Below are 56,227 nucleotides of genomic sequence, written 5' to 3'. Positions count from 1 at the left end.
CGCGGGCCTCGACTGGGCGTTCCCGAGCGTCGTCGGTGCCGCGGTCGGCATCCTCGTCCTGCGACTGCTCGTCACCCGGCTCCGCACCTGGGACGACGCGACGGTCGCGGATGAAGCCCGGCCGGTCGTCGGCGCCTCCCGGGCCGAACTCCCCCGGCGCTCCTTCCTCGTCCTGCTCGGCGGCACCGCGGTCGGCGCACTCGTCGTCGGCGTCGGCGCGCGCGTCGCGTCGGCCGGAGCGGTCGCCGTTGAGACCATCCGGAAGGCGCTCAAGCTCCCGACGGCCGCCGTCGCCGCACCGCCGGTCCCCGCCGGAGCCGAACTCGGTATCGACGGACTCACCCCGGTCGTGTCGGCGAACGACTCCTTCTACCGGATCGACACGGCCCTCCAGGTGCCGAACATCGACCCCTCGACCTGGAGCCTCAAGATCACCGGCATGGTTGAGCAGGAGGTCGAGATCGGGTTCGAGGAACTCCTCGCCCTCCCGCTCCAGGAGTCGATCATCACGCTGACCTGCGTCTCGAACCCCGTCGGCGGCGACCTCATCGGCAACGCGCTCTGGCTCGGGTATCCGATCCGCGAGTTGCTCGCCCGCGCGAAGCCCAAGGCCGGGGCCGACATGGTCCTGTCGCGGAGCATCGACGGGTTCACCGCCGGCACTCCGCTCGAGGTGTTGCAGGACGAGGATCGCGACAGCCTCCTCGCCGTCGGGATGAACGGGCAACCGCTCCCGCTGCAGCACGGCTTCCCGGTGCGCATGGTCGTCCCGGGCCTGTACGGGTACGTCTCCGCCACGAAGTGGGTCGTCGAGCTGGAGGTGACCCGCTACGCGGACGCCCGGGCCTACTGGACCGACCGCGGCTGGTCCGAGCGCGGGCCCATCAAGACGGAGTCGCGCATCGACGTACCCCGCAACGGTGGACGTGTCGCGGCGGGGAACGTCGCGATCGCCGGCGTCGCCTGGGCACAGCACACGGGCGTGAACCGGGTCCAGGTCCGGATCGACGACGGCGACTGGCTCGACACGACGCTCGCGACCGCCATCTCCGACGACACCTGGGTGCAGTGGGTCCTCCAGTGGGACGCCCCGGCCGGCGACCACACCATCGCGGTGCGCGCGACCGACGCCGCGGGCAAGACGCAGAGCGAGACCCCCGTCGACGTCGTCCCCGACGGCGCGGAGGGCTGGCACACCATCTCCGTCGGCGTCGACTGACCCGAGATCATCACGATTCCGAACCGGGACACCACCGTGTCACCGGTGCGGAGTATCGTCACTCGGGCACGTCCCTCACGCTCCCGTCCGGCTGCGCCGCCGACCGGAGCACTGGTCTCGCGCCAGGCCCGCTCCACCTCGTCACCCGTCCGCGCGATGCCCCGCGCCGGACACGAACCGTCTAAGGACCTCACGTGGCCCTCCTCGCCCTCGCCCTCCGACACGCCAAGCCGTACGCGGCCTGGGTGGTCGCGGTGTTCGTGCTGCAGCTCGTCTCGACGATCGCGGCCCTCTACCTCCCCAGCCTGAACGCCCAGATCATCGACCAGGGCGTCTCCCGGGGCGACACGGACTTCATCTGGTCCACCGGCATGACGATGCTGCTCGTCTGCCTCGTCCAGGTGGCCGCAGCCATCGGCGGGGTCTACTTCGGCGCCCGCACCGCCATGGCCATCGGCCGCGACCTGCGCCGGGAGTTCTACCGGAAGGTCGACTCGCTCGGCGCCCTCGAGATCGGCGGCTTCGGCAGCGCGACGCTCATCACGCGCGGCACGAACGACGTCCAGCAGGTCCAGATGCTGATCCTCATGACCCTCAACTTCATGGTGTCCGCACCGATCATGTGCGTCGGCGGCATCATCATGGCCCTCCGTGAGGACGCGGGGCTGTCCTGGCTGGTGTGGGTGTCCGTGCCGGTGCTCTTCATCATCGTCGGGTTCCTGGTCTACCTGCTCATGCCGCTGTTCCGGCAGATGCAGGACCGCATCGACGGCATCAACAGCGTGCTGCGCGAGCAGATCATCGGCATCCGCGTCGTACGCGCCTTCGTCCGCGAGCCGTTCGAGTCGGAGCGCTACAACCGTGCGAACGAGGCGCTCACGCGCGTCTCGATCAAGGTCGGCAACATCTTCGTCCTCATGTTCCCCGTCATCATGATGGTCCTGCACCTCGCGACCGCCGCCGTCCTCTGGTTCGGCGGTCAGCGGGTGGACGCCGGACAGATGCAAGTCGGTTCCCTCACCGCGTTCCTCCAGTATCTGCTCCAGATCCTCACCTCGGTGATGATGGGCGTCTTCATGGTCATGATGATCCCTCGCGCGGTCGTGTGCGCCGAACGCATCCAGAGCGTCCTCGACACCGAGCCGAGCCTCACGGTGCCGACCAGCACCGACATCCGCGTGCCGTCCGTCGGTCGCGTCGAGTTCACCGGCGTCACCTTCGGCTACCCCGGCGCGGAGCGACCGGTCCTGTCGGACGTGACGTTCACGGCGGAGCCCGGCAAGACCACCGCGATCGTCGGCTCGACCGGCTCCGGCAAGACGACGCTCCTCTCGCTCATCCCGCGCCTCTACGACCCGCAGCAGGGCCACGTCACCATCGACGGCGTCCCCGTCTCGCAGCTCACCCGGCAGCAGATCGCCGGGGTCGTCGGGATCGTGCCGCAGAAGCCGTACCTGTTCTCGGGCACGATCGCCTCGAACCTCCGGTTCGGACGTCCCGACGCCACCGACGACGAGCTGTGGAGCGCCCTCGACGTCGCGCAGGCTGAGGACTTCGTCCGCGCGAAGCCGAAGATGCTGAACGACGGCGTCGCCCAGGGTGGCACGAACGTGTCCGGCGGCCAGCGTCAGCGCCTGTGCATCGCCAGGGCCCTCGTCGCGAAGCCCCTGGTCTACCTCTTCGACGACTCGTTCTCGGCCCTCGACGTCGCCACCGACGCCCGACTCCGGGCAGCCCTCGGCGACAGCACCGCCGACGCGACCGTCATCATCGTCGCGCAGCGCATCGCGACGATCCGCGAGGCCGACCACATCATCGTCATGAACGACGGCGGCATCGTCGGCCGCGGCACCCACGACGAACTCCTGGAATCCAACGAGACGTATCGCGAGATCGTCCAATCGCAGCTCGCTGTGGAAGGGGTGGCGTGACCATGGCCCGTTCACCACGTGACAAGCGTCCCTCGCGCACCTCGAAGGACACCGCCCAGGCTCCCGAGCTGAACGCGATCGAGGCAGACGTCCTCGAGCCGGAGTTCACCCCGGGAGAGTCCGACGGCGACATGTTCGGCGGCACGCCCTCGAAGAAGGCCGAGCAGTTCTGGCCGTCCGCCAAGCGGCTCGTCGGTCTGCTCGCACCCGAGAAGGTGAAGATGAGCCTCGTCGTCGGGCTCGTCGTGCTCTCCGTCGTCCTCACGGTCATCGCCCCGAAGATCCTCGGGCTCGCGATGGACGCGATCTTCAACGGCGTCATCGGCTCGCAACTCCCGGCGGGCGTCCCGCTCGACCGGATCGTCGACGAAGCACGGGCCTCCGGCAACGACCAGTACGCCGACATGCTCGTGAAGTCCGACATCACGCCCGGCCAGGGCATCGACTTCACCCTGCTCGGCCGCCTCATCATCATCGTGCTCGCCATGTACATCGTCGCGTCGATCCTCAACTGGGCGCAGGGCTACATCCTCAACGGACTCGTCATGCGCGTGGTCTACAACCTGCGCCAGGACATCGAACGGAAGCTCAACCGCCTCCCGCTCAGCTACTTCGACACCCGCCAGCGCGGCGACCTCATGTCCCGGGTCACGAACGACGTCGACAACATCCAGACCGCCCTCCAGCAGGCGTTCTCACAACTCGTGCAGTCTGCCCTCACGGTGCTCGGCATCACGGCGATGATGTTCATCGTGTCGTGGCAGCTCGCACTCATCGCGCTGATCGCGTTGCCGCTGTCCGCGCTGATCGCCGGGGTCATCGGCTCCCGCTCGCAGAAGCTCTTCACCGCGCAGTGGAAGAACACCGGCTCGCTCAACGGGCACATCGAGGAGTCGTTCTCGGGCCTCGAGCTGGTGCGGGTCTTCGGTCGCGACAAGGAGATGCTCGCCGAGTTCGACGAGCGGAACGAGAAGCTCTACACGGCGGCGTTCGGCGCGCAGTTCGTGTCCGGCATGATCATGCCGGCGATGACCTTCGTCTCCTATCTGTCCTACGTGCTCATCGCCGTCGTGGGCGGCCTCCGGGTCGCCTCCGGGCAGATGACCCTCGGCGACGCAACGGCGTTCATCCAGTACTCCCGCGAGTTCTCGCAGCCGCTCGGCCAGATCGCGGGCATGGCCAACCAGTTGCAGTCGGGTGTCGCGTCCGCCGAGCGCACCTTCGAGCTGCTCGACGCCAAGGAGCAGGACCCGGAGACGGCGACGGCGCACCTGCCCGAGCACACCGACGGCCACGTCGAGTTCGACGGCGTCTCCTTCAGCTACGACCCCGAGAAGCCACTCATCGAGGACCTCTCCTTCTCCGCGCAGCCGGGTCAGACCGTCGCGATCGTCGGCCCGACCGGGGCGGGGAAGACGACCCTCGTGAATCTCGTCATGCGGTTCTACGAGCTCACCGGCGGACGCATCCTCCTCGACGGGGTCGACGTCACGGCGCTGACGCGTGCCGAGCTGCGGTCGCAGGTCGGGATGGTGCTGCAGGACGCCTGGTTGTTCGAGGGGACGATCCGCGAGAACATCCGATACGGCCGACTCGACGCGAGCGACGCGGAGGTCGTCGAGGCCGCTGAGGCGACGATGGTAGACCGCTTCGTGCGGCAGCTGCCCGACGGGTACGACACCGTCCTCGACGCGGACGGCGGCAGCGTCTCCGCCGGTGAGCGCCAGCTCATCACCATCGCCCGCGCGTTCATCGCGAAGCCGAAGCTGCTCATCCTCGACGAGGCGACGTCCTCCGTCGACACGCGGACCGAGCTGCTGGTGCAGCACGCGATGGCGGCGCTGCGGTCCGACCGCACCTCGTTCGTCATCGCCCACCGCTTGTCGACCATCCGCGACGCGGACACGATCCTCGTGATGGAGAACGGCCGGATCGTGGAGCAGGGCTCGCACGCGCAGCTCCTCGAGGTCGACGGCGCGTACGCCGAGCTCTACCGCACGCAGTTCCGCGGTGGCGAGGAGCAGTCGGCGATCGACGAGGCAGCCGTCGCCAGCGGTTCCGACACGGCGCACGCACCGCGCAGCTGATCCGACACCGACGCCACGACCGGCGGGCGCTCGATTCCCGGGCGCCCGCCGGTCGGTTCAGCTGAGGGTGGTCGACCGCCAGGTGCCCTGATCGTTCACCCACAGTCGTCCGTTCCCCACGAGGATGTCGCCGGAGCGACCGCCGTACGGACGCGCGAGCCCCATGTGCCGCGTGGAGAGGTAGCTCGTGTTCGGCTGCGCGTTCGCGTGCGCCGTGTTGTTCGACTCCCAACGGTTGCCCTGCACCACCGAATGCCCGGTCGTGCCGAAGGTGTCGAGGCCGTACTCGCACTCGCGCGCGGTGTTGCCGATGATCGTCGCGCCACCGGTGCAGTTGCTCACGGCGACCGCGACGCGGATGCGGTCGATGCGGTTCCCCATGACCACGATCGAGCCGGCACCCTGGTGGAGCACCCCGAACCCGTTGGAGGTCGCCGCCCCGGTGATGGAGTTGTCGGAGACCACCGCATCCTCGGCGAGGTACGACACGACACCGCCCACCGAGCCGGATGCGAGCGTGACGGCGACCCGGTTGCCCGAGACGACGGGTTGTCTGGTCCGATCGAGCGCGATCCCGATCGGGCAGGTACCGCCGGCGATGCGGACCACGTTGTCGGTGATGAGCGCGTCGACGGCGCCGATGACGGTGGTCGAACCGCGGGGCGGTGTCGCCGCCTGGGCCATGATGCCCGCGGCCGCGACGCCGCGGATCTCGATGACGTTGCCGGAGACAACGGTTCCCTGCGCGTCGCGGTAGATCATGACCGGGCAGCGCTTCGGCCCCCAGGCCGACCCCTGGTCGTCGTCGGCCGTCCGCGTCCAGCGCACCGTGTTCGCGACCAGGGCGACCGATCGGGTGTCGATGACGGCGAGTCCCCACCAGGTCGCGTCGGACACGGTGTTGCCGGTCACGACGGTGTGGGCCATGCCCTCCACGGCGATGGATCGGCGGAACGGGCCGGTGACGACGTTGCCCTCGATCGTGACCATCGAATCGGCCCAGGACCCGGGATCGACCGCGTAGTCGGGCAGGTTCTCCGCGTGGATGCCGACCCGTGCGTCGGTGCCGGGGGCAGCCGAGACGATGTTACCGATGACCGCCGAACGCGCACCCCAGACGGTGATGCCGTCGCCGCGGTCCTCCCCCGCGGACGAGGCGGAGCCTCGCCCTCCGCCCGAGCCGACGACGTTCAGGACATGGCACGCGGAGATGACGACGCCCTCGAACTCGCCTGACGGTTGCACGGCGATGCCGTTCTGGAACCCGTCGACGGTGACGCCGTCGATCAGGACGTCGCTCGCCCAGATGCTGATCCCGGTGTTGCGCTCACCCGTGCTCGATGCCGGCGGGCCCGCGTAGCTGACCCGGACACCGGTCACCGAGCTGCCCGACACGATGAGTTTCAGCGCCGGGGCCGCCTCGACACCTCCGACGAACCGCAGCTCGCCGCGCCCGCGGAGATGGACGCGACGGTCGATCCTGATCGTCGCGTCCACGGCGATGACGTCGCCGCCGCGGACGATCACGGTGCTGCCGGCCGGGACGGCCGCGAACCAGGCGAGGACCGCGGCGGTGCTGACGGAGGCACCGGTCGGATCGATCCCGGGACCCTCGAGCACGAGTTCGACGGGCGGGACGGCCTGGGTGTCCGCGCTCCCGGTCGGTGCCGATGGTGCGGGGTCGGGGTCGGGTGGTGACGACGGGGCCTCGGGTTCGGGATCGGGATCGAGGGACGTCGGTTCAGGTTCCGGGATCGGTTCGGGTTCCGCTCCGGTCCCCCGCCCCCGAGCTGTTCCGTCGCGCCATGATGTCTTGTCCACAATCCACACAGTACAGAAGCATGAGGCACAGAAGCATCCTAGAGTTGACGTCCGGCGTGATCACCGCCGTCCGATCATTCAGGAGCACCATGCCGTCACCGGAGAACCGCGCGACCGGGCCGGGCCGCCGACCGGCACCCCGCGTCGACCACACCGCCTTCGCCGGAGCCCGCGCCATCGCCGCCTGGTGGGTGGTGTTCTCACACTCCGCGGACTGGCTGTTCTCCGTCCTCCCCGAGCTCTCGTGGCTCGCGCCGATGGCCCACACCGGACTCGCCGTGGACGTCTTCTTCGTCCTGAGCGGGTACACGATCGCCCGGGCCTACCTGGATCGACGCTGGACCTGGCCCGCCTACGGTCGCTTCCTCCGGAACCGCGTGGCGCGCCTCTACCCGGCACACGTGGCCGTGCTCCTCGCCTTCGCACTGCTCTGCGTCGGCGGGGCGATGGTCGGTGTCCCAACGGACGACGGGGCGTTCCCGCCCATCGGCCTCCTCGCCGAACTCACGCTCACCCGCGCGTGGTTCGGCGACGCACTGTGGTGGAACCCACCCGCCTGGTCGCTGTCGGCCCAGTTCCTCGCGTTCATCCTGTTCCCGGCGATCGCCCTCGCCTTCCGCGGCCGGGTGCGCGGCCCGGTCCCGGTGGTCACCCTGTCGATCGTGCTCGTCAGCGCTACGACGATCGCCGCCGCCCTCGCCCCGTCGGCCATGAACGGCATGGCGCCCCCGGCGCTCCGGGTGCTGTGCTGTTTCGCGCTCGGCATCTGTGTGGCGGAGTGGACGGTGGCCCTCCCGGCCACCCGACGAGCGGCGTGGGTCGCTGCGGGAGGCGCCGCCGGCCTGGTGGTGGCGGCGATCGCACTCGAACCCGGAGCACCACGAGCCTGGGCCGCGATCACCTTCGCGGCGATCATCGTCGGAGGCCTGGCGGTCGCGAGCCAACGCTCCACCGCGGGGCTGCGCAGCCGCCCCGCGCGCTTCCTGGGGCAGCTCTCGTTCTCCACGTACCTCGTGCACGTCTTCGTGCTCATCCTGCTGGCGAAGGCGATCACGCCGAGCGCCGTCGACGGCATGCCGCTCCTCCTCCGTGCTCCGATCATCCTGGCCTGGTTCGGCTCGATCCTCGCCGCGTCGTGGCTGCTCCACACGCTCGTGGAGGTGCCGTGGCATCGGAGACTCGCAGCACCGCGCACCAGCCGGGCCGTCCATGCCGACGGGTCGGCGACGGGTGCTTAGGCGTTCGTGCCCGACAGCGGACCCCGCGCCGACCGAACGCCCTGCGCGATGCGCTCGGGGAGCCGCAACGCGGCGCTGACGAAGGCGAGTACGGCCACGGCGAGCGACACCCAGAGCACGAACCAGGCTGCATCGGTCGGCGGGCCCAGCAGCAGCGACGCCGCCGCGTCCCCGACGCCGCCGGGGATCGCGACCGACACCGCGAGCACGAGGGCGAGCCGAGCCGCTCCGAGCAGGATGAGTGTCAGGCCCGCCGCGAGCAGGACGCCGATCGCGGCTCCGGCCACGGTCCGGCTCGGGTTGCGGCGCCCCAGCCAGAGCAGGATCACCCCGAGTGCGAGGAGCCCGATCGCGAGCCAGGGCGACCAACCCGCCGCCGTCTCGATCACCTGGATTCCACTGAGTACCGGCGCGACCTGCGATGCCGGGACGACGTCGACCACGCGGTCGACGTCCGGGATGACGGCCGCGAAGCCGAACCCCGCGTCGACCAGCCACGTGCGGGTCGCGGAGACGATCGGACCCAACTGCACGCCCAGGCCCTGCTCGGCCGAGACGTCGATGACCGCTCCCTGGGAACCGGAGACGCCCGCGACGAGCTGCTCATGCGTGACGCGGAGGGCTTCGGTCCAGGCGGTCGCGAACGCGGGCGAGGCCGCGAACTCGGCGACGTTCCGGCGCAGGACCTCGCGCAGCGCATCCGCGGTGTCGCCACCGATCGCGCCGAGCACCTCCGAGATCGCCGGCGGGAGCGAGAGGGTCGCCGCGAGGTCGGCCGGCGCTGCAGCCGCCGCATCGAGGTCGACCTGACTCTCCAGCGCGGCGAGCGCCTGGTCCCCCACGAAGGCTTGGACGGCGGGTTCCGTGGCCAATGGGGCGAGGGTGTCGACGAACGCATCGGTGTCGCGGAGCATCGTGTCCGCCCACGTGCTGACGAGGGCGACCGGGATCAGCAGGGCGCCGATCACGATCGCGACCGTGCCGAAGAAGCCCCATGCGCCCGCTCCACGTCGGACCGGCTGCTCGACGGCCTCCGCTCGGAGCGCGTCGAAGGTGACGAAGTCGTTGCGGGCGTCGGACGACGGGTGATCGGTCACGCGCCCGAGTCTACGAGTCGGCGCCGTCCGGGCGTCTGGATCCGCGAGACCGCGCGATCGCTTCGACCGCCGCCACCGTGGACACGGTCACCCGTTCCGGCAACACCTCGAGCGGGAACCACCGGAGGCCGCCATGCTTCTCCGGCTCTCGGAGTTCAGGCTCGCCGACGGTGTCCTCCGCGAGGTACACCGGCGAGATCCAGTGCTGCTGCAGCGCCTCCTCGAAATGGTCGACGACGCACAACAGCTCGATCGAGCCGAGCTCGAGCCCGGTCTCCTCCAGGACCTCGCGACGGACGGCGTGCTCGAGGCGTTCCATCCAGTCGACCTTCCCGCCGGGGATGCCCCAGGATCCGGCCTCGGGCTCGCGCAGGCGCTCGAGTAGGAGGATCCGACCCTCGCGGACGATCGCGACGCCGCACCCGGAGCGCGGCTGCGACACGGGCTCTTCAGCGGGCGGAAGCGCGGTTGACGACACGTGCTCACGCTACTCGACGCCGCACCGACTCGGCCGTGAACGATCACGGTACGCTTGCTCCCGGCACCACGACGATTCGATGATGAAAGCGCAGACCATGCCCTACGAAGCAGCCGAAACCCGTTACGACGACATGACCTACCGCCGCGTCGGCCGCAGCGGACTGCGCCTCCCCGCGCTATCCCTCGGTCTCTGGCACAACTTCGGCGAAGGCCGCAGCATCGAGGTCCAGCGGGCCATCGTGCGCCGCGCCTTCGACCTCGGGATCACCCACTTCGACCTCGCCAACAACTACGGCCCACCCGCGGGTTCCGCCGAGACCGCCTTCGGCCGCATCTTCGCCGAGGACCTCGCCGCCCACCGTGACGAGATCATCATCACCTCGAAGGCCGGCTACTACATGTGGCAGGGGCCCTACGGCGAGTGGGGCTCGCGCAAGACCATGCTGTCCTCGCTCGACCAAAGCCTCGGCCGTATCGGCGTCGAGTACGTCGACGTCTTCTACTCGCACCGGCCCGACCCGGAGACCCCGATCGAGGAGACGATGGGTGCGCTCGCGACGGCGGTCAAGCAGGGCAAGGCGCTGTACGCCGGCATCTCGAACTACTCCCCCGAGCAGACCATCGCCGCGGCGGCCGCGCTTCGTGAGCACGGTGTCCCGCTGCTCGTGCACCAGCCGCGCTACTCGATGTTCTCCCGCGAGGTCGAGGACGGCCTGCTCGACACCCTCGACGACCTCGGTCTCGGTGCCGTCGTGTTCAGCCCGCTCGCGCAGGGCATGCTGACCGACCGCTACCTCGGTGGAACGGTTCCGTCGGACTCGCGTGCGGCGACGAGCCACTTCCTCAACGAGGAGTCGATCACGGGCACCTACCTCGAGCGAGCCCGCGGCCTCCAGTCCATTGCGGAGGAACGCGGCCAGACGCTCGCGCAGCTGGCGCTCTCGTGGGTGCTGCGTCGCGACACGGTCACGTCGGCGATCATCGGTGCCAGCTCGGTCGAGCAGCTCGAGGGCAACTACGCGGCGATCCACCGCCTGGACTTCGACGACGCCGAACTCGCCCGCATCGACGAGTTCGCCGTCCACGGCACCCTCCGTTGACGCCACATCCCCTCCCCTGACCCCTTCACCTTGTCCCTCACTCAGGAGAGCTCCGGCGCGTCGCCCCCGCACCCACCCGACCCGCCGGAGTTCTCCTGAGACAGGTTCACAACTCAGGAGGATGTCGGCGCGTCGCGCAGAACGCCCCGGCGTGTCGGGATGACACGCCGGGGCGTTCCTGAGTTGCGAACCGGTCGGGCTCGGGTCAGATGAGGTCGTCCGAGAGGTGGTTCGGCGTGCCGAAGCGGTGCGCCGTGATCGAGACCGCCTGCTCCTGGAGGAACGGCAGCAGCTCGATGCGGCCGGCCTCGGTGACGTCGCCCGCGTAGATCGCGACGTCGGGGCTGCCGGAGGTCGCGTGGGCGACACCCTCGGTCGTCCCACCGATGATCCGGACGCGCGCGCCGGCCTTCGTCCCGACGAGCGAGGCGGCGGTGACGTACCAGCGGTCCTCGCTCTCGACGGTGATCCCACCGGCGACGGCCTCGACGGCCGGGACGAGCTTCGGCGGCAGCGCGACGGCGGACGACACGTGCACGGTCGCGCCCGCGGTCGCACCGGCGGCGACGACGCGAAGGAGCTCCGCGACCGATCCGCCGTCCACGAGACGCACGTGGACCTCACGCGGCACGTACCGGAACACGTTGCGCTCGGCGGTCAGCTTCGACACGTCCTTCGCGACCCCGAACTCGTCCGCCCACACGGCTGCGTCGCTCGCAACCGACCGGCGCAGGAACGCGAACTCGTCGGCGGTGAGCACCGCGTCGGCGGCACGCAGCAATGAGGCGACAGCGGGCTTCGGGCCACGGCGCTCCGCCGACCGACCGACGGTGCGCTCAGCCGTGCTCTCGGCGCTCGACCACGAGCCGAGGCCGATGAGGTAGTTCGGGCCACCGGCCTTCGTGCCCGCGCCGACCGCGGACTTCTTCCAACCGCCGAACGGCTGACGCTGCACGATCGCGCCGGTGATGCCGCGGTTCACGTACAGGTTGCCGGCCTGGATACCGTCGAGCCAGAGGCGCAGCTCGGCCGGGTTCAGGGAGTGCAGGCCGGCGGTGAGTCCGTAGTCGATCTCGTTCTGGATGGCGATGGCCTCCTCGAGGGTCTCGGCCGTCATGACGCCGAGGATCGGACCGAAGTACTCGGTGAGGTGGTACTCGGAGCCGCGGGCGACGCCGGCACGCACGCCGGGGCTCCACAGCTTGCCGCTGTCGTCGAGCTGCTTCGGCTCGACCAGCCACGACTCACCGGAGCCGAGCGTCGTCAGGCCGCCGAGCAGCTTGCCCTTCGCCGGCTCGATGATCGGACCCATCTGCGTGGTCGGGTCGACCGGGTAGCCGACCTTGAGCGACGTGACGGCGTCGACGAGCTGGTGACGGAAGCGGCGCGAGGATGCGACGGAACCGACGAGGATCACGAGCGACGCGGCCGAGCACTTCTGGCCGGCGTGACCGAAGGCCGACGCGACGACGTCCTTCACCGCGAGGTCGAGGTCGGCGCTCGGGGTGACGATGATCGCGTTCTTGCCGGACGTCTCTGCGAGGAGCGGCAGTTCGGGACGGAAGGAGCGGAACAGCTCCGCCGTCTCGTAGCCACCGGTGAGGATGACGCGCTCGACCGCCGGGTGGGCGATCAGGCGCTCTCCGAGCGAGTTGTCGGCCAGCTGCGCGAAGCGGAGCACCTCGCGCGGCACACCGGCCTCCCACAGCGCCTCGATCATGACCGCGCCGCTTCGGCGAGCCTGACGGGCGGGCTTGATGATGACGGGCGACCCGGCGGCGAGCGCCGCGAGGGTCGAACCGGCGGGGATGGCGACGGGGAAGTTCCACGGCGGCGTGACGACGGTGAGCTTCGCGGGGGTGAAGGTCGCGCCGTCCACGTGGTCGAGCTCGCGGGCGCGCTCGGCGTAGTAGTGGGCGAAGTCGATCGCCTCGGACACCTCGGGGTCGGACTGGTCGAGGGTCTTGCCGGTCTCCGACGCCATGACCTCCATGAGGTCGGCACGACGCTGCTCGAGGACGTCGCCGGCGCGGTGCAGGATGACCGCACGCTCGGCGCCGGAGAGCGAGCCCCACGAGGCGCCCGCTGCGGTCGCTCCGTCGATGACGGCGTCGAGGGCTTCGACGCTGTCGAGGATGGACGCGGCGACGGTGTCGTTCCCGAGCCGCGACTCGGTGACGCGGGTGAGGATGTCGCGTCCCCAGACCCGGTTCGCGGGGAGCGAGGGGTCGGTGTCGGGGGTGTTCTCGAACGCGTCGACCGGGGAGGCCTCGGCGGGCTTCGTGCGGTCCTGCTGCCGGTTCGGCGCGGGGACGGTGGTGTCCAGCTCCGCGAGCGACGCGAGGAACCGCTGCTCCTCACGGGCGAAGAGGGTCTCGTTCTCGCTCAGCTCGAACACGGCGGACATGAAGTTGTCCTGGCTCGCGCCCTCCTCCAGGCGGCGGATGAGGTACGCGATGGCGACGTCGAACTCCTGCGGGTGCACGACCGGCGTGTAGAGCAGGAGCTCGCCGACGTCGCGCTTCACGGCCTCGGCCTGGCCCTGCGCCATGCCGAGCAGCATCTCGAACTCGACGCCGCGCTCGACACCACGCTGCTTGGCGAGCAGCCAGGCGAAGGCGATGTCGAAGAGGTTGTGGCCCGCGACACCGATGCGCACGTTGTCGATGCGGTCGGGGTGCAGGGCGTACTCGACGACGCGCTTGTAGTTGGTGTCGGAGTCCTGCTTGGTGGACCAGGTGGCGAGCGGCCAGTCGTGGAGCGACGACTCGACCTGCTCCATGGGGAGGTTGGCGCCCTTGACGATGCGCACCTTGATGCCGGCACCACCGGCGGCACGGCGACCGGCCGACCACTCCTGCAGGCGGATCATCGCGGACAGGGCGTCGGGCAGGTAGGCCTGCAGGACGATGCCGGCCTCGAGATCGCGGAACTGCGGGAGGTCGAGGAGCTTGGTGAAGACCGCGATGGTGAGGTCGAGGTCCTTGTACTCCTCCATGTCGAGGTTGATGAACTTCGCAGGTGTGGCTTTGGCGGCACGCTCGAACAGCGGGGTGAGGCTCGTGACGACGTGCTCGACGGCTTCGTCGAACGCCCAGACCGAGTGGGGGCTCACGGTGGAGGAGACCTTGATGGAGACGTAGTCGACGTCGGGGCGCGCGAGCAGCTTGTGGGTGCCCTCGAGACGACGTGCCGCCTCACCCGTACCGAGGACGGCCTCGCCGAGCAGGTTGACGTTGAGTCGGGTGCCGGGCGTCTTGATCTTCGCGATCGCGGGGCCGAGCTTCTTGTCGGTGGCGTCGACGACGAGGTGGCCGACCATGTTGCGGAGCACCTTGCGGGAGATCGGGATGACGACGCCGGGCAGGATCGGGGCGAACGCACCGCCGCAGCGGACGGCGGCCTTCAAGTACCAGGGGAGGAACGCGGGCACCTTCGGGGCGATCGTCTGCAGGGTGCGGGCCGCGACGCGGAGGTCCTCCGGACGCACGACGCCGTCGACGAAGCCGACCGTGAACTCGAGGCCGGTCGGATCCTTCAACACACCGGCGAGCTGCTGCGCGGAGGCGTCGGCGGGGATCGTCGAGGCCGTCTGGAGCCAGCGGCGGACGAGGGCGATGGCCTCGGTGGCGAGGGCGTCGCGGTCGAGCTGCTGCGTCGATGCAAGAGTGTCGGTCATGGTGCCAGTATCGGCGTCGAGACCAATAAGATACAGCGAAGGTTTTCGAACGATATTCATCGGTTGAACCGATGGTTTTGGAGGGCATCGTGCTGGACGTCCGACGGCTCCGCCTCCTGCGCGAACTCAAGATCCGCGGGACGATCGCCGAGGTCGCTTCCGCCCTCAACTTCAGCCCCTCCTCGGTGTCGCAGCAGCTCTCCGTCCTCGAGCAGGAGACCGGCGTCGAGCTCCTGCGGAAGGTCGGTCGACGGGTGCAGCTCACCCCGCAGGCCGAGATCCTCGTGGGACACACGGACGCCCTCCTCGACACGCTCGAGCGCGCCGAAGCCGACCTCGGGGCGTCCCTCACGACCGTGTCGGGCACCATCCGCGTCGCGGTGTTCCAGTCGGCGGCGCTCGCACTCATGCCGGTGGCCCTGAGCGCCATGCGCCGCGACCACCCGGACGTCCGCGTCGAGATGGTGCAACACGAACCGGAGACGGCACTGGCCGAGACCTGGGCGCGCGACTTCGACGTCGTCGTCGCGGAGCAGTACCCCGCCCACGCCGCCCCGCGGCACCCCGGACTCGACCGCCGTCAGCTCGCCACCGACCCGATCCGACTCGCGTGCCCGCCGGTCGCGAACGAGATCCACCCCGTGCTGCGCATCGAGGATGCGGCCGACCTCCCCTGGGTCATGGAGCCGCACGGAGCGGCGTCACGCCACTTCGCCGAGCAGTTGTGCCGCCGCGCGGGGTTCGAGCCCGACGTCCGCTACCAGACCGCCGACCTCCAGGCGCAGATCCGGTTGATCGAGTCCGGCAACGCGGTCGCCCTCATCCCCGACCTCCAGTGGGCGGGCGAGCCGGCCAGCTGTCGCCTGGTCGACCTGCCCGACCTCCCGCGACGCACCATCTTCACCTCCGCGCGCGAGGCCGGCGTCACCCGCCCGGCGATCGTCGCCTTCCGCGCCGCCCTCGAAGCCGCAGCGGCCTAGCCAGGACGGGCGGGAACGCTGCCAGCGAACGCGGCGCGCAAGGGGGTGCGCCTCCCAGCCGCCGGTGCTTGGCTGGAACTCCCGCATTCCTCCGAAGGAGCACCCGCATGACCGACACCACCGCACGCCCCGCAACCGCCGCCGGCACCTTCTCGCTCGGCGGCGACCTCACCGTCAACCGACTCGGCTACGGCACCATGCAGCTGACCGGCGAGGGCGTCTGGGGCGAGCCCGACGACCGCGACGGCGCCATCCGCCTGATCAAGCGCGCAGCCGAACTCGGCGTGAACTTCTTCGACAGCGCCGACGCCTACGGTCCGGACGTCACCGACACCCTGCTCCGCGAGGCGCTGCACCCCTACGACGACATCGTGATCGCGACGAAGGTCGGCCAGACGCGGCAGGGTCCCGGCGAGTGGACGCCCACCGGCGTGCCCGCCTACCTCCGCCAGCAGGTCGAACTCGGCCTCCGCCGTCTCGCCGTCGACCGCATCGACCTCCTGCAGTTGCACCGGATCGACCCGACCGTGCCGTTCGAGGACCAGATCGGCGAACTGCGCAAGCTGCAGGACGAGGGCAAGATCCGACACATCGGCCTCAGCCAGGTCAGCGTCGCCGAGGTCGAGGCGGCCCAGCAGATCGCTCCGATCGCGTCGGTGCAGAACCTCTACAACCTGACCGACCGCTCCTCGGAGGACCTCCTCGACTGGTCGACCGAGCACGGCGTCGCCTTCATCCCGTGGTTCCCGCTGGCGACCGGCGCCCTCAGCAAGGAGGACGGCCCGCTCACGCAGCTCGCCGAGCGACACGACGCGACCCCGTCGCAGCTCGCGCTGGCCTGGCTGCTCAAGCGCTCGCCCGCCATGCTCCCGATCCCGGGGACGTCGAGCATCGAGCACCTCGAGGACAACCTGCAGGGTGCGACGATCGAGCTCACCGACGACGAGTTCGAGGAGCTGTCCGCCGTCTCGGAGTAGCCCGGACGCGCGGTCACTGACGCTTCCTTCCGGTCACTGAGCTTGTCGAAGTGCGCCCTTCGACAGGCTCAGGAACCGCGCCGCCGGTCACGGAGCGGCCACCCGGTCACTGAGCTTGTCGAAGTGCAGCGCAGCTCAGGGACCGACCACCCGGCTCAGCGGAGCCGCTTCGACAGCTCGTGCGCCTGCTCCAGCAGCAGGCCACCGAGGAACGCCTGGCGCTCAGGCCGGAACCGGGATTCGATCCCGGTGAGACTGGGCGCCCAGGCGGGCTTCCCCGCCGCATCGAAGACCGCCGCGCCCATGCCCCAGCTGCCCTCGAGGATGAGCGCCGGGTTCACGGCGTACCCGCGCTCGCGCGTCTCGCGGATCCGCTCGCGCACGCGGTCGGCGGCGTGGGCCCCACCCCACCGCTCGACGAGGTCGACGCGGCCCAGGCAGTCGTCGATCTCCTCGTCGCTCGAGAACGCGAGGATCGCCAGCCCCGCCGACGCGACCCCCAGCGGGAAGCGGACACCCTCGGTCAGGACGAACGACCGCACCGGGAAACTCCCCTCCTCACGTAGCAGACACACGGTCTCGAAGCCGCGGCGCACAGACAGGAACGCGCTCTCGCCGCTCTCGTGCGCGAGGATCCGCACGCTCTCCCGGGCGAGCTCGGCGACGTCGTACCGCTCCGCCGCGAGCGATCCGAGGAGGAACAGCTCCGGGCCGAGGTGCCACCGGGCGGCGCGGACGTCGTGGTCGAGGAAGCCCTCGGCGGCGAGCGAGGCGAGCAGGCGGTGTGCCGTCGGCCGGGTGAGCCCGGCGGCCGCGGCCACCGCCGAAGACGACGCACCACCGGGATGCTCCGACACGATCTTCAGGATCCGGCTCACGCGCGAGACGACCTGGGCGCCGCGCATCCCCTCAGCCACGTCGTACCCCCAGTTTGTCCACATGGTGAGCCTACGCCGCAGCCGGGACCACGTCATGAGTGAATCCGGGATCGGGCCCCATGCCACCTTTGACACCGCAGGACGGCTGTGACTGACTACAGGAGAGACGAGCGGCCAGTGCCACCATATGGTCAGGTCGGCCCGCCATCCACTAGGGAGTGACATGACGAAACACTGGTCGAGCGCCGCCGAGGCATTACACGAGGTCGTTCGGGACGGAGCGACGATCGCGGTCGGCGGGTTCGGCCTGAGCGGCAACCCGACCGACCTCATCGAGGCGCTCCGGGACACGGGCGCCACCGACCTCACGATCGTCTCCAACAACATGGGCGTCGACGGCAAAGGCCTCGGCATCCTCCTCGAGAACCGACAGGTGCGGAAGGTCGTCGCGTCGTACGTGGGCGAGAACAAGCTCTTCGCCAAGCAGTTCCTCGACGGTGAGCTCGAGGTCGAGTTCACCCCGCAGGGCACGCTCGCCGAGCGGCTGCGCGCGGGCGGCGCCGGTATCGCCGGGTTCTACACGAAGACCGGCGTCGGCACCCCGGTCGCCGAGGGCAAGCCGACGGAGGTCTTCGACGGGGAGACCTACGTCCTCGAGCGCGGCATCGTCGCCGACGTGGCCCTCGTGCACGCGTTCCGCGCGGACCGCGAGGGCAACCTCGTCTTCCGCCACACGGCACGGAACTTCAACCCGATCGTCGCGACTGCCGGCCGACTGACGATCGCCGAGGCCGAGGAGGTCCTCGAGGACGGCTACCTCGATCCGAACACCGTCGTCACCCCCGGCATCTTCGTCCAGCGCCTCGTCACGGCGACGCCGCGGGTGAAGGACATCGAACAGCGCACCGTCCGTCCGGCGGCCGCCACCACGACACCGGCAGGAGCCTGATCATCATGTGGACGAGAGACGACATGGCCGCGATCGCGGCGACCGAACTCCGCGACGGCGAGTACGTGAACCTCGGCATCGGCATCCCCACGCTCGTCGCGAACCACGTCCCGCCGGGGGTCCACGTCACGCTGCAGAGCGAGAACGGCCTCCTCGGCATGGGTCCGTTCCCGATCGACGGTGAGGAGGACGCCGACCTCATCAATGCCGGCAAACAGACGGTCACGCTCCTCGACGGCGGGAGCTACTTCGACTCGGCGACCTCGTTCGGCATGATCCGCGGCGGTCACGTGCAGCTGGCCATCCTCGGCGCGCTCCAGGTCTCGGGTGCGGGCGACCTCGCGAACTGGACGATCCCCGGCAAGCTCGTCAAGGGCATGGGCGGCGCGATGGACCTGGTCGCCGGGACGCCGCGGGTGGTGGTCGTCACCGAGCACGTCGCGAAGGACGGCAGCCCGAAGATCGTCGAACAGTGCGATCTCCCGCTCACCGGCGTCGGTGTCGTCGACCGGATCATCAGCGACCGCGCCGTCTTCGATATCGTCGGGGGGGCGCTCGTCCTGCGGGCGTTCGCGCCCGACACGAGCGTCGGTGAACTGCGCACCCTGACGGGCGCGGAGTTCTCCGTCGAACTCGACCCCACCACCACCGGCGAGGTGCCGACCGCACCCGCCACGCCTCAGGAGGCACACGCATGAGCACCGTCATCGTCGGGTACGCCCGCACCCCGTTCGTGAAGTTCAACGGGGCGTTCGCGTCCGTGCCGGCCACCGAGCTCGGCGCCCACGCCATCCGCGCGGCCCTGTCCCGGGCAGGAGTCGACGCCGCCGACGTGCAGCAGGTCATCGCCGGCCAGGTGCTGCAGGGCGCGGCCGGCCAGAACCCCGCCCGGCAGTCCGCCGTCGGGGCCGACATCCCCTTCACCGTCCCCGCCATCACCGTCAACGCCGTGTGCCTCTCCGGCATGGAGGCGATCGTCACCGGCACGCGTCTCATCGACGCCGGCGAGGTCGACGTCGTCGTCGCGCTCGGCCAGGAGTCGATGAGCCTCGCCCCGCACGCCTGGTCGGGCTCGCGCGCCGGCAAGCGCTACGGCGCCATCGAGCTGGTCGACACCCTCGATCACGACGGGCTGACCGATGCATTCGAGCACCGGTCGATGGGGTCGTCCACCGAGGAGCGCAACGGCTCACTCGGCATCGCACGCCCGGAGCAGGACGCTTGGGCGGCCGGCTCGCACCAGCGGCTCGCGGCAGCGGCGGACGTCCAGGCCGAGGAGATCGAACCCTTCTCCGTGCCGGGGCGCAAGGGTCCGACGGTCGTGAGCGCCGATGACGGACTCCGCGCCGACACCACCGCCGAGTCGCTGGCCGGGCTGCGTCCCGCGTTCGGCGGCGAGGGGACGATCACCGCGGGCAACTCCTCCCAGATCACCGACGGAGCGGCCGCGGTCGTGCTCATGAGCGAGGAGGCGGCTGCAGCCCGGGGACTCACCCCGATCGCCCGGGTCGTCGCGCACGCGCTCGTCGCCGGACCCGATGTGAGCCTGCACGCCCAGCCGTCGAACGCGATCGTCGCCGCCCTCGCGAAGACCTCCCACACGACGGGCGACCTCGCAGCGGTCGAGATCAACGAGGCGTTCGCCGCCGTGTCGGTCCACTCGACCGACGAACTGGGGGTCGATCCTGCGATCGTCAACGCGAACGGCGGCGCGATCGCCCTGGGTCACCCGATCGGCGCCTCCGGCACCCGGATCGTCGGGCACCTCGCCCGGCGCCTCGCCGCCGCCGGCTCAGGTTCGATCGGTGCAGCCGGCATCTGCGGTGGCGGCGGCCAGGGCTCCGCGATCATCCTCGAGGCCGTCTGATCCGTCCGAAACTCCTGCTTGACGCTCGGCGCCGATCCCCGCCCGTGCGCAACTCCTGCTGATCGCGCCGCGTCGCCGCACGCCCCGGCGTGTCGGGTGAGCCGCACGGCTCCAAGCAGGAGTTGTGCGCGCGGGCGGGGATCACCGCCTCGGAGGAGCAGGAGTTGTGCGCGGGGCGAGCTGGCCGCGCTGCCGACTCAGACGGGCTCGCCGGTGACGGTGTAGCGGAGGTGGACGACGCCGGCCTCGAAGCGACGCTCGTCGACGAGTTCCAGACGCCGCCGGAGGTTGGCCGGCAGTGCACGCAAGCCGCCGCCGACGATCACCGGCGAGAGGAACAACTGCACCTCGTCGACGAGCCCCGCGGCGATCGCCTCGGCTGCGAGGTGTGGGCCGCCGACGCTGAGGTCGCGGTCCGATTCCGCCTTCCACCGGCGCACGGCCTCCGGATCGAACGATCGCTCGAGCGTCGTCCGGGCCGTCGAGACCGCGTCGAGCGACGTCGAGTACACGACCTTGTCGGCAGCGAGCCACAGAGCCGCGAAGTCCGCGATCTCGCGGGGCTCGTCCGGCAGCTCGTCCGCCGTCTCCCAGAACGTCATGATCTCGTACATGCGTCGGCCGAACAGGTAGGTGCCGATCGGCCGGGAGAGCTCGTTCACGAAGGCGTGCACCTCGGCGTCCGGTGCGCTCCAGTCGAAGTGGCCCTCCTCATCGGCGAGGTAGCCGTCGAGCGAGCTGATCGCCGAGTAGATGAGCCTGCCCATGTGTCCTCCGTCGCCGGTGCCGGTACGCGAGAGGCTAGGCCGCAGAGGCGACCGCCCACAAGGGGTGGCTCCGGCACCGACGGTCAGGCGGGTGGGATGACGAGCGTCGCGAAGGAGTCTGACGGCAGGGTCGGCGTGATGACGTCGTCGCCCACCACGATCTGCACGGGGAGCGGTTCGCCGAGGTCGTTCTGCATCACGAGCACGACGCCGCCGTCCGGGTTGCGGAAGGCGAGCAGGTTCTCGTGCCCGGTCCAGCTCATCGTCGCGAGCCGCTGTGCCCCCGGCTGCAGGAAGTGCCCCAGGTGCCGCATGAGGAAGTACTCGTGCGTGTAACGGAAGGTCCGGGTCTCGGGATCCACCACGACGAGCGAGTTCTGCGCCCAGCCCCAGCGGCTGACCCCGCCCTCGGTGAGCGCGAGGTTCCAGTACGTGTAGGCCTGCGCGCCGTTCATGAAGAAGTGGCGCATGAGTCCCCAGGTGTGCCGCACGAAACGCCAGTCGTTCCGTCCGTCGCCGCACTCCTGCTCGGTCTGGTAGAGCGCGAGGTCGGGGTGGGCGTGATGCACGGCGGCGATCGCTCCCTTGCCTGCCCACTGGAATCCGACTCCGGCGACCCACGGGCCGGCCGCCGGATCCCGGAGCACGGTCTCGATCTGCGCGTCGTGAGGCCGCTCCTGCGTGCCGAGGAAGACCCGCACTCCGAGACGGTCCATCTCCGGGCCGAGGACGGCGATGAACCGCGCGAGCCCCTCGGCCGTCCACACGCAGCTCGGGAACACCTGCGCCGAATTGAACTCGTTCTGCGGCATGACCATCTCGACGCGGATGCCCTCCTCGCCGTAGGCCTCGACGAAGCGGGCGAAGTACCGGGCGTAGGTCTCGAGGTAGCGGTCTTCGAGGGTGAACAGATCGGTCCCCTCTGAGCCCAGCTGGTCGTCGCGGATGCCGTTGTCGACGTCCGACCCCGCCCAGGGGCGTGCAGCCGCGTAGTGCCCGTTCGTCTTCATCCAGGTGGGCGGGCTCCACGGCGACGCCCAGAGACGCAGGTCGCCCCGGTACCGCTGCGCCGCCTGGATGAAGGGGACGAGCGTCGCGCGGTCGTGGTCGATGCTGAAGTGCTCGAGGTCGAAGTCGCCGTCGACCTCGTCGTAGGAGTACCAGTCGGTGGAGAAGTCGTTGGCGCCGACGGGCATGCGGCAGAGCGAGAGGTTCAGTCCAGCGCCCGGCGTGAAGAGGTCGGCAAGGATGCCCTCGCGGTCCTCCTCAGAGAGGAGCCCGGGCGCCGTCCAGCCGAGTTCGTTGAAGCACCCGCCGATGCCGTCGACGGTCTGCCGGGGGTTCATCACGTCGACCATGACGTTCGGCATCCCCGCGAGTCGTCCGAACCCGAGCGGCTCCTGCTCCTGCCAGGGTGCGTCCTGGGTGGTCACGACCCAGGTGACCGACCGCGCTGAAGGCGTGGTGCCTCCGCTGGTGGCGGGGCCGCTGGTGGCGGGACTGCTGCTCGTCATCGAGTGCCTTTCGACGGGGGTCCTCCGTGGACCGCGACCGGTGCTCCCACCAGTATGTTGCAGAACCCGCGAAAACCGAAGAGTAGTCGTCATTCACCATCGGACGCAGCGCACAGCAGGGCTCACCCGAGCGGCGCACACGGGACACCCCGCTGGTATGCCGTTCGCGGGCGGTCGTACACTCGATGGATGGCCGATTCCACGACGGTCCGGGAGCCGCAACCCGGAGGAGACCTCCCCGACGCCCGCGGGCGCACCGGCCTGCACCGGACCGGTCTCGACCTCACCGGCAACCCGCGCGTCCAGGTGACCGACGTGGAACTGGTCGCCGCCGCCTGGCACGTCCTCCGCCGGACGACGCTGCGGGTCCAGGACCGCTCAGGCGCATGGTCGACGCAGCAGCGCGAGACCTACGACCGCGGCAACGGCGCGACCATCCTGCTCTACCACGGTGACTCCCGGAAGGTCCTGCTCACCAGGCAGTTCCGCTACCCGGCGTACGTCAACGGACACCCGACCGGCGAGCTCATCGAGACCGCCGCCGGCCTGCTCGACGACGACGATCCTGAGACGGCGGTCGCCCGTGAGGCCCGCGAGGAGACCGGGTTCGCGGTCGAGGCCGTCCAGCATGTGTTCGACGCCTTCATGAGCCCCGGCTCCGTGACCGAGCGCCTGCACTTCTACGCGGCCGAGTACGACCCCGCTGCGCGTCGCGGCGACTGGGGCGGGCTCGCCGAGGAGGGCGAGGAGATCGAACTCCTCGAACTCGACATCGACGACGCGATCGCGCGCATCGGCGACGACATCATCGACGCGAAGACCATCATGTTGCTGCAGTGGGCGAGGCTCTCCGGCCCGTTCGCGACGGCACCGACGCCCGTGCCGCCTGCACCACCCGCACGCTAGTACCGCCGAGACTCGCGGACCCCGAGCTCGCCTGAACACCGTGCCACCCGTCTCCGGGTGGCCGATCGGCGAACCCGAACACCGGTCGGCCCCCGGTCCTCTGCCCGTCAGACGGAGCGGATGATGTCCGTGAGCACCGCGCAGCCGAAGTCGAGCGCGTCGAGTGGCACACGTTCGTCGACGCCGTGGAACATCCCGGGGAAGTCGAAGTCCGCCGGCAACCTGAGCGGGATGAACCCGTACCCCGTGATGCCGAGCCGGCTGAGCGCCTTCGCGTCGGTGCCGCCGGGGATGAGGTGCGGGAGCACGGTCGCACCGGGATCGTGCCGCTCGATGACCGCTTCGATCACCGAGACGAGCTCACCGTCGTTCGGCGACTCCATCGCGATGAGTTCCAGCTGGACCTCGACGTCGACCCCCTCGCCTGCCGCCTCGCGGATGCGCGCGATGACCTCGTCCCGCTGGCCGGGCAGGAACCGGGCGTCGACCGTCGCGGTCGCGGACTCGGGGATCACGTTCTCCTTGTACCCGCCGGAGATCATGGTGACGTTCGCCACGTTCTGCAGGCCGGCGCGCAGCCGCGACGCACTCGGGCCGACGAGGGCGGCGAGTTCGAACGGCGACAGCTCGGAGGACGCTCCGGTCAGTTCACGCAGCCGCTGGAACAGGTGCGTCGTGGTCTCGGTGAACGACACCGGCCAGTCGAGCGCGCCGATCCGGCCGACCGCGGCGGCGAGCTTGACGATCGCCGAATCCTGGCTCGCGAGCGAGGCGTGACCGGCGGCACCGTGGGCGGTCAGTCGCAACCAGAGCACGCCCTTCTCGCCGGTGTTGAGCAGGTAGGCGCGGGTGTCGGCTCGTTCGCCGAGGGTGACGCTGTACCCGCCGCCCTCGCTGATCGCGTCGCGGACGCCGGCGAACTGCTCCGGGTGGTGCTCCACCATCCACTGCGAGCCGAGGACGCACCCGGCCTCCTCATCGGCGAAGAACGCCAGGACGACGTCTCGCTCGGGCTGCTCCCCCGCCGTCACCATGCGCCGGACCGACGCGACGATCATCGCCACCATGTTCTTCATGTCGACGGCACCGCGGCCCCACAGCATGCCGTCGGCGATCTCGCCACCGAACGGGTCGACCGTCCATGCTGCCGCGTCGACCGGGACGACGTCGAGGTGCCCGTGCAGCAGGAGGCCGGGCAGGGTGCGGTCACGACCTGGCCACCGTGCCACGAGGTTCGTCCTGCCAGGCTCGGCCTCGAAGCGCTCGCACACGATCCCGACCTCACCGAGCAGGCGTTCGACGAGGTCGGCCGCGCGGGACTCGCCGACGGCACGCCCGCCGCCGTAGTTCGAGGTGTCGATCCGGATGAGGTCGCGCGTGATGGAGACGACCTCCGAGAGACCGACCGGGTCGCTCACGCGCTCGCCCACGCTCATTCGGCGGTCCGCGGGACCACGGTGAACCGGCGGTTGGCGAGCGAGGGCACCCGCGCACGGACGGCGTCGAGTCGCGCCGGATCGAGCTCGGCGAAGACCACCCCGGGCGCCTCGCCGGCGGCGGCGATGACGACGCCGGCCGGGTCGACGATGATCGAGTTCCCGGTGGCGAGCGGGCCGGTCTGGTTGGCGCTCACGACGTAGGCGGTGTTCTCGATGGCCCGGGCGCGCACGAGGGTCGTCCAGGCGTCCTCCTTGCCGGGGCCGACGATCCACATCGCGGGCAGCAGGATGACGTTGGCGCCGGCGTCGATGAGACGCCGCGCGCTCTCCGGGAAGCGGAGGTCGTAGCAGGTGAAGGCACCGATGCGGAGGTCGCCGAGCTCGAGGACGAACGGTTCGGTGAGCTCGCCGGCCGAGATGCCGTCGCTCTCCGCGTACCCGAAGGCGTCGTAGAGGTGCACCTTCCGGTACGTCGCGGTGATGTCCCCCTCGGCGTCGATCGCCACGAGCGTGTTGTAGGGCAACCCGTCGGGGTTCTCCTCGATGGTGCCGACGACCGTCGGGAGGGAGCGCGCGGCGGCTGCGGCGGCGACGCCAGTGATGAAGGGTCCGTCGAGTGGTTGGGCGATCGCGGCGAGCGCGCTCGGCGGCTCCGAGGTGGCGTAGCTGCTCATCTCCGGCAGCACGAGCAGTTCGGCGCCACCCGCCGCGGCCTCACCGAGCAGGGCGACCACGCTGGCGAGGTTCTCGTCGATGTCCGTTCCGGCGGAGAACTGCCCGGATGCGATGCGCATGTGAAACCTCGTTCCGTGGGAAGGGCCGCGACCGTCAGCGCGCGGCCGTCCAGCCACCCTATGCCGAGAGTGGGGGCGTGCGCCGCCGGAGCCGGAGCCGGCCCTGGCTCACGAGGATGCCGAGCACGACGATCACGCCGCCGACCGGCTCGTTCCAGTGCAGGATCTCACCGAGCACGAGGATGCCGAGGACGACACCGACCAGGGGCGTGAGGTACGTGACGGTGGACGCCGCCGTCGGGCCCCAGGAGTCGACGATCGTCGTCATCCAGATGTAGGCGACGCCGGTACCGAGTGCTCCGAGGGCGAGCATGCTGAGGACGACCGGGGCGTCGAGCGACACCGGCTGCATCGCGATGAACGGCGAGAGCACGAGCATGATGACCGCGGCGAGCGAGATCTCCACGGCGGAGATGACGACCGCGTCGTAGCTGTGGGTGCCGAGGACGAACTTCCGGAGGTAGACGAAGGCGATGCCGTAGCAGAGGGTCGCGCCGAGGCAGGCGAGCTGAGCCGGGATGGACTCGAGGATCGCCGGGTCGGCCAGGACGCGCCAGGGGCCGACGACGATCGCGACGCCGAGGGCGCCGACGAAGATGCCGAACACCTGCAGGCCGTTCAGCCGTTCCTTCGGGAGGAACACGGCGCCGACGGCGAGCGTCATGATCGGCGTGGTCGCGTTAAGGATGCTCGACAGGCCGGACGGCAGGAACTGTCCCGCCCAGGAGAACAGGAGGAACGGGGCGACGCAGAGGAAGACGGAGACGACGGCGAGGTGCGCCCAGAGCCGACGCTCTCGCGGCCAGCGGCGTCGGGTGACGAGCATGATGATGCAGAGCGTCAAGGCGCCGAGCACCACGCGGGACAGGGCGACCTGCGCCGGAGCGAGCCCGGTCAGGCCGGTCTTCATGAAGAGGAAGCTGGCACCCCAGATGAGCGCGGCACCGAGATAGGCGCCCAGCACCCTGCCGGACCCTGGCGCGACGAGCGCGGTGACACGGGTGTTCGGTGCTGCGGCGCTCATCGTGCTCCCTCGAGTCGGACGACTCAGCTTGGCATCACCCACCGACGCCGTGTTCACAATTCAGGACGCCCCCGCGTGTCCCGCCGGCTCCGCCGCGCCGCAGCACGGACACGCCGGGGGCATCCTGAATTGCGAACGGGTCAAGCGATGGTGGCGACGGGCTCCAGCCGGTGGATCGCCTCCACGAGCGGTGCGAGTTCCGGGAGCGACTCCGCGGTGGTGAGCGACTCCTCGAGGGCGCGATCGTGCACCGGTCGGGCCTCCTCGAGCAGCGCCTTCCCGGCCGCCGTGAGCTCGGTGTAGACCCCTCGGCGATCGTCGGCGCACAGCACGCGGGTGAGGAGCGCGCGGTCCTCGAGGCGGTTGACGAGCCGGGTGGTCGCGCTCGGCGACAGGGCCGTCGCGCGGGCGAGCTGCTGCATGCGCATGTGCCAGCCGTCCTGGCGCCCCAGGGCGTCGAGCACGGTGTACTCGACCACGGAGAGCCGGGCCTCGGTCTGCAGCGCGCGTTCCAGATCGGACTCGATCGATCCGTAGAGGGCGGCGAGCGTCCGCCACCCCTGCGCGCGGATCTCAACAGCGTCGTCGGCGATGCCCATCGGGACTCCTCGGTTCGAACATCGATCAATTGATTGCAGACGCACATAGTTGCTTGCGCTATTACCTAGCGCGTGCAACGATATCTATCGCGCGTCTGCAACTATCAGCGTACGCGCCCCGGCTGCAGGCCACCAGCACTCTCCCCACGACCCCCAGGAATCGCAGGAATCGTCATGCCACTCGGTCTCATCGCCCTCGCCCTCGGCGGCTTCGGCATCGGCCTCACGGAGTTCGTCATCATGGGGCTGTTGCCCGAGGTGGCGGCCGACTTCGGCGTCTCGGAGGCCGCAGCCGGTTGGCTCATCTCCGGCTACGCCCTGGCCGTCGTCGTCGGGGCGCTCGCCCTCACCGCGGCGGTCACCCGACTGCCGAAGAAGCCCGTCCTGCTGGCCCTGATGGTGCTCTTCATCGTCGGCAACCTCGTCTCCGCACTCGCCGGCGACTACCAGATCATGCTCGCCGGCCGCATCCTCGCCGCCCTCAGCCACGGAGCGTTCTTCGGTATCGGCTCGGTCCTGGCGGCGGCGATGGTCCCCGCCCACAAACAGGCCGGCGCGATCGCGGTCATGTTCACCGGCCTCACCGCGGCGAACGTGCTCGGCGTCCCGTTCGGCACGCTGCTCGGCCAGCACTTCGGCTGGCGCTCGACCTTCTGGGCCATCACGGTGATCGGGGTCGTCGCCTTCGTCGGCATCCTGGCACTCGTGCCGAAGCCGAAGCGTGACGACGCCCCGGCATCGCTCCTCGCCGAGCTGCGCGCGTTCCGCTCCGGCCAGGTCTGGCTCTCGATCGCTGTCACGGTCCTCGGCTACGGCGGCATGTTCGGTGCGTTCACCTACATCGCGTACACACTCACGGAGGTCAGCGGCTTCGCCTCGACCACGGTGCCGTGGCTCCTCATCCTCTTCGGCGTCGGGCTCCTGGTCGGCAACATCGTGGGTGGCAAGGCGGCCGACCGGAACATCGACCGGACGCTCATCGTCGTCATCGCGGTGCTGACCGTGATCCTGGTCGCCTTCGCCGCGACCGCACAGTCGCCCGTCGCCACCGTGATCGCCCTCGTCCTCATGGGCGGCTTCGGATTCGCGACCGTCCCCGCGTTGCAGATGCGGGTCATGCGGTACGCGTCGGCCGCTCCCACGCTCGCCTCGGGAGCGAACATCGCCGCGTTCAACCTCGGCAACGCGCTCGGCGCCTGGCTCGGCGGCGTCACGATCACCGCCGGTCTCGGCTACACCTCGCCGATCTGGGCCGGTGCGGCCATCACCCTGCTCGGCCTGATCGTCATCATCGGTGCGTCCACCGCCGCGAAGCGCTCCCGTCGTCGTCCACAACTCCTGCAGGATGAGCCCACCGACGCCGCCCGCCAGGAGGTCCCGCGCCGCGTGTGAGCCGCGCGCGACTCCAGCAGGAGTTGTGAACGCTCTGGGCTTCGCACCTCGACAAGCTCGGTGACCGGATGGGAGGCTCGGCAACGGGGCGGGGGGCTCGGTGACCGGGGTAGGGCGCTCGGTGACCGGGGTAGGGGCAGTCGGCGAGCGGGCCAGCGGCGAGCGGCGAGCGGAGGGCGAAGGGCGCGCTACCGTGGGCGGATGAGCCGAACCCCTCGCCCCAGTGACACCATGATCGCGGTCGCCGAGCACTGGGCGGCCGAGCGACCGGCGATGCAGCCCGGCAGCCCGACCATCACGATGCTCGGAGCGGGCACGGCGAACGAGGTCGCAGCGGTCGAACTCGACGGCGGCGAGCGCGTCATCGTGAAGCTCTCCCCCGCGGACGCGGCCGGCCTCACCTACGAGCGGTCCCTCATGGCGGCCGAGGCGCTCGCGCTCCGCATCCTCGGCCGTGCGGAGGTGCCGCAGCCGGAGATCGTCTTCGAGGCGACGCTCGACGGACGCGACGCCCTCGTGATGACCGAGCTCACCGGCCGACCGGCGAACAGCACCGAGACCGTCCCCCTCGCCCGCGACGTCCTCGGCCGCACGCTCGCCCGCCTGCACGAGGCGGGTCGCACGCCGTTCCACGTGGAACCAGACGACGTCGACATCCCGGCGGAGGCCGCGTCCATCAATTCGGCGACCGGCCTCGCCGAGGGGAACCGATTCGGCTACCCCTTCCGCCCGGAGCTTCAGGCGGCCAGTGCCGCGGACGCCTACCGGCTCGTCGTGGAGGCCGTCCTCGCCGATGCCCTGCGGTTCGAGGTCGACCTTCCGGTCGCGGCGGACGAGATCCGACACCTGATCGACACCGCGCTGCCGGCCTTCGACAGCGTGACGGAGCCGACGCTCGTCCACTTCGACCTCTGGGAGGGCAACCTCCTCGTCATGCCCGAACACGGGGCGGAGGCCGCCCAACTGACCGGCGTCATCGACCATGAGCGCGCGCACTGGGCCGACCCCACCGCCGACCTCGTCTCCCTGGCGCTCTTCACCGACGTGCCGGAGACGGTCGCCGCCGACTCGGAACTCCTCCGCGCCTACCGCGAGACGTCCGGCCGCGAGCTCCTGCCCGATGAGGACGCCCGAATTCGCGCGCGGCTGTGGTCCCTGTACCTCGCGCTCGTCATGGTGGTCGAAGGCGTCCCGCGTGGCTACGAGGGCGACTGGTTCGACGAGCACGACGCGTCGGTGCGCACGTGGATCGGTGACATCGCGGCCTCGCTCGCCTGAGCCGCGCGACTCTCCGGTCCCTGAGCTGACCTCCTCCGGTCCCTGAGCTGACCTCCTCCGGTCCCTGAGCTTGTCGAAGGGCGGTCGGGGCACTTCGACAAGCTCAGTGACCGGAGTGGGGGCTCAGTGACCGGAGTGGGGGCTCAGTGAAAGGGGTCAGGCTCAGTGAAAGGGCAAGCTCAGTGACCGGGAGTTGTGCGCAGCCGCGGTTGCGCGCGGCCGGACCGGCGCGGCTAAACTGGTCGGCTCGCCAGGCGGTGGGCGGCCCGGCGCGAACCAGCGCGGGCCCGTTCGGGAGCGATCGGCTCCCTGGGGAGTGCGCACCATGGGCTACATCGACGTCAGCGACCTCAGCTACACGCTGAGCGACGGACGGACCCTGCTGGACGAGGTCTCGTTCCGCGTCGGCGAAGGGGCGATCGCCGCGCTCATCGGAGCGAACGGCGCCGGCAAGACGACGCTGCTGCGGATCATCCGCGGCGAGCTCCAGCCCGACTCCGGGGTCGTCTCCATCGACGGCGGCCTCGGCGTGATGGACCAGTTCGTCGGTCGCGGTGACGATGACCGGACGGTCCGTGACCTCCTCGTCCAGGTCGCGCCTCCGCGGGTCCGTGCCGCGGCAGAGGCGGTCGACCGCGCCGAGCTCGCCCTCATGGAGGACGACGTCGAGGCGACCCAGATGGCCTACGCGACGACGCTCGCCGAGTACGCCGACGCCGGCGGGTACGACCAGGAGGTGCTCTGGGACAGCTGCTGCGAGGCGGCACTCGGGGTGCCCTACGACCGCGCGCAGTGGCGGACGCTTGGAACGCTGTCGGGCGGCGAGCAGAAGCGGCTCGTCCTGGAGGCCCTGTTCCGCGGCCCTGAGCAGGTCCTCCTCCTCGACGAGCCCGACAACTCGCTCGACGTCCCGACGAAGCGCTGGCTCGAGGGGATGCTCGCCGAGACCCGGAAGACGGTCCTCCTCGTCTCGCACGACCGCGAGCTCCTGGCACAGGCGGCGACCCGCATCATCACGCTCGAGGTCGGCGCGGCCGGCAGTACGACGTGGACCCATGGCGCGAGCTTCCGCAGCTACCACGAGGCCCGGGACGCCCGCCTCGACCGACTCGACGAACTCCGCCGGCGCTGGGACGAGGACCGCGTGAAGCTGCGCGCACTCGTGCTGCGTCTGCGCGAGCAGGCCAAGTTCAACGACTCCATGGCCTCCCGTTACCGCGCCGCGCAGACCCGACTCGCCAAGTTCGAGGAGGCCGGTCCACCTGAGGAGCGACCGAAGGACCAGCAGGTCACGATGCGCCTCCGCGGCGCACGCACGGGCCGCCGCGCGATCGTCTGCACGGGGCTGGAACTGACCGGCCTCATGCAGCCGTTCGACGCGGAGATCTGGTTCGGCGAGCGCATCGGCGTCCTCGGTTCGAACGGATCGGGCAAGTCGCACTTCCTCCGGCTGCTCGCCGGCGGTGGGACGGATCCCGATCCGGGCGCCGGACACCTCGCCGCAGCGGGCGACGCGCTCGTCCCGGTCGAGCACGACGGCGACGCCAAGCTCGGCGCGCGCGTGCAGCCGGGGTGGTTCGCACAGTCGCACCGGCACCCCGAACTCGTCGGCCGGACCCTGCTCGACATCCTGCACCGCGGCGACGAACACCGGTCGGGGCTCCCCCGCGAGGCCGCCAGCCGCGTGCTCGACCGCTACGGTCTGGCGGGCGCGGCCGAGCAGCCGTTCGAATCCCTGTCGGGCGGACAGCAGGCGCGCCTGCAGGTCCTCCTGCTCGAACTCTCCGGCGCCACGCTGCTCCTGCTCGACGAGCCGACCGACAACCTCGACCTCGTCTCGGCGGAGGCGCTCGAGCAGGGTCTGGCGGGTTTCGAGGGCACGGTGATCGCGGTCACCCACGACCGCTGGTTCGCGCGCGGCTTCGACCGCTTCCTCGTCTTCGGCTCCGACGGCCGGGTGCAGGCCTCCGACGAGCCCGTCTGGGAGGAGACCCGCGTCGACCGCGCGCGATAGCGGGTGTCGCCGCAGTTTCGCCGCGCAGGAGGGAGACTGAGGCGACACCCCCTGCACGTGTGGCGACCTTGGTCAACCCACCGTGATCCACAGGCACGTTCCATACGCTTGCAGCAACAACCCGATCCCGGAGGTGATGGTCATGCAGTACAGCATCGCCATCGGCCGCGTTTCGTACGACATCGAGTCGGGTGTCGACATCTCGGCACTGATGAGCGAGATCGAGTCCGCCGTCCAAGCCGGTGGTCGCTTCGTCCACGTCCCGCTCTCCGCAGATCGCAACCTGGACGTCCTGGTCAGCCCGGGCCTGCAGGTGACCGTGGAATCCTTCGCGAACCGGGCGCTGGAGATCGTTCCCGCCATCGAGACGGAGAAGCTGTCGGGTCTCGACGAGTACGACGAGTTCGGCGACTTCTGAGCCGAACGGCCGGCGGCTAGGAACCGAGCGTCGTGCTCGGATACTCGCCGAAGCGGTTGGTGTACGAGGCGGAGAACCGCCCGAGGTGCGCGAACCCCCACCGGCTGGCGACCTCCGCGACCGTGGCCAGCCCGGGGTCGGCCTTCTGCAGTTCCTCTTGCACCCGGTCGAGCCTGACCCGTCGCAGGTAGTCGATCGCGGTGATGTCGTGCTCCCGACGGAACGCGCTCTGGAGGCTGCGCTGGCTCATGCCGACCGCTTCGGCAACGTCCTCCGTGCGGATCGGGAGGTGCGCGTTGGCGATCATGAACTCGATGGCCGCGCGGGTCTTCCCGGCGTCCGGCAGGCCGATCTCCACCGGCGCGTGCAGGGCCGTGTGCGGGAACGTCTCGAGGAGCGCGATCGCCGCCGACCGGTTCGCCTCGGCGCGGAGGACGGCCGGACTGGTGTCGTCGTAGATGACCCTGGCGACGGAGGTCACCGAAGCGGCCCACCGGCGGAGCTGCTCACCGGTCGGTCGGGCTGTCGTGTCGAAGAGGATCGGGCCGCTCGTACCCTCCACCTCGCCGGCCACCCGCTCGAGGAACGTCCCGTCGAAGTGCATGAGGTTCTGCCGGTAGTCCGTGAAGTCGAACTCGGCGAGCCGGTTGTTCGCGAACATCGCCGGCTGCCCGTGCACGAGCTGCATCGGCGCGCCGGCGAGATCGGTGGCCCCACTGCCCGCCGTCAGCCAGGAGACGATGTATTCGCCTTCCGTGAGCACCGTCCCGGTGACGCGTCCGGTGAACTGGGTGGCGCGCAGGGTCAGCTCGTCGTCGCCGATCGCGGTGTACCGGAAGGTGAACGCCGATTCGGTGGGTTCGATGATCATCGAGCCGGCGTTGTACGCGCCGGCGAACAGATCGCGAGCCTCATCGACGTCGCGGCCTGCGACCTCGGACCGCTCCGCGGGTCCCGTCTCTTCGCTCATCGCTCATAGAATCTCACGGCGGAGCCCGGCTGTCATCCCGTAGCGGGTCGTTTCCGGCCCGAGCAGACCACTCGATGTCAGGCGGTCCCTTGCAGGAAGCCGTGTTCCGCACCCAGGACCTCGGTGAGCGCGGACGACGCCATGCGGGCGAACCGCGGGAGGACCGTGGTCTCGTGGACGGCGGTCGGGCGCTCGGACCAGACGGTCACCACGATGAGGCCGCCTTCGGCACGGAGCGACCAGGCGACGATGTGATTCGCCGGAACCCGGACGGTGTCGCCGTCGACGCCGAGGCTGAGGGACGTCCGACTGAGGGACAGCCCGCCCTCCGCGTCCAAGCTGGCGTGCGAGGTCTGGAACACGATGTCCGTGCGGTCGAGGGAACGACGGGAGGCGCGTGCGTCGTCCAGGTCGAGGAAGTCGGGCGCGCCCTGGAGTCCGGTGGTCACGGTGGCACCCCCAACTGGTGTTTCAGAGACGTCCGACGGCCGGAGCGCGTCGAGACGATGGTCGGTCAGTTGTCGCCGACCGTTCGGATCTACGCTGCGGACTCGACGCGCTTCGCGGCGCCGGCTGCCGGCTCGGGGACGACGCGCATGCCCTTGGCACTGTTGGCCTGCTCGAGGAGCGCGGCCAACCACTCACGGTTGAGCTCGGGGGCACGGCTGCCGTAGAACGAGAACTGGAGGGGGATCATCGGGTTCAGCCAGAGCGACTGACGTCCGGTCCCGCGGCCGGGAACGGCTTCGAGGTGGAAGGCGAAGCTCTCGTTGCGGCGGAACTTCGTGAAGATGACCGTCTGCAGGTGTGCGAGCAGTCGGTCTTCGATCTCGTGCGGGGTCGGAGGGGTTCCGTAGAGGAGGTTTCCCATGAGGCGCGCCATCCGTTCTGTTTCGGTGCCGGGCTGGTTCCCGGCGCCGTTGCTAACGCTAGATCTTCTAGCAATCCCCCGCTCTGACCTATCCGAAATGCGTCGGGTATTGCTCGGAACCGGGTCGGCGTTCAGGCTGCACTCAGCTGCCGAAGGCCCATGCCTCGCGGTCTCCGCGCAGTCTGGCGGCGAGCGCCGTCGCCTGTTCGTCGGTCAGCGAGGCGACGTAGTCGAGGATGCCACGCGCCCGACCGAGGCGCCCCAGGGCGCGTGGGTCGCTCTGCGGGCGGCCACTGTCGGACTCGGGGTCTGCCGGGAGCCAGTCGGGGTTGTCCGCCCGGAGTCGGAAGTAGCCGTCGGTGGCGAGTTCGACGAAGTCGAGGAGCTTCTGCGGCGCACGCGGGCCGTCGCGGGGGTCGTCGAGCCAGCTGTCCAGTTCGGTGACGAGCACGTCGAGCACCCGGGACTGGCCTCGCTGGTAGGTGGCGAAGTCCGGCCGGTCGATGACGAACCGGGTGTGGACGAACTTCAGCACCGTGACGTCGTGCCAGGCCTCGGGCAGGAGTGACACGTGCCCGGAGCGCACGTTCGGCTCCTCGACGACGAGGACGGAGCGCTGGAGCCGACCGATCCAGGACGACACGAACGACTCGATGGCGCGTTCGGTTCGGCTCGAGCCGTCGAAGGGGACGGCGAGAAGTCCTTCGACGAGCTCGGTCGCGACCCGCTGGACCGACGCCCGGAAGTGCTCATCGCTGGCGATCCACGGGTCGCGTGAGACGATCCGCCGGCGCAACAGCTCGAGCGAGTGGCCGGGTGCGCGGTTCCAGAGTTCGTCGGCGTCGAGCGCGGCGAGGGTGTGCTGGTCGCGGAGGAAGGTGCGGAACTCGACCGCGACCGCCGCCTGCTGCAGGACGCCGGCGCGGTAGAAGTCGTCGAGGTCGTGCAGCGAGTAGGCGATGTCGTCGGCGACGTCCATCACGGAGCACTCGACGGTCTGCTGCCAGGGCGCGATCGCGGTGAACGCGCTGCGGGCGTCGAGCATGTCGTCGAGATCGAGGGTGTACGCGGAGAACTTCGGCGGCGCGGTCTCCCAGCGGCTGGCGGTTGACCCGCGAGGCATGCGGGTGGGGTCTGCCGGGTCGAGGTCGGGGCGGTGGATGGTGCGGCCCCAGGGGTACTTGAGCACTGCGGCGCGGGAAGCGGCCGTGAGGTTGAGGCCCTCCTTCACCGTCTCGCACACGTCGAGTGCGGAGAGGATGCGGAACGACTGCGCGTTGCCCTCGAAGCCCTCCGCGAGGCCGAGCCGCTCACGTGCCAGGCGGTCGAGGACCTGCTCACCGAGGTGGCCGAACGGTGGGTGGCCGAGGTCGTGGGCGGAGGCGGCGGCCTGCACCACGACCGGGTCGCAGCCGCCGAGTCGCTCGACGATGGCGTTCTGCTCGGGATCGGTCGTGGTGAGCTGCATGGCGATCGCGCGCGCGACAGCGGTCACCTTGATCGAGTGCGTGAGGCGGTTGTGGACGACCTGACCGACGCCGGAGGGCGAGACGACCTGCGTCACGGCGGACAACCGCGCGAAGTAGGGGGAGAACCGGATGCGCTCGAGGTCGACGCGGTACTCGGGGTACTCCTCGCCGGTCGCGAACCGGTCCACCGGCTCGGGGATGAGTCGCCGTCGCCGCTGGTCGTCGTCCATCCCCTCACTGTATTGCGCGGCGGGTGGGAGACTGCAGGGATGCATCCGATCGATCGACTCCGAGCCGAGGTCGCCGCGCACGAGTCGAACGCTTGGGCCCACGAGCTCGGCTGGAAACCGCTCTTCGTCGCCTCTCCGGAGGCCCGCGTGCTCATCATCAGTCAGGCGCCTGGTCGTCTGGCGCAGGAGTCGGGCATCCCGTGGAACGACCCGAGCGGCGTCCTCCTCCGCTCCTGGATGGGTGTGACGCCCGAGGAGTTCTACGACCCGGCGAACGTCGCGATCATCCCGATGGACTTCTACTTCCCGGGCAAGGGGGCGAGCGGCGACCTGCCGCCGCGCCGCGACTTCGCGCCGCGCTGGCATCCACGCCTGCTCGAGCAGCTGACCGAGGTGCGCCTGACGATCCTCATCGGCGCCTACGCCCAGCGCGCCTACCTCGGACCGCGGGCCGGTCGCACCCTGACGGAGAACGTCCGTGCCGCGGAGACCCACCTCCCGCTCTTCCCGATCGTGCACCCGTCGCCGCTCGCGCGCGGCTGGCGCAGCAAGAACCCCTGGTTCCAGGAGGAGACGGTTCCCCTGCTGGCCGCGCGGGTGCGGGCGGCGCTCACGACGTGACGAATAGGCTGATGAGGATGCCGGCACGCCGGCGTCTGATCGAAGGGACGGGGGGGGCACGTCGTGAGCGATGAACCGAGCGCTGGCGACGGACTGCGGCCGCCGGCCGAACCGCTGTCAGGGCCGAGCTCAGCCAGGGAGCCTGCCGCGTCGGCCGCTGGATCCGTGTCAGCCGCCGACCCTGGAGCAGCCGACCAGGACGGACCGGTCACCGGACGAGCGTCCGGCGTCGGCATCACGCTGCTCCTGTTCGGGCTGCTGGTGGTGAGCTGGCTCGTCCAGCTGTCCTTCGCCCTGCAGGGCGGGTTCGGGCCACCCGAGGACCGGCTGAGCGACGGCGGCTTGCTCGGCGGGTTCATGCTCGGCGCCGCGATCGCGATCGGTTCGCCCATCGTCGTGCTCATCCTGCAGGCGCGGGTCCACAAGCGGACGCCTCGGCACTCGATCGTCGCCGTCATCGGCGCAGTCGTCGTGCTCATCATCGCCGTGCCGATCAACGCCGTGGTGGTGGGCCTCCAGGCCGTGAGCGTCGTCAGCGGCAGCTAGGCGCTCGTCGCCGCGGATATGGGAGCGCATTCGCGGGGGGTGAGGTAGACGAGGCGGCTATTCGGGGACTTCCCAGAGTTCGATCGGGAGTCCCTCGGGGTCGTGGATGCGGACGAATCGGCCGTATTCCGTCTCCCACTCAGTTCGACGCTCGACGGCGATCCCGGCTCCCTCGAGATGCGCCGTCAGGGCGTCCAAGTCGCTCACGCGAAGGTTGAGCATGAAGGGCTGGTCGTGAGCGAACGACTCGCTCGTCCCCGCAACAGGCGCGAAGACGGTCATGCCGGCCTCCTGCATCCAGACGGCGTCTTCGCCCTCTGCGCCGGCTTCGATGCCGAGATGCTCGCGGTACCACGCCGCGCGCGCCGACGGGTCATGACTGCGGAAGAACAACCCGCCGATGCCGAGAACGCCCATGGGGTGAGCTTATCGACGCGAGGAACTCCGCGACCCCGACGCAGATTCGAGATCGGTGCTGCGGGACATCAGGACATACGGTGCACGTCCGCTGTCGTCCGTGATGGTCGATCGCGGCTCGAACCAAGTGATACCCGGAATCGTCTACGGGCGAGCATGTTGATCTCCGCTCAGCGGCATAGGGTTTGACGACCATGAGCCACTTCTCCGTTATTCCCGCGTCGTATGTCTTCCTGCGCCGCGATCAATCAGTCCTGTTGCAACGACGGCAGAACACCGGCTACATGGACGACTGTTGGTCAGCGGGTGCCGCCGGCCATGTGGAGTTTGGTGAAACTGCGGCGTCTGCCGCAATCCGCGAGGCGAGAGAAGAACTTGGCGTCCAGGTGGCACCTGAGGCGCTATCGGCCGTGGCTGTCATGCAGAGAACCGATGGCACAGCGAACCCGATGGAACAGCGCGTCGACTGGTTCTTCGTCTGCGACGTCTGGGGTGGCGAACCACTGATCCGAGAACCAATCAAGTGCGCAGAACTGTCGTGGTTTCGCCTCGACGATCTACCGCTCAACCTGCCCGCTCACGAGCGGCTCGCACTGGACGCCTTGCGCGAGGGGCGCGGGTCAGCGGTCCTCACGTTCGGGTTCTGACCACCCGTCAGCGCGACTGTCCGGCCTTCCACCTGTTTCATAACGTGTCAAACAGTGGTGCGTTGAACGGTTGAGACCACCATGATTTCCGGGCCACTTCCATTACGTAAGCGCGTGCCCTCTCGACACAACCTGCGGCGGGCCGATCTTTCCACGCTTGATCCCTGAGACGATCGAGGCGTGAGCGAAGAGACGAAACCGAAGTGGGCGAACCCTGAGCCGGCGATCCATCACGCGATCGCACTGTGGGCGGCGAGCTGCGCAGAACGCGCTTTGCCGATCTTCGAGCAACAGCGCCCCGGTGACGATCGACCACGCGCAGCGATCGCGGCACTCCGAGCTTGGGAACGCGGTGAACTTCCGATGACGGCGTGCCGCACCGCTGCGTTCGCAGCACATGCGGCCGCACGCGACGCGACCGAAGCAGGAGCGGCCGCCGCCGTCGCCGCTGCTCGTGCAGCCGGTCAGGCGTGCGCGGTAGCCCACATGTTCGACCACGCTCCGCACGCTGCGACCTACGCCGCGAATGCCGTGGGCCTCAACGGAGACGGTAAGACCGCCGAAGAAGCTGAGCGCGCCTGGCAGTGGGAGGAACTGGCACCCAAGCTGCGCCCGATCGGCTTCCCCAAGGGTCGGTGACCGACCCCGCCGCGGGAAGGCATCCGAAGGCCGCGACAGCGAAGAGGCTGTTGTCGTATCGAGCCCGAGCGGCTCGCCGCGAGCCGCCCTTACAGACCGGCGATTTCAGCCGATCGCACGACGAAGTACACGAGGATGGCGACGAATGCCACGACGAGGACGACAGCGGTCCAGAACATCGCGATGCGAAGCCGCCGCGTCTGTGGAGATTCGCCGGGTCGATTCCAGGGTGCGCGAGCCATGGAGCAACCATAACGGGGGGCGGCCCACGCTGAGCAAGCCGCCGCTCAGGTGCCGAGCTCTCGAGTCGCATCGGGAACGGCCGAGGCCGACGCGACGGCCCGAACCACCGCGGCGAGGGTCGAGGAGCCCTGGGCGGTTGAGAGGGCCCCGGACAGGATGCTTCGGGCGAGGGCGTCCCCGGCGCCGGGGATGGCACTCAACGGCACCGGGTCGATTGCGCCGGTCCATGGTTCCAGCGCCTCGCGGCAGATCTCGAGATACGCCAGCTCTGCCTCCGACCGCAGGGCACTCAACGTCGTCGATCCGCGAAGTGCGGACACGACGGCTGCAAGCTCAATCCCTTCCGCGATGCAGCAGCCGATGTAGGCCTCGGCGACCAGGTCCGCGACGGCAGTGAGATCCTGCGGTGCACGCGCGAGCGCCGCGACCAGGGCGTCTCGCTGATGGGATTCGAAGGCCCGGTAGACCTCGGACAGCAAGCCCGACAGATCGCCGAAATGGTCATAGGCCACGGGCTTCGTCACGCCGGCGTGCGCAGCCACCCGCGCCAGCGTGACGTCCGCGAGGTCATGCGTACGGATGAGGTCGCGGAACGCATCAAGCAACTGCGCGTGGCGCGCGTCCCACGAGAGGCGACGTCTCGGCCCAGAGCTGAAGCTATCGTCCGCGGTGTTGTCCATCCCTCAATCCTATCTACTGTTAGTAAGTTACTATCGGTAGGTAATGGATCGAGAGGATCACCCATGACGTCACGAGACACCACCGCCGCGACCGAGAACGCATCCCACGACTATTCAGCCGCACCCACTACGCGCGTGTTCATCTTCGGGATCACGGGCAGAGTCGGTCGCCTCCTGGCGACCCGGCTCCGCGCCAGAGGTGTCGTCGTCTCAGGCCTCACGAGGTCGTCGCTGCCGGCTCCCGCCCTCGCCAATGGAGTGACGACCGTCACCGGCGAGCTCGGGGTCGCCACCACGGAGGAGATCACGGCGATGATCTCGGACTGGGACGTCATCGTCTTCGCGGCAGGGTCGAACGCCGGACCCCAGAGCGTGACGGACGACATCGACGACGCGGCGCTCCAGCGCGTGTCGGAAGCGGTCACTGCGTCACCGGGGAAGCGCCTCATACTGCTGTCCGTCATGCCGGAGGCTTGGCGCGAACGGCAACTGAGCGACGACGAAGAGCATTACTTCGCCGTCAAGAAGCGGGCGGAGGTCGCGCTGACCCGCCAGCCGATCGACTGGGTCATCCTCCGCCCGTCGCTGCTGACCGATGACCCGGCCCGGGGAACGGTCGCCCTGGGGCCCGCCGAACTCCACGACGAGATCACGCGCGCAGACGTGGCTACTGTCCTCGAGGCACTCATCCTCGAGCCGAACATCAGCCGACAGATCCTCGAACTGAACACCGGGCCGACCGCCATCACCGAGGCGGTCGGCCGCATCGCACACGCCTACCAGGCGTAGGCCTCCGGGGCCTGGCCACCGGGGCCGGGGAAGAGCTCGTCGAGGGCGGTGAGATCGTCGGCGCTCAGCTCGATGTCGACTGCTGCGACGGCGGACTCGAGCTGCTCGATCGTGCGCGGTCCGATGATCGGGCCGGTGACGCCGGGCTGATGCAGGAGCCACGCGAGACCGAGGGACGCCGAGGTCCAGCCACGCTCGGCCGCGAAACGGTCGTAGGCGTCGAGCTGGTCCTGCTGCTTGGCTCGGGCCTCGGTGATGCGGGACTCGCCCGATCGAGCGCGCTTGTCGGAGGAGCCGCCGCTCAGCAGCCCGCCCGACAACGGCGACCAGGGCAGGATGCCGAGCCCGTAGTGCTGCGCGGCGGGGATGACCTCGAGTTCGATCGAGCGCTGCGCGAGGTTGTAGAGCGACTGCTCGCTGACGAGGCCGAGGAAGTGCCGCTGTGATGCGACCTCGTTCGCCTGCGCGATGTTCCACGCCGCGAAGTTCGAGCTACCGGTGTAGACGACCTCGCCGCGCGCGACGAGCACCTCCATCGCCTGCCACAGCTCCTGCCAGGAGATGTGCCGGTCGATGTGGTGGAACTGGTACAGGTCGATCCGGTCCGTCTGCAGGCGCTCGAGCGACGCGATCGCCTCACGACGGACCTGCCAGGCCGACGCGCCACGCGCGTTCACGACGTCCGAGCCGTCGTCGTTCGGGGCGACCATGGGCGAGTGGACCTTCGTCGCCAGGACGATGTCGTCACGGACGCCGGGACGGGCTGCGAACCACCGGCCGATGATCTCCTCCGTCGCCCCACGACCGGCGCTGCCGCCGTAGGCGTTGGCGGTGTCGAAGAAGTTGACGCCGAGGTCGAACGCCCGGTCCATGATCGCGAACGAGTCCTCCTCGCTGGTCCGGTCGCCGAAGTTCATCGTGCCGAGCACGATCCGGGAGACCGCCGTCCCCGTGCGGCCGAGGTGCGTGTACTTCATCGTTGAGCCCTTCTCATCGTCGAACCGGGCCGCGATCCCGCGGCGCGTCGAGTGTGTCACGGAAGCCGTCCCCGGCACCCCCGGCTCGACAGGGCGGCCTCGACCGGCTACAGCCCGAGGCGATACCGTGGCCTGATGCTCAGCCTCACCGACGTCTGGCCGCTCTTCGGCCTGGAGATCCGCACGCCGAGACTCGTCCTGCGCCTCGTACGCGACGAGGACCTCCCCGGATTGATCGAAGCCGCCCTCGCCGGCGTCCACGATCCCGCCGTCATGCCGTTCTCCACGCCGTGGACCGACCAGCCGCGCGAACAACTCATCCGCGAGACCGCGCGGCACCTCTGGACCCAGCGTGCAGGCGCGACGCCGTCGTCCTGGACGCTCAACCTCGCGATCCTCCTGGACGGGACGCCGATCGGTCTGCAGGACATCGGCGCCCGCGACTTCGCCGTCACCCGGACGGTCGGGAGCGGTTCATGGTTGACGCAGGCGCAGCAGGGCAAGGGGCTCGGCATCGAGATGCGGGCGGGCATGCTGCAGTTCGCCTTCGACCACCTCGACGCGCAGGTCGCGGTGTCGGACGCGGCCGTCTGGAACGGCGCATCGCTGGGCGTCTCGCGACGACTCGGCTATCGGGACAACGGCCTGCAACGCTTCATCGGGCGGCCGGGCGAGCTCGTCGAGTCGCAGGGCCTCCGACTGCACCGCGACGAGTTCGTGCGACCCGACTGGACCGCCGAGGTCACCGGCCTCGACGCGGCACGACCGATGCTCCACGGCGAGGCGTGACCCGACGGAGGACGGACGCCCGACGTCACCGTGACGGCGTGAGCACGGGCTCCGTCGGGAGCGTCAGGGTCGCCACGGTCGAGCCGGGAACGCCGGCACCAGCGGGAGAACTCCGCAGGGTAACGGAACCGCCGTGCGCGTCGGCGATCGCTCGCGCCGCCGGCAGGCCGAGCCCTACGCCCTGCACCGCCTGGTCCCGGGCGTAGTCGGCCCGGTAGAACTTGTCGAAGGCCTGACGGAGTTCGTCGGTGCTCATCCCGACGCCCGTGTCGCTGACGGTCACCTCGACGTGCCCGGCACCCGGCTCGACGACCACGTCGACCGTCCCATCGGCCGGCGTGAACTTCACGGCGTTGGCGACGAGCTCGGTGATCGCACGGTGGACCTGCTCGGGGTCCGCAGAGACGACCGCCGCCGCATCGGCGTGCAGTCGGACGACCGGACCGGAGACTCCCGCGGTCGCCGTCTCGATCGCACGCGCGGCGACGTCAGTGAGGTCGATACGGCTCGGCTCGATCTGGACCGTGGAGTCCGATGCGGCCAGCAGCTCCTGCACGCGCTGCTCGAGCGCGACCGCGTTGCGCTGGACCACCCGCAGGGCCGGAAGGAGACCGGGGGCGTCGACCTCGGCGTCGTCCATGATCAGTTCGAGGTAACCGTGGATGGAGGTGAGCGGTGTCCGCAGCTCGTGCGACACCGTCGTGAGGAACGCCTCACGGACGTTGATCGCGTTCGCGAGTTCGGTGACGTCGTGCGCCACGATGACCGTCCCCAGGTGCGTGTCGCCGTTCCGGACCACCCGGGTGGAACTCGCCAGGATCGCCCGCTGGCGGCCGGCCTCCCCCACCCATTCGAGGTGGTTCGACAGCAGCTCACCGCGGAGCGCTCTCGGGATGATCTGCTCGTCGAACGGGATGGGCGTCCGCCGGTCGGCCTGGAGGACGTGCGGACCGGCGTACGGCGGGGTGTCCAGCCGGAACCCGACGGCGCTGACCATGTCGACGGCGTGCGCGTTGGCCAGACGCAGGGTGCCGTCGGCGGTGTAGAAGGCGACGCCGGCGTCGACCGTCTCGAGGATCGACTCGGCGAGCGCCTCAGCATCGAGGGCCCTCGCGAGCGAGACTTCGAGCTCCGCCGCCTGCTCGCGGATCGCCCGCTGGCCCCGTCGCAGTTGGCGGGCGCCGATGTTGACCGCAACGGCGATGCCGATCGTGAGCAACGGCAGCAGGGCCACGTTCAGCCAGTCCACGGCGCTGGTCGGCGTGCGCGCACGGAGCAGGTAGGGGGCACTGCTGATGAACAGGGTCCCCACGACAGCCAGGATGATCATCCGCGGGGTGAAGCCGAACGCCAGCCAGAGGACGGGGAAGATGCAGAGCAGGCTCGCCCCCGGGGCCACGCTGATGAGCTCCATGCGGACGCAGGCGACGGCCAGCAGGTCGAGGACGGCGATCGCGGCCATGGCGGACGTCGGCCAGCGCTCCCACGGGAGGACCGCGGCGAGGACGGTGCTGACCACCGCGATCGCCGTGCCCCCGAGCACGGCGAGGGTGAAGAACCGCTCCGGCAGGACGACCGCCACGAGGATCGCGACGATCGCGAAGGCGATCGCGAACGGCAACTGGGCGCGGGCGAAGACCCGGAGGCGGCCGTGTCGCGAGGCTTCGGGTTCCAACAGCGGCACGATCGCCCACTCTCTCCAGCGCTGGCCGAGGGGTCGTCGGCCGGATTCCACGTCGATCAGCTGATCGATCGTCAATCTAGCCGATCAGCGCGCGATCGTCCGTCGGCGAGCTGCTTGAGAGCGCAGCGGGCGGCGATTCGCGTTAATCGGACGATCGAGCGGCGCAGATCAAGCCCTCGCGAGCCGTGGATCGGCGTTCGGCGCAGGCTCCGGTGCGGACGGCCGGCGGTCCAGATGGATCCCGGCGATCATGCAGCGGACGGAGCCCCCGGCGAGCTCGATGGTCGGGACGTCCAGTGGCAGGATCCGGCAGCTGCGCTCGATGACCGCCAACTGGTCCGACCGCAGGCTCTGGACGGCGCGACTCGAGATCGCGAGGAGGCGCTCCCCCGCCGCCGACCGCAACTCGATCGCGTTGCCGGCGAAGTCGCAGACCTGCTCGTAACTGAGGTCCACGATGTCGCGTCCATGCGCGGTCAGGCGCTCCACCACCTGCTCGCGGCGCACCGGTGAGGCGATGAGGTCGAGGCCGACGAGGGCGAACTCGGTCGCCACGCCCATCATGACGTTGGTGTGGTAGATCGGGACCCCGTGCGGGTCGACCGCGTCGAAGACGAGCGGCTCGTAGCCGAAGTTGGTGCAGAACCGCTCGAGGGCGATCGGGTCGGCCCGGTGGGATCGCGCGACGAACGCCACCCGTGCCGCGTGGTCGAGCACCATCGCACCGGTGCCCTCGAGGAACACGTCGTCGAGCTCCAGCCCCGAGTAGTCGATGACGTCCTGCACGCGGTACTCGCGCTTCAGCATCTCGACGATGTCCCAGCGACGCTCGCGCCGGCGGTTCACCGCGTACATCGGGTAGACCGCCAGGTGCCCGCCCGCATGGGTGGACAGCCAGTTGTTGGGGAAGACGCTGTCGGGGCGGTCCGGGTCCTCGTCGTCGAACAGGTGGACGCGGACGCCCGCCGCATCGAGCGCCTGTGCCACGGCGGTGACCTCGTCGAACGCCGCGTGAGCCACCCCGGTCACGGACGCCGACGGGACGCCGTCCGCGACCTGGAACACGTTGTCGGCCGCGGTCAGCGGGTTCGGCGTGAACCGGTGCGGCCGGATGAGCACCACTGCCGACGGCGCCTGGACGGACATGTCGGACTCAGCCGACGGGAGAGAGCGCGCCGACGAGTCCGAAGAGGTCCTTCGGGTCGTCGGGGGCCGCGACGAGATCGATCTCCTCGAAGTACTCGCTGCCGTCGACGGAGTCGCGGAGGAAGCGCAGCGCCGTGAAGTCCTCGATGGCGAAGCCGACGGAGTCGAAGAGCGTGATCTGCTCCCGCGAGCTGCGGCCGGGGACGGCACCCGTGAGGACCTGCCAGAACTCGATCACCGGGAAGTCGGGAGCCATCTGCTGGATCTCGCCCTCGATGCGGGTCTGCGGCGGGAACTCGACGAAGACGTCGGCGCGATCGAGGATCGACGCCTCGAGTTCCGTCTTGCCGGGGCAGTCGCCACCGATGGCGTTCAGGTGCATGCCGGGCTCGACCAGGTCGTTCGTGAGCACGGTCGCGAGCGCCTTATCGGCCGTGCAGGTCGTGACGACGTCCGCGCCCGCCACGGCGTCGGCGGCACTCGTCCCGATGACGACCTCGAATCCGAGCGGCTCCAGGTTGCGCGCGAACTTGTCCATCGCGAGCGGGTCGACGTCCCAGATCCGGACGGTGTTGATCCCGAGGGCGGCCCGCATGCCGAGGGCCTGGAACTCGGCCTGGCTGCCCGCGCCGATGAGGGCGTGGACGCTCGAGTCGGGACGGGCGAGGTGCTTGGCGACCATGCCCGAGGTCGCGGCGGTCCGGAGGGCCGTGAGGAGCGTCATCTCAGCGAGGAAGGTGGGGTAGCCGTTGTGCACGTCGGCGAGGACACCGAAGGCCGTGACCGTCTGGTAGCCGCGTGCCGGGTTGGAGGGGTGGCCGTTCACGTACTTGAAGGCGTAGGTCTCGTGGTCGCTCGTCGGCATGAGCTCGATGACGCCGAAGGGCGTGTGACTCGCGACGCGCGGGCTCTTGTCGAACGACGGCCAGCGGCGGAAGTCGGCCTCGAGGTAGTCGATCATGCCGGCGATGATGCGCTCGGGACCTCGGTCGGCCGTCCAACGGATCATGTTGCGGACATCGACGAAACGCGTCATGACGTTCCCTCCAGACGGGTCGGGGTGTGAGAGCCACCGTGCGCAGATCGCACCCGGTGCTTCGAGCCTAGATTTCGACGATCTGCACTTTCCATTCCAGAGATGCGCGATTTGTGCACAGGTTATGCACAATGTGAGTAAGTCGGTTGTACATTGTGAGCATGGCAGCGCTCGACGATCTCGACCGAAGGCTGCTGGCTGCGCTCCGAGCCGACGGCCGGGCATCGGTCGCGAGCCTCGCGCGGTCGCTCGACGTCACCCGGGCCACGGTCACCAGCCGCCTGGAGCGCCTCGTCTCCTCGGGCACCGTCGTCGGGTTCTCGGTCCGGGTGCGCGACGAACTGGACCCGGGGACCATTCGCGCGATCGCCTTCATCGAGGTCGAGGGCCGCTCCACGGACCACGTCATCCGCCAACTGCGCGGCTTCCCCGAGATCAGCGCACTCCACACCACCAACGGCGGGTGGGACCTGGTCGCGGAACTCCGCACCGAGACCCTCACCGACTTCGACCGCGTGCTCGGCGGCATCCGGCGCATCGAGGGCGTCGTCAACAGCGAGACGAGCCTCCTGCTGAGTTCCGTCCTGCGCTGACGACCCGGTCGCGGCGCTTCAGCCCCGGCCCCTGAGCTGAAACCCGGTCCCTGAGCTGAAACCCGGTCCCTGAGCTTGTCGAAGGGCACACGGCCTGACCCCGCCCTTCGACAGGCTCAGGGACCGGACGGGGAGCGCAGGGAACGGACGGGTGCGACGAGCCGACGCTAGAGGCGCGGGTCGATCGGCTCGGACTCCATGGCGAGCACGCCGAAGACGGCCTGGTGCACCCGCCAGGTCGGTTCACCGGCGACGAACCGTTCGACCGCCTCGACGCCGAGCGCGTACTCGCGCAGCGCCATCGACCGCTTGTGGCCGATGTCCCGATCGCGCAGGCGCTCGAGGTTGTGCGGCTCCGTGTAGTCGGGACCGTAGATGATGCGCAGGTACTCACGGCCCCGCACCTTGATGCCGGGCTGCGCGAGCGACTTCTCACCGCGGACGAGACCGGCCACAGGCTTCACGACCATGCCCTCACCACCCGCACCGGTCAGCTCCTCCCACCACGCGGTCGCGGCATTCTCGGAGGCCGACGAGGTGAGGTCGACCTCGATCGAGCGGGTCCGACGGATGAGCTCCGGGTCGGCGTCCGCCAGGCGATCCGCGACCGCGAGATGCCAGGCGTGGTCGCGGCCCAGGTGACTCGCCCCGGTCGAGGCGAGGAGCTGGAACGGAGCGATCTGCACGCCCTCCAGACCGTTCGAGGGCGCGGTGTACGGGCGGTAGGCCGCAACGTAGGCGTCGGCGGCCTCGGCCCGTCGACGCGTCCGCTCGAGCAGGTCCGAGACGTCGACACCCGTCGCCGTCGCCTGCTCCAGCACGTGCACGGCCGCCGGGAGTGCGGCAGTCGCCGCAGCTCCGACCGAGGCGTACTGGTCGCGGATCAAGCTCTCCGCCTTCACCGACCACGGCAGCAGCTCGCTGTCGACGAGCAGCCAGGAGGCGTCGAGTTCCTCCCAGAGACCGGCTCGCTCCGCGGCGGCGTCGAGCCGGGTCAGGAGCGTCTGCGTCGTCTCCTCGTCGAAGAACGGCCGACCGGTTCGGGTGTGGACGGTGCCGCGCCACCCGGCAGGCGCACCGAAGGGTGCCGGATCCCGCGTGAGCAGGACGACGGCACGCGAGCCCATGTGCTTCTCCTCGCAGACCACCCGGTCGAGCCCATCCCGGCGATACGCCTCGAACGCCTCAGCGGGGTGCTCCAGGAGGTCCTTCCGCTGCGAGGTGCTCGGCGGACTCATCGTCGGCGGCAGGTAGACCAGGCGCCGCGGGTCGATCGCGAACCGGCTCATGACCTCGAGTGCGCCGGCCGCCGCATCTTCGCGGATGCCGACCCGGCCCGAGACACGGGTCTCGACGACCTGCTTGCCGAGGACGTCCTCGATGCGCAGCAGCCCGGGATCCCGCTGCTCGCCCGCGGGACCGGTCGGGCGGCCGAGCGGCACGACGGGTTCATACCAGACCTGCTCGGCCGGCACGTCGACGACCTCGCGCTCCGGCCACCGCAGGGCACTCAGCTTGCCGCCGAAGACGCAGCCGGTGTCGAGACACATCGTGTTGTTGACCCACTCGGCGTCGAGGGTCGGCACGTGGCCGTAGAGGACGGTCGCCTTGCCGCGGTAGTCCTCCGCCCACGGCAGCCGCACGGGCAGGCCGTACTCGTCGGTCTCCCCCGTGGTGTCGCCATAGAGCGCGAACGACCGCACCCGCCCGGAGGCGCGTCCGTGATACTGCTCGATCAGCCCGGCGTGCGCGACGACGAGCTTCCCGTCGTCGAGGACGAGGTGCGCGACGAGCTCGCGACAGAACCGCTCGACCTCGGCACGGAACTCCTCCGGCTCCTCGGCCAGTTGCGCGAGCGACTCAGCGAGCCCGTGACTGGTCTGCACCCGCTTGCCCTGCAGCGCGCGGACGAGCTTCGACTCGTGGTTGCCGGGCACCGCCAAGGCATGCCCCGCGCCGACCATCCCCATCGCCAACCGCAGCACGCCAGGGGTGTCCGGCCCGCGGTCGACGAGGTCGCCGAGGAAGATCGCCCGGCGTCCCTCGGGATGCGCGGCGTCGATCGGTCGACCCTCCATGTCGCGCTCGATCACGTACCCGAGCTTCGTGAGCAGCGTCTCGAGCTCGCTCCGGCACCCGTGCACGTCGCCGATCGCGTCGAAGGGACCGCGCTCCTCCCGGCGGTCGTTGAGCAGCGGCTCGCGCACGAACGACGCCTGCGCGATCGCCTCCACCCCGGAGAGGACGTGGACCTTCCGGAAGCCCTCCTTGCTGAGGTGCCGCATCGACCGGCGCAGTTGGTCCTGCTGCCGGGTGATGACGGCCGCGCCGAACGAGCGGTCCTCGCGGGCCTCGTTGCGCTCGATGCAGACGCGCTCCGGGACGTCGAGCACCACGGCGACCGGGAGGACGTCGTGGTTGCGTGCCAGGTCGATGAGCGACTTGCGCGAGGCCGGCTGAACGTTGGTCGCGTCGATGACCGTGAGGAGCCCGGCGTCCAGGCGGCGAGCTGCGACATCGCGGAGCGCGGCGAAGGCGTCGGCGCTGGCGGCCTGGTTGTTCTCGTCGTTGGAGACGAGCCCGCGGAAGAAGTCGCTCGACAGGGTCTCGAACCGGCCGAAGTGCGTGGCGGCGAAGGTCGACTTGCCGGACCCGCTCACCCCGATGAGGACCACGAGCGACAGTTCGGGGATCGGCAGGGCGGCGGGGGTCTGCTCGAGGTCGCTCATGAGATGGCCTTCCGGAAGATGGCGAGCTGCGTCGGCGAGCCGAGCTGCGGGTCGACGTCGCCGACCGTGCGGTGCTCGACGCCGTAGCCGTACCGCTCGGCCGCGGTGGTGCACCAGGTCGCGAACTCTTGACGGTCCCACTCGAACCGGTGGTCGGGGTGTCTGAACCCGCCCGCCGGCAACGAGGGGTACAACGCGTTGTATTCGCGGTTCGGCGTCGTGACGATCACGGCTTCGGGAGCCGCAGCACCGAAGATCGAGGCCTCGAGTGCATCGAGGCGCTCGGCGTCGATGTGCTCGACGACCTCCATGAGCACGATCGCATCGAGTCCGCGCAGCCGGCCGTCGGCGTAGGTGGCCGAGGACTGCAGCAGCTGGACACGCTCGCGGACGCGATCGCTCGCGTCGCGGAGCCCGAGCCGCTGCGACGCGGCTGCGAGCGCGCGTGCGGAGACGTCGGTACCGATCACCGTGCTGACCAAGGGATCCGCCATCAGGCGAGTCAGGAGGGCGCCCTCGCCGCACCCGACGTCGGCGACCGACCGCGCCCGCACGTCGGCGAGCGCCTGCAGGACCGCCTCGGCGCGCAGGCCGGCGAGCGCCGGGGCGCGCTTCGTCTGTGAGGCGGTGGCCGCTTCGTCCCCGTCGGCACCGTCGGTCCGCGCTTCCGGGTCCAGCTGCGACTGCGCATCGGTGACCATCCGCGACTGGTGCGCGAGATACCGCTTGGTGATCAGGTCCCGGTCGGGGTGGTCGGCCAGCCACCCCTCGCCGGCGCGCAGGAGTTTGCCGACCTCGTCGTCGGAGACCCAGTAGTGCTTGGCGTCGTCGAGGACGGGCAGCAGGACGTAGAGCTGGCGGAGGGCGTCCGCGAGGCGGAGGTGCCCGGTCAGTTCGAGGTCGACGTATCGCGAGTCGCCCCAGGCGGGGACCGTCGGGTCGAGCGGGATCGCCCGTTCGACGACGGTCCAGCCGAGCGGACCGAAGAGTCGGGTCGCCAGCTGCTCCAGGCCTCGCGACGGCACCGCCGCGACCGTGATCGTCAGCGGGAGCGCTGCCGCGGCGAGCTCCGGGTGGGAGTCGCTGCGGCCGGTCATGGCGCTGCGGAACACCTGCCCGATCGCGACGGCGACCATCGACGACGACGCGTACGGTCGGTCGTTCACGTACTGCGAGAGCGACGCGCTGTCACCGCCGCCGAACCGCTTCTGACGGACGAGCGCGATCGCGTCGACCTCGAGCAGCAGGGCGATGGTGCACCGCTCGTCGGTCGCCTCCGGGTAGAACACGTGGGCGCGCCCGACGCTGAGGTCGAAGCTCTGCGCCCGCGCGGGATGCTTGCGGACGAGGTGCCCCAGGTCGGCGGCCGACGGCGCGGTCGAGGTGATGGTGACGAGCACAGGTCCATCCGTCCGGTCGGCGTCGAGGTTCCTGAAAGCCTAGCGGCGGTCGTCGCGCGTGCGTGAGTCGCCCGAATCTGCACGGGTTTCGGCGATTTCCGTGCAGTTCCGGGCGACTCAGGCCGGCTGATCAGCCCCCGAACAGCTTGCCGAAGAACCCTTTTCGCGGCTTCCAGCCGGCGGCGGTCAGGGCGTCGATGACGGGTTGCTTCACCTCGTCCGTCGTGAACTGGTAGCCCATGAGGTGGCCGGTCGTGGTGCCGTTCCGGTCGGTCGACTGTGCGATCGGCGCGGCGCGCCCACCGAAGGTGAAGGTCTTCTGGGGCCCCGACTGCCACGTGCGCTTCGTCGAGAGCCCGTCGAGGCCGACGGTCGTCTTCGAGGAGGACGACTGCTCGTGGAACTCCCACTCGCCGTCCTCGGGGTGCAGCTCGACCCGCAGCTCGTACTCGGCACTGAACATCCCGGCGCCGATGAAGCCGAGCCAGCGCTGGTCGGCGTACCGCCAGTGCGCGACGATGCCGTCGGGTGTCGGGTCGTAGATGAAGGGGAGTTCTTCGCTGTTGAGCGCGAGGATCCGGGCCTGGGCGTCGCGGAGGTCGAAGGTCATGGGGCGAGTCTAGGCAGCCGGGCCGCCCAGCGACATGGGGACAGCTCCCCGTCACCCGGCTCCCCTACGCTGGCCGGGTGAGCGAATCCATCCTGACCCAGAACGTCCTGACCGTCATGAGCTACAACATCCGCACCGCCGTCGCCCAGCCCGGTCACGAGTGGGTGGACCGTGCACCGCTCGTCTCACAGGTCATCGCCCGCAACGCCCCAGACCTACTCGGGCTGCAGGAGGTCCGCGAGCACCAGCTGCACGACCTGCTCCCGGGCCTCGCCGAGTACGACTGGTTCGGGCAGGGCCGTGACGGCGGTTCGGCCGGCGAGTACGGGCCGGTGTGCTTCCGCCGCTCGCGGTTCGAACAGCTCGACGCCGGCGAATTCTGGCTGTCGGACACCCCCGACGAACCGGGCTCGAACACCTGGCCGTCGCTGCACGCACGGTTCGTCACCTGGGTCAGGCTCCGCGAGCGTCGCACCGGCGACGAGCTCGTCTTCGCCAACACCCACCTCGACCACGAGAGCTCACCGCACAGCGACGACGTCCGCACGCGCAGCGCGAAGCTGATCGCCGACCGATTCTCCGGCGTCGACGTCCCCGTCCTCCTCACCGGCGACTTCAACACCGAACGCGGATCGGCGGCGCACGACTCCCTGGCGGACGCCGGGTTCGTCGACCTCTCGCCGGTCGAGAGCGACGGTATCGGCACGTTCCAGGGCTACGGTCCCCAGCGTCCCGGGAACGCACGCATCGACTGGGTGCTCGGTCGCTCAGGCAGCGTCGCTCCGCACACCCGACTGGAACCGATCGAAGCCCTCGTCGACGAGCAGGACCCCACCTCGGAGGCGAGCGACCACTTCCCCATCCTCATCCGGGCGCAGCTCACCCACTGACGGCGATCAGACGCCGAGGTGTCCTCGCCGACGCCGTCCGACGATGTCGGGCACGATGGATCGAGAGCGGTCGTACGATCGCGCCCGCACCACGAGAAGGAACCATGTCCGTCGTCACGCTGATCCGATCCGACGAGCTCTCCGACGCCGCGGAGTACGCCTACGCGTCATCCGTTCCGGCGAGCGCCCGGCTGTTGTTCCTGGCCGGATCCTGCCCGCTCAACGTCGACGGCTCGACCGCTGCCGTCGGGGACGTCGCCGGCCAGGCGGAGAAGTGCGTCGAGAACCTCGTCATCGCCCTCGAGGCCGCCGGTGCGACGCTCGGCGACGTGGCCAGTACCCGGGTGCTCGTCGCGTCGACGAAGCAGTCCGACCTCGTCACCGCATGGGAGGTCGTACGCGCCGCCTTCGGCGATCACGACGTGCCGTCGACGCTCCTCGGGGTCACCGTGCTCGGCTACGACGACCAGCTCGTCGAGATCGAGGCGACCGCCGCCGTAGCCTGACACCGATCGGTGCCGATGCTCGTCGTCAGTCGCTGGAGGCTGTCGGCGCGAGCCGGAGGAGGACCAGCCCGACGATCGACGGGAGGAGGGGCAGCGCCGCACCGAACACCGGGTCCACGCCGGTGAGGAGCGCGCCGCAGAGGGCGCCCACCACGAGCAGCACGATCGCGCCGATCCGGATGAGGTGGTGGTCGTGGACGCCGTCGGCGAGGCTCTGCATGAGACTCGTGAGGGTGCCGGTCACGAAGGTGGTGGTCACGCCTGAGCGTTCGATGCGACGGGCGACGACCGTCTGCCCCGCCATCGCGAGCGTGGAGAGCGCGATGAGGACACAGATCACGGGCGTCGTGCGCGTCTCGGGAGACACGATCCATCCGATGAGGACGCACGCCTGCGCGATCACCGCACCGCCGAGCACGAGGACGAGCCGGTGCTGCGGCGCCTCCGGGGTCGGTCTGTCAGCGGTGGCGACGAGCCTCGTGAAGCGGAAGGCGAGGAACGTCCCGACGGAGAACAGCAGCACGGCGACGGTCGCCCCGAGCAGCACCTCGCCGAAGTCGGGCCGGCTCGTGAGTCCGGCCAGCACGAAGTTGCCGGTCATGTTCGCGGTGAAGACGCCGCCGAGCTGCAGGAACGCGAAGGCGTCGGTCGCCCCGGCCGCGAACGACAGCACGAGCGCCATCGCCGCGATCATGCCGGCACGCGTCCGACGCCGGGTGGTCGTCAGGGTCGGGTCGGTGCCGCCGGTCTCAGTCACGTGCACATCGTCCCACGCCCGTTCGCCCACGTTCGGGCGAACGGGAGCCTGCTCGCCCGAAGATGGGCGAACGACGCGTCAGGCGAGGAGGTCCGCGAGGAAGCTCAGCTGAGCCTGCTGCTGCACCGGCCCGCCACCCTCGTGCCCGTTGTACGGATAGACGGCGATGTCCTTCTGCGTGCCCGCGTAGTGGTTGAACGCCGCGTACACCGTCGAGGGCGGACACACCGCGTCGCAGAGCGCGACGGAGAACAGCGCGGGGGCGGTCGCGCGGGCGGCGAAGTTCGTCGCGTCGAAGTACGAGAGCGTCCGGAACACCTCCTCCTCGTGGCCGCGTCGGCTGATGAGGTACGTCTTCAGCTCCGCGAAGGGGCTCGCGTCGGTGATCTGCAGGGCACGACGGAAGTGCGACAGGAACGGGACGTCGACGAGCGCCGCCGCGAGTCCCTCGCAGAGTCCGGCCGCGGCGAGCGCGATGCCGCCACCCTGGCTGCCACCGGCGACGACGACCCGGGCGGGGTCGACCTCCGGGAAGCTGCGCACCACGTCGACGGCGAGTGCCGCATCCGTGAAGACCCGACGGTAGTAGTAGGTCTCGGGGCTGCCGAGCCCGGCGCTCATCTTCCCGGCGACCTGCGGACCGCTCCCGAACGGGTCGGCCGTCGCGCCCGGCAGGTTCGCGCTCCCCTGGCCGCGCGTGTCCATGACGAACACCGCGTAGCCCGCGGACGGGTGCATCGTCCACTGGTGGGCGAGCCCACGACCGCCGCTGTAGCCGATGTAGTGCACGATGCACGGGAGCGGCTCGGTCGCGCCGGCCGGTCGGATGAACCACCCCTTGATCGGGTCGCCACCGAACCCGGAGAACGTGACGTCCTCGACGACGAGACCCGTCAGCTCAGGGTTGGATCGTTCACGCACCGTCGGCTGCGCGAGGGCGTGGGCTTCGGCGAGGGTGTCCGTCCAGAACGCGTCGAAGTCCGGCGCCTCCTCGCGGTCGGGCAGGTACTGCTGGAGCTGGGCGAGGGGCAGGTCGAATTGCGCCACGGGTCACCTTCGGTTCGTGAGATCGGATACGGGTGGGGAAGAGGTCAGGAGGAGGGGATCGCGGAGATGAGGCCGAGACCGACGCTGATGCGGTCGGCCACCTCGATGAGGTCCTCGGTGAGGACGTCGAGGTTGCGCTCTCGCATCAGGCTCAGCCGACCCGAGATGGAGATCGCCGCCACGACTCTGGCGTTCGCGTCGCGGATCGGCGCCGCGATCCCGAGACGACCCAACGCGAGCTCCTGGTCCTCCATGCAGACGCCGCGTTCCCGCGCCGTCGCGAGCTCGGCGGCAAGAGCCGCGTGCTCCGTGACGGTGTTGGCCGTGTAGCGCGGGAGCGGCTCATCTCCCAGCAGCGCACGGAGGCCGTCGGCGTCGAGGTCGAGGAGCAGACACTTGCCGAGCGCGGAAGCGTGCAACGGCTGGCGCAACCCGATCATCGAGTGCGACTTCGGGGCGAGGGCTCCCTCGAAGTGGCAGAGGTAGATGAGGCTCGAGCCGTCGAGCACGCCGACGTTCACGCTGAGGCCGATCCGCTGTGCGAGTTCCTGAGCGGGAGCACGCGACTCCCGGTGCACCGGGTTCTGGTTGAGCCCCTCGCTCGCCAGCGCCAGGATGGTCGCGCCGATGGCGTAGGACGGACTGTCGGGCGCCTTCGTCACATAGCCGAGCTCCTCGAGCGTGCCGAGGAGGCGTGCGGTCGTCGAGGTGCCGAGACCGGTCGCACGGGCGATGTCGGAGGCCCGCAACGGTCCGGTGGTCGATGCGCCGAGAACGGCGAGCACGGATGCTGCACGGCCGATGCCCTGCTGGATCTCACCTGCCACGGGTCCTCCACGGTGTCGGTGTCGGTTCGGATGTCCGGCCTCGGAGGCCGTGTTCAGCGTAGCGGTCGGGCTCGGCGCGGCCGGGTGGTGCGCCCGCTCGGCTGCTCGAAGAGCTTCACACTCGCGACGCTCACGTAGGGCGACCCGTTCGTGGCCGTGACGACGACACGGAGGGCGTCGACCCGCACGGGTTCGACGTCGTGGATCCGATGCCGGTGCCGGTTCCCCTCGACCTCGACCAACACCGTCCACGTCCCCTCAGGAGCACCCGCCGGTCGTGCCTCGAGGCGGTACGCGGCGACGAGCTCCGGCACCGCCTCGAAGTCCGTGCGGTGGTGGTGCAGGTTGATGAGGTCCACGTCGACGTCGTCGTTGAACACGATCCGGACGGACGCGACATCGACCGGCTCATCCCAGTGCAGGGTGAGGACCTCGGGCTCGGTGATCAGGTCGCGGTTGTCCTGGAGCCGCGCCGAGGACCACAGGTGCGGTCCGCCGTAGGGGCGCTGGTACCCGTCGACGATCCGCTCAGGCCGGTACGCCGTGGTCTCCCCGCCGACGGTCAGCGCGACGCTCCGGCCGCGGAGCTTCCGAGCGTTCCAGTCGAGGATCGCCTGGTCCTGCTCCTCGGGGATGTGGTCGTCGAACACCTCGTCGGTCGCGTGC

At 70.0% G+C, this 56,227-nt stretch carries 53 protein-coding genes (2 of these 53 cut by a window edge); 24 read left to right on the top strand and 29 right to left on the bottom strand.

Annotation, left to right across the window (positions count from 1 at the left end; genetic code table 11):
- The 3 genes from EAO79_RS04285 to EAO79_RS04275 all read left to right on the top strand — a co-directional run.
- Positions 1-1,219, top strand: the 3' portion of a protein-coding gene (locus EAO79_RS04285; protein WP_124767915.1) for a molybdopterin-dependent oxidoreductase. It extends 347 nt beyond the left edge of the window; 1,219 of the gene's 1,566 nt are visible here — the last part of the coding sequence; its start codon lies beyond the left edge, outside the window; its stop codon occupies positions 1,217-1,219.
- 194 nt (positions 1,220-1,413) lie between these two features.
- Complete coding sequence (locus EAO79_RS04280; RefSeq protein WP_079704423.1) at positions 1,414-3,150, top strand: ABC transporter ATP-binding protein; 1,737 nt, start codon at positions 1,414-1,416, stop codon at positions 3,148-3,150.
- Between the two features lie 2 nt (positions 3,151-3,152).
- Positions 3,153-5,237, top strand: a complete 2,085-nt coding sequence (locus EAO79_RS04275) for an ABC transporter ATP-binding protein (RefSeq protein WP_206428281.1) — start codon at positions 3,153-3,155, stop codon at positions 5,235-5,237.
- A gap of 57 nt (positions 5,238-5,294) precedes the next feature.
- On the opposite strand, the gene EAO79_RS04270 is transcribed toward EAO79_RS04275, so the two are convergent.
- Positions 5,295-7,058, bottom strand: a complete 1,764-nt coding sequence (locus tag EAO79_RS04270; protein ID WP_124767914.1) for a NosD domain-containing protein — start codon at positions 7,056-7,058, stop codon at positions 5,295-5,297.
- An 89-nt stretch (positions 7,059-7,147) separates the two neighbouring features.
- On the opposite strand from EAO79_RS04270, the gene EAO79_RS04265 reads away from it, so the two are divergent.
- Positions 7,148-8,296, top strand: a complete 1,149-nt coding sequence (locus EAO79_RS04265; protein ID WP_164486892.1) for an acyltransferase — start codon at positions 7,148-7,150, stop codon at positions 8,294-8,296.
- On the opposite strand, the gene EAO79_RS04260 is transcribed toward EAO79_RS04265, so the two are convergent.
- Positions 8,293-9,393 (bottom strand): hypothetical protein, encoded by a 1,101-nt coding sequence (locus EAO79_RS04260; protein WP_124767912.1) that lies wholly within the window; start codon positions 9,391-9,393, stop codon positions 8,293-8,295. The genes EAO79_RS04265 and EAO79_RS04260 overlap by 4 nt on opposite strands.
- 10 nt (positions 9,394-9,403) lie before the next feature.
- On the bottom strand, positions 9,404-9,871 hold the full coding sequence (locus EAO79_RS04255; protein ID WP_164486891.1) for an NUDIX domain-containing protein: 468 nt from the start codon (positions 9,869-9,871) through the stop codon (positions 9,404-9,406).
- A gap of 97 nt (positions 9,872-9,968) precedes the next feature.
- Here EAO79_RS04255 and EAO79_RS04250 point away from each other — a divergent pair, with 97 nt between their 5' ends.
- Positions 9,969-10,973, top strand: a complete 1,005-nt coding sequence (locus tag EAO79_RS04250; protein WP_124770058.1) for an aldo/keto reductase — start codon at positions 9,969-9,971, stop codon at positions 10,971-10,973.
- 205 nt (positions 10,974-11,178) lie between these two features.
- On the opposite strand, the gene EAO79_RS04245 is transcribed toward EAO79_RS04250, so the two are convergent.
- On the bottom strand, positions 11,179-14,652 hold the full coding sequence (locus EAO79_RS04245; RefSeq protein WP_124767911.1) for a bifunctional proline dehydrogenase/L-glutamate gamma-semialdehyde dehydrogenase: 3,474 nt from the start codon (positions 14,650-14,652) through the stop codon (positions 11,179-11,181).
- An 89-nt stretch (positions 14,653-14,741) separates the two neighbouring features.
- Between EAO79_RS04245 and EAO79_RS04240 the strand changes: the two genes are divergently transcribed.
- Complete coding sequence (locus EAO79_RS04240; RefSeq protein ID WP_124767910.1) at positions 14,742-15,632, top strand: LysR substrate-binding domain-containing protein; 891 nt, start codon at positions 14,742-14,744, stop codon at positions 15,630-15,632.
- A gap of 107 nt (positions 15,633-15,739) precedes the next feature.
- The gene (locus EAO79_RS04235) at positions 15,740-16,609 is read left to right on the top strand and encodes an aldo/keto reductase (protein ID WP_124767909.1); all 870 of its coding nucleotides are present in this window, start codon (positions 15,740-15,742) and stop codon (positions 16,607-16,609) included.
- Positions 16,610-16,764: 155 nt separating this feature from the next.
- On the opposite strand, the gene EAO79_RS04230 is transcribed toward EAO79_RS04235, so the two are convergent.
- A complete protein-coding gene (locus EAO79_RS04230) occupies positions 16,765-17,550 on the bottom strand; it encodes an IclR family transcriptional regulator (RefSeq protein ID WP_241160980.1) in 786 nt (261 codons plus the stop codon).
- Between the two features lie 160 nt (positions 17,551-17,710).
- On the opposite strand from EAO79_RS04230, the gene EAO79_RS04225 reads away from it, so the two are divergent.
- The 3 genes from EAO79_RS04225 to EAO79_RS04215 are packed head-to-tail and all read left to right on the top strand — an operon-like array spanning position 17,711 to position 20,303.
- Positions 17,711-18,436: a CoA transferase subunit A gene (locus EAO79_RS04225; protein ID WP_124767908.1), complete on the top strand. Its 726-nt coding sequence runs from the start codon at positions 17,711-17,713 to the stop codon at positions 18,434-18,436.
- Positions 18,437-18,441: 5 nt separating this feature from the next.
- Complete coding sequence (locus EAO79_RS04220; RefSeq protein ID WP_124767907.1) at positions 18,442-19,134, top strand: 3-oxoacid CoA-transferase subunit B; 693 nt, start codon at positions 18,442-18,444, stop codon at positions 19,132-19,134.
- Positions 19,131-20,303, top strand: a complete 1,173-nt coding sequence (locus tag EAO79_RS04215) for an acetyl-CoA C-acyltransferase (protein ID WP_079704415.1) — start codon at positions 19,131-19,133, stop codon at positions 20,301-20,303. Before EAO79_RS04220 ends, EAO79_RS04215 begins: the two co-directional genes overlap by 4 nt.
- Before the next feature lie 197 nt (positions 20,304-20,500).
- Here EAO79_RS04215 and EAO79_RS04210 read toward each other — a convergent pair whose 3' ends face one another.
- Positions 20,501-21,070, bottom strand: a complete 570-nt coding sequence (locus tag EAO79_RS04210; protein WP_124767906.1) for a dihydrofolate reductase family protein — start codon at positions 21,068-21,070, stop codon at positions 20,501-20,503.
- An 83-nt stretch (positions 21,071-21,153) separates the two neighbouring features.
- Entirely contained in the window at positions 21,154-22,584 is a 1,431-nt protein-coding gene (locus EAO79_RS04205; RefSeq protein ID WP_124767905.1) for a glycoside hydrolase family 30 beta sandwich domain-containing protein, read from the bottom strand.
- A gap of 189 nt (positions 22,585-22,773) precedes the next feature.
- Here EAO79_RS04205 and EAO79_RS04200 point away from each other — a divergent pair, with 189 nt between their 5' ends.
- On the top strand, positions 22,774-23,490 hold the full coding sequence (locus tag EAO79_RS04200; protein ID WP_124767904.1) for an NUDIX domain-containing protein: 717 nt from the start codon (positions 22,774-22,776) through the stop codon (positions 23,488-23,490).
- A 107-nt stretch (positions 23,491-23,597) separates the two neighbouring features.
- On the opposite strand, the gene EAO79_RS04195 is transcribed toward EAO79_RS04200, so the two are convergent.
- The 4 genes from EAO79_RS04195 to EAO79_RS04180 all read right to left on the bottom strand — a co-directional run bounded on the left by EAO79_RS04195 (position 23,598) and on the right by EAO79_RS04180 (position 27,346).
- Positions 23,598-24,926, bottom strand: a complete 1,329-nt coding sequence (locus EAO79_RS04195; protein ID WP_124767903.1) for a M20/M25/M40 family metallo-hydrolase — start codon at positions 24,924-24,926, stop codon at positions 23,598-23,600.
- A complete protein-coding gene (locus EAO79_RS04190) occupies positions 24,923-25,723 on the bottom strand; it encodes a carbon-nitrogen hydrolase family protein (RefSeq protein ID WP_079704410.1) in 801 nt (266 codons plus the stop codon). Before EAO79_RS04190 ends, EAO79_RS04195 begins: the two co-directional genes overlap by 4 nt.
- A 58-nt stretch (positions 25,724-25,781) precedes the next feature.
- Positions 25,782-26,747, bottom strand: a complete 966-nt coding sequence (locus EAO79_RS04185; RefSeq protein WP_124767902.1) for a DMT family transporter — start codon at positions 26,745-26,747, stop codon at positions 25,782-25,784.
- Between the two features lie 140 nt (positions 26,748-26,887).
- Positions 26,888-27,346, bottom strand: coding sequence for a MarR family winged helix-turn-helix transcriptional regulator (locus EAO79_RS04180; protein ID WP_124767901.1), 459 nt, complete (start codon positions 27,344-27,346; stop codon positions 26,888-26,890).
- A 174-nt stretch (positions 27,347-27,520) separates the two neighbouring features.
- On the opposite strand from EAO79_RS04180, the gene EAO79_RS04175 reads away from it, so the two are divergent.
- The 4 genes from EAO79_RS04175 (at position 27,521) to EAO79_RS04160 (ending at position 32,448) form a co-directional block, all read left to right on the top strand.
- Entirely contained in the window at positions 27,521-28,738 is a 1,218-nt protein-coding gene (locus EAO79_RS04175; protein ID WP_124767900.1) for an MFS transporter, read from the top strand.
- A 201-nt stretch (positions 28,739-28,939) separates the two neighbouring features.
- Positions 28,940-30,016: a phosphotransferase family protein gene (locus EAO79_RS04170; RefSeq protein ID WP_124767899.1), complete on the top strand. Its 1,077-nt coding sequence runs from the start codon at positions 28,940-28,942 to the stop codon at positions 30,014-30,016.
- 325 nt (positions 30,017-30,341) lie between these two features.
- The gene (locus EAO79_RS04165) at positions 30,342-32,030 is read left to right on the top strand and encodes an ABC-F family ATP-binding cassette domain-containing protein (RefSeq protein ID WP_124767898.1); all 1,689 of its coding nucleotides are present in this window, start codon (positions 30,342-30,344) and stop codon (positions 32,028-32,030) included.
- A gap of 142 nt (positions 32,031-32,172) precedes the next feature.
- Positions 32,173-32,448 (top strand): hypothetical protein, encoded by a 276-nt coding sequence (locus EAO79_RS04160; protein ID WP_124767897.1) that lies wholly within the window; start codon positions 32,173-32,175, stop codon positions 32,446-32,448.
- Positions 32,449-32,464: 16 nt separating this feature from the next.
- Here EAO79_RS04160 and EAO79_RS04155 read toward each other — a convergent pair whose 3' ends face one another.
- The 4 genes from EAO79_RS04155 to EAO79_RS04140 all read right to left on the bottom strand — a co-directional run bounded on the left by EAO79_RS04155 (position 32,465) and on the right by EAO79_RS04140 (position 35,988).
- On the bottom strand, positions 32,465-33,418 hold the full coding sequence (locus tag EAO79_RS04155) for a helix-turn-helix transcriptional regulator (RefSeq protein WP_124767896.1): 954 nt from the start codon (positions 33,416-33,418) through the stop codon (positions 32,465-32,467).
- A 77-nt stretch (positions 33,419-33,495) separates the two neighbouring features.
- A complete protein-coding gene (locus EAO79_RS04150) occupies positions 33,496-33,867 on the bottom strand; it encodes a hypothetical protein (protein ID WP_124767895.1) in 372 nt (123 codons plus the stop codon).
- Between the two features lie 89 nt (positions 33,868-33,956).
- Positions 33,957-34,289: a hypothetical protein gene (locus EAO79_RS04145; RefSeq protein WP_079706140.1), complete on the bottom strand. Its 333-nt coding sequence runs from the start codon at positions 34,287-34,289 to the stop codon at positions 33,957-33,959.
- 142 nt (positions 34,290-34,431) lie between these two features.
- Positions 34,432-35,988 (bottom strand): deoxyguanosinetriphosphate triphosphohydrolase family protein, encoded by a 1,557-nt coding sequence (locus tag EAO79_RS04140; RefSeq protein ID WP_124767894.1) that lies wholly within the window; start codon positions 35,986-35,988, stop codon positions 34,432-34,434.
- Positions 35,989-36,027: 39 nt separating this feature from the next.
- Between EAO79_RS04140 and EAO79_RS04135 the strand changes: the two genes are divergently transcribed.
- Together EAO79_RS04135 and EAO79_RS04130 are read left to right on the top strand one after the other, a co-directional pair.
- On the top strand, positions 36,028-36,609 hold the full coding sequence (locus EAO79_RS04135) for a uracil-DNA glycosylase family protein (RefSeq protein ID WP_124767893.1): 582 nt from the start codon (positions 36,028-36,030) through the stop codon (positions 36,607-36,609).
- Positions 36,610-36,774: 165 nt separating this feature from the next.
- Positions 36,775-37,155, top strand: a complete 381-nt coding sequence (locus EAO79_RS04130) for a hypothetical protein (RefSeq protein ID WP_124767892.1) — start codon at positions 36,775-36,777, stop codon at positions 37,153-37,155.
- 57 nt (positions 37,156-37,212) lie between these two features.
- Here EAO79_RS04130 and EAO79_RS04125 read toward each other — a convergent pair whose 3' ends face one another.
- A complete protein-coding gene (locus tag EAO79_RS04125; RefSeq protein WP_124767891.1) occupies positions 37,213-37,572 on the bottom strand; it encodes a VOC family protein in 360 nt (119 codons plus the stop codon).
- A 194-nt stretch (positions 37,573-37,766) separates the two neighbouring features.
- On the opposite strand from EAO79_RS04125, the gene EAO79_RS04120 reads away from it, so the two are divergent.
- Both EAO79_RS04120 and EAO79_RS04115 read left to right on the top strand, forming a co-directional pair.
- On the top strand, positions 37,767-38,219 hold the full coding sequence (locus tag EAO79_RS04120) for an NUDIX domain-containing protein (RefSeq protein ID WP_124767890.1): 453 nt from the start codon (positions 37,767-37,769) through the stop codon (positions 38,217-38,219).
- A 180-nt stretch (positions 38,220-38,399) separates the two neighbouring features.
- Positions 38,400-38,858 (top strand): putative immunity protein, encoded by a 459-nt coding sequence (locus EAO79_RS04115; protein ID WP_206428280.1) that lies wholly within the window; start codon positions 38,400-38,402, stop codon positions 38,856-38,858.
- 89 nt (positions 38,859-38,947) lie between these two features.
- On the opposite strand, the gene EAO79_RS19170 is transcribed toward EAO79_RS04115, so the two are convergent.
- Together EAO79_RS19170 and EAO79_RS19165 are read right to left on the bottom strand one after the other, a co-directional pair.
- The gene (locus EAO79_RS19170) at positions 38,948-39,100 is read right to left on the bottom strand and encodes a hypothetical protein (protein WP_165766958.1); all 153 of its coding nucleotides are present in this window, start codon (positions 39,098-39,100) and stop codon (positions 38,948-38,950) included.
- 45 nt (positions 39,101-39,145) lie between these two features.
- Positions 39,146-39,781 (bottom strand): TetR/AcrR family transcriptional regulator, encoded by a 636-nt coding sequence (locus EAO79_RS19165; protein WP_206428279.1) that lies wholly within the window; start codon positions 39,779-39,781, stop codon positions 39,146-39,148.
- A gap of 63 nt (positions 39,782-39,844) precedes the next feature.
- Here EAO79_RS19165 and EAO79_RS04105 point away from each other — a divergent pair, with 63 nt between their 5' ends.
- Positions 39,845-40,570, top strand: a complete 726-nt coding sequence (locus EAO79_RS04105) for an NAD(P)H-binding protein (protein ID WP_124767889.1) — start codon at positions 39,845-39,847, stop codon at positions 40,568-40,570.
- Here EAO79_RS04105 and EAO79_RS04100 read toward each other — a convergent pair.
- Complete coding sequence (locus EAO79_RS04100) at positions 40,558-41,547, bottom strand: aldo/keto reductase (protein ID WP_124767888.1); 990 nt, start codon at positions 41,545-41,547, stop codon at positions 40,558-40,560. The genes EAO79_RS04105 and EAO79_RS04100 overlap by 13 nt on opposite strands.
- 135 nt (positions 41,548-41,682) lie before the next feature.
- On the opposite strand from EAO79_RS04100, the gene EAO79_RS04095 reads away from it, so the two are divergent.
- Positions 41,683-42,336, top strand: a complete 654-nt coding sequence (locus tag EAO79_RS04095) for a GNAT family N-acetyltransferase (RefSeq protein WP_124767887.1) — start codon at positions 41,683-41,685, stop codon at positions 42,334-42,336.
- A 25-nt stretch (positions 42,337-42,361) separates the two neighbouring features.
- Here EAO79_RS04095 and EAO79_RS04090 read toward each other — a convergent pair whose 3' ends face one another.
- The 3 genes from EAO79_RS04090 to EAO79_RS04080 form a co-directional block, all read right to left on the bottom strand.
- Positions 42,362-44,020: a cell wall metabolism sensor histidine kinase WalK gene (locus EAO79_RS04090; protein ID WP_124767886.1), complete on the bottom strand. Its 1,659-nt coding sequence runs from the start codon at positions 44,018-44,020 to the stop codon at positions 42,362-42,364.
- A gap of 168 nt (positions 44,021-44,188) precedes the next feature.
- On the bottom strand, positions 44,189-45,166 hold the full coding sequence (gene ctlX / locus EAO79_RS04085) for a citrulline utilization hydrolase CtlX (RefSeq protein WP_124767885.1): 978 nt from the start codon (positions 45,164-45,166) through the stop codon (positions 44,189-44,191).
- A gap of 7 nt (positions 45,167-45,173) precedes the next feature.
- Positions 45,174-46,202: an ornithine cyclodeaminase gene (locus EAO79_RS04080; protein ID WP_124767884.1), complete on the bottom strand. Its 1,029-nt coding sequence runs from the start codon at positions 46,200-46,202 to the stop codon at positions 45,174-45,176.
- Between the two features lie 161 nt (positions 46,203-46,363).
- Here EAO79_RS04080 and EAO79_RS04075 point away from each other — a divergent pair, with 161 nt between their 5' ends.
- Positions 46,364-46,795 (top strand): Lrp/AsnC family transcriptional regulator, encoded by a 432-nt coding sequence (locus EAO79_RS04075; RefSeq protein ID WP_079704383.1) that lies wholly within the window; start codon positions 46,364-46,366, stop codon positions 46,793-46,795.
- A gap of 167 nt (positions 46,796-46,962) precedes the next feature.
- On the opposite strand, the gene EAO79_RS04070 is transcribed toward EAO79_RS04075, so the two are convergent.
- The 3 genes from EAO79_RS04070 to EAO79_RS04060 all read right to left on the bottom strand — a co-directional run bounded on the left by EAO79_RS04070 (position 46,963) and on the right by EAO79_RS04060 (position 51,534).
- Positions 46,963-49,524 (bottom strand): polynucleotide kinase-phosphatase, encoded by a 2,562-nt coding sequence (locus EAO79_RS04070; protein WP_124767883.1) that lies wholly within the window; start codon positions 49,522-49,524, stop codon positions 46,963-46,965.
- Positions 49,521-50,924, bottom strand: coding sequence for a 3' terminal RNA ribose 2'-O-methyltransferase Hen1 (locus EAO79_RS04065; protein WP_124767882.1), 1,404 nt, complete (start codon positions 50,922-50,924; stop codon positions 49,521-49,523). Before EAO79_RS04065 ends, EAO79_RS04070 begins: the two co-directional genes overlap by 4 nt.
- A gap of 130 nt (positions 50,925-51,054) precedes the next feature.
- Positions 51,055-51,534, bottom strand: a complete 480-nt coding sequence (locus EAO79_RS04060; RefSeq protein WP_124767881.1) for a hypothetical protein — start codon at positions 51,532-51,534, stop codon at positions 51,055-51,057.
- A gap of 77 nt (positions 51,535-51,611) precedes the next feature.
- Between EAO79_RS04060 and EAO79_RS04055 the strand changes: the two genes are divergently transcribed.
- Entirely contained in the window at positions 51,612-52,424 is an 813-nt protein-coding gene (locus EAO79_RS04055; RefSeq protein WP_124767880.1) for an endonuclease/exonuclease/phosphatase family protein, read from the top strand.
- A gap of 104 nt (positions 52,425-52,528) precedes the next feature.
- Entirely contained in the window at positions 52,529-52,930 is a 402-nt protein-coding gene (locus EAO79_RS04050) for a RidA family protein (protein ID WP_124767879.1), read from the top strand.
- Positions 52,931-52,955: 25 nt separating this feature from the next.
- Here EAO79_RS04050 and EAO79_RS04045 read toward each other — a convergent pair whose 3' ends face one another.
- From EAO79_RS04045 to EAO79_RS04030, 4 genes are all read right to left on the bottom strand, one after another.
- Entirely contained in the window at positions 52,956-53,687 is a 732-nt protein-coding gene (locus EAO79_RS04045; RefSeq protein ID WP_124767878.1) for a YoaK family protein, read from the bottom strand.
- 78 nt (positions 53,688-53,765) lie between these two features.
- The gene (locus EAO79_RS04040) at positions 53,766-54,734 is read right to left on the bottom strand and encodes an acetylxylan esterase (RefSeq protein WP_124767877.1); all 969 of its coding nucleotides are present in this window, start codon (positions 54,732-54,734) and stop codon (positions 53,766-53,768) included.
- 44 nt (positions 54,735-54,778) lie between these two features.
- A complete protein-coding gene (locus EAO79_RS04035) occupies positions 54,779-55,561 on the bottom strand; it encodes an IclR family transcriptional regulator (protein WP_124767876.1) in 783 nt (260 codons plus the stop codon).
- A 53-nt stretch (positions 55,562-55,614) separates the two neighbouring features.
- Positions 55,615-56,227: the 3' portion of an FAD-dependent oxidoreductase gene (locus tag EAO79_RS04030; RefSeq protein ID WP_124767875.1), read on the bottom strand. Its footprint extends 1,736 nt past the window's final position; the window shows 613 of its 2,349 coding nt (coding positions 1,737-2,349); its start codon lies beyond the right edge, outside the window — the gene reads right to left on this strand; the stop codon is at positions 55,615-55,617.

The organism is Plantibacter sp. PA-3-X8, from assembly GCF_003856975.1.
In the GTDB taxonomy this organism is placed as follows: Bacteria; Actinomycetota; Actinomycetes; order Actinomycetales; family Microbacteriaceae; genus Plantibacter; species Plantibacter auratus.
The sequence above is the reverse complement of the archived record's forward strand: the minus strand, read 5'-3'. Positions and strand labels throughout refer to the sequence as shown.

Bases quoted from the DNA above. Each gene is read 5' to 3' on its own strand.
- EAO79_RS04275 (WP_206428281.1), top strand. From the start codon at position 3,153: ATGGCCCGTTCACCACGTGACAAGCGTCCCTCGCGCACCTCGAAGGAC.
- EAO79_RS04265 (WP_164486892.1), top strand. From the start codon at position 7,148: ATGCCGTCACCGGAGAACCGCGCGACCGGGCCGGGCCGCCGACCGGCA.
- EAO79_RS04250 (WP_124770058.1), top strand. From the start codon at position 9,969: ATGCCCTACGAAGCAGCCGAAACCCGTTACGACGACATGACCTACCGC.
- EAO79_RS04245 (WP_124767911.1), bottom strand. From the start codon at position 14,652: ATGACCGACACTCTTGCATCGACGCAGCAGCTCGACCGCGACGCCCTC.
- EAO79_RS04235 (WP_124767909.1), top strand. From the start codon at position 15,740: ATGACCGACACCACCGCACGCCCCGCAACCGCCGCCGGCACCTTCTCG.
- EAO79_RS04230 (WP_241160980.1), bottom strand. From the start codon at position 17,550: ATGTGGACAAACTGGGGGTACGACGTGGCTGAGGGGATGCGCGGCGCC.
- EAO79_RS04225 (WP_124767908.1), top strand. From the start codon at position 17,711: ATGACGAAACACTGGTCGAGCGCCGCCGAGGCATTACACGAGGTCGTT.
- EAO79_RS04220 (WP_124767907.1), top strand. From the start codon at position 18,442: ATGTGGACGAGAGACGACATGGCCGCGATCGCGGCGACCGAACTCCGC.
- EAO79_RS04215 (WP_079704415.1), top strand. From the start codon at position 19,131: ATGAGCACCGTCATCGTCGGGTACGCCCGCACCCCGTTCGTGAAGTTC.
- EAO79_RS04210 (WP_124767906.1), bottom strand. From the start codon at position 21,070: ATGGGCAGGCTCATCTACTCGGCGATCAGCTCGCTCGACGGCTACCTC.
- EAO79_RS04205 (WP_124767905.1), bottom strand. From the start codon at position 22,584: ATGACGAGCAGCAGTCCCGCCACCAGCGGCCCCGCCACCAGCGGAGGC.
- EAO79_RS04200 (WP_124767904.1), top strand. From the start codon at position 22,774: ATGGCCGATTCCACGACGGTCCGGGAGCCGCAACCCGGAGGAGACCTC.
- EAO79_RS04195 (WP_124767903.1), bottom strand. From the start codon at position 24,926: ATGAGCGTGGGCGAGCGCGTGAGCGACCCGGTCGGTCTCTCGGAGGTC.
- EAO79_RS04190 (WP_079704410.1), bottom strand. From the start codon at position 25,723: ATGCGCATCGCATCCGGGCAGTTCTCCGCCGGAACGGACATCGACGAG.
- EAO79_RS04185 (WP_124767902.1), bottom strand. From the start codon at position 26,747: ATGAGCGCCGCAGCACCGAACACCCGTGTCACCGCGCTCGTCGCGCCA.
- EAO79_RS04180 (WP_124767901.1), bottom strand. From the start codon at position 27,346: ATGGGCATCGCCGACGACGCTGTTGAGATCCGCGCGCAGGGGTGGCGG.
- EAO79_RS04175 (WP_124767900.1), top strand. From the start codon at position 27,521: ATGCCACTCGGTCTCATCGCCCTCGCCCTCGGCGGCTTCGGCATCGGC.
- EAO79_RS04170 (WP_124767899.1), top strand. From the start codon at position 28,940: ATGAGCCGAACCCCTCGCCCCAGTGACACCATGATCGCGGTCGCCGAG.
- EAO79_RS04165 (WP_124767898.1), top strand. From the start codon at position 30,342: ATGGGCTACATCGACGTCAGCGACCTCAGCTACACGCTGAGCGACGGA.
- EAO79_RS04160 (WP_124767897.1), top strand. From the start codon at position 32,173: ATGCAGTACAGCATCGCCATCGGCCGCGTTTCGTACGACATCGAGTCG.
- EAO79_RS04155 (WP_124767896.1), bottom strand. From the start codon at position 33,418: ATGAGCGAAGAGACGGGACCCGCGGAGCGGTCCGAGGTCGCAGGCCGC.
- EAO79_RS04145 (WP_079706140.1), bottom strand. From the start codon at position 34,289: ATGGGAAACCTCCTCTACGGAACCCCTCCGACCCCGCACGAGATCGAA.
- EAO79_RS04140 (WP_124767894.1), bottom strand. From the start codon at position 35,988: ATGGACGACGACCAGCGGCGACGGCGACTCATCCCCGAGCCGGTGGAC.
- EAO79_RS04135 (WP_124767893.1), top strand. From the start codon at position 36,028: ATGCATCCGATCGATCGACTCCGAGCCGAGGTCGCCGCGCACGAGTCG.
- EAO79_RS04125 (WP_124767891.1), bottom strand. From the start codon at position 37,572: ATGGGCGTTCTCGGCATCGGCGGGTTGTTCTTCCGCAGTCATGACCCG.
- EAO79_RS04120 (WP_124767890.1), top strand. From the start codon at position 37,767: ATGAGCCACTTCTCCGTTATTCCCGCGTCGTATGTCTTCCTGCGCCGC.
- EAO79_RS19170 (WP_165766958.1), bottom strand. From the start codon at position 39,100: ATGGCTCGCGCACCCTGGAATCGACCCGGCGAATCTCCACAGACGCGG.
- EAO79_RS19165 (WP_206428279.1), bottom strand. From the start codon at position 39,781: ATGGACAACACCGCGGACGATAGCTTCAGCTCTGGGCCGAGACGTCGC.
- EAO79_RS04105 (WP_124767889.1), top strand. From the start codon at position 39,845: ATGACGTCACGAGACACCACCGCCGCGACCGAGAACGCATCCCACGAC.
- EAO79_RS04100 (WP_124767888.1), bottom strand. From the start codon at position 41,547: ATGAAGTACACGCACCTCGGCCGCACGGGGACGGCGGTCTCCCGGATC.
- EAO79_RS04095 (WP_124767887.1), top strand. From the start codon at position 41,683: ATGCTCAGCCTCACCGACGTCTGGCCGCTCTTCGGCCTGGAGATCCGC.
- ctlX (WP_124767885.1), bottom strand. From the start codon at position 45,166: ATGTCCGTCCAGGCGCCGTCGGCAGTGGTGCTCATCCGGCCGCACCGG.
- EAO79_RS04080 (WP_124767884.1), bottom strand. From the start codon at position 46,202: ATGACGCGTTTCGTCGATGTCCGCAACATGATCCGTTGGACGGCCGAC.
- EAO79_RS04075 (WP_079704383.1), top strand. From the start codon at position 46,364: ATGGCAGCGCTCGACGATCTCGACCGAAGGCTGCTGGCTGCGCTCCGA.
- EAO79_RS04070 (WP_124767883.1), bottom strand. From the start codon at position 49,524: ATGAGCGACCTCGAGCAGACCCCCGCCGCCCTGCCGATCCCCGAACTG.
- EAO79_RS04060 (WP_124767881.1), bottom strand. From the start codon at position 51,534: ATGACCTTCGACCTCCGCGACGCCCAGGCCCGGATCCTCGCGCTCAAC.
- EAO79_RS04050 (WP_124767879.1), top strand. From the start codon at position 52,529: ATGTCCGTCGTCACGCTGATCCGATCCGACGAGCTCTCCGACGCCGCG.